Raw genomic sequence first — 57,671 nt, 5'->3', positions numbered from 1 at the left:
AGGCTGCGGCGGAAGCCGCGAATCGGCATCACAGTGCCATGATGGAGTCTCGAACCTTCATCAACACCAACAAGAGGGGAAGTCCATGCCAATTGTCACCGTCGGAATCGATCTTGCCAAGAACGTGTTTGCGATTCACGGAGTGGACGAGTCCGGCAAGGCTGTGCTGGTCAAGCCGCGCGTAATGCGCGACCAACTCACAGCGCTCATCGCTCAGTTGCCGCCTTGCCTCATCGGCATGGAAGCCTGTTCCGGCGCCCATCACTGGGCCCGCGTGTTCCAGCAATATGGCCACACCGTGAAGCTGATGGCGCCTAAGCTCGTGGCACCCTACCGGATGTCGGGCAAGCGCGGCAAGAACGATGCGGCGGACGCGGCGGCTATCTGTGAGGCAGTGACGCGCCCGAGCATGCGTTTCGTACCGCTGAAGGACGAACACCAGCAGGCCACGCTCTGCCTGCATCGGACGCGGCAGGGTTTCGTCGAGGAACGCACTGCGATCTACAACCGCATACGTGGCCTGCTCTCCGAATTCGGCGTGGTGCTGCCGCAGAGCCCGGAGCGTCTGCGAAGGGAGATCACGGTTCCTCTCGAGGCACTGCCGGGCTGGGCCAGACGCTGCATCAGCGATCTGCTCGAGCACGCAGGCAACATCGAGGACCGGCTGGCCGAATACGACCGCGCGATCAGCGAAATAGCACGTTACGACGCGCGCAGTCGGCGGCTCATGCAATTGCGGGGCATCGGCCCGACCACAGCGAGCGCGCTGCTTGCGAGCCTGGGTGTCGGACATGATTTCAGCAACGGTCGTCAGGTGGCTGCCTGGCTTGGCCTGACGCCGGGACAGCATAGCAGCGGCGGCAAGCAGCGGCTGGGCAGCATCACAAAGGCGGGCGACGCCTATCTGCGCAGTCTGCTGGTGAACGGTGCACGCGCCGTCCTCGCGAATCTCGGCGAGAAGCAGGACCGCTTCAGCCGCTGGGTGCGAAGCCTCGTGGAGCGCCGCGGCTACTGGCGTGCGGCTGTGGCGATCGCGGCCAAGAATGCTCGAATGGCATGGGCGGTCCTGAAGTACGGCGACGACTTCAAGCACGACCCGGTCGTCGCGTGACTTCCAGACGGATTCATCAACCGCACACCAACGAGAAGCAACGTACGATGAGCCAATAAACGATCACTTTGCACTGCCAGCGGTGATGTGAAGCGGGTTGGACCCGCGCGGGGTATGCCTGATAAGGCTACAGGGATTTCAGTCCCGGTCAGCGAACGAGGCCCTCGCGCGCGTCTTTCATCAGGGTCCGGGCCATTGGCCCAACATGACCGGTTGTAGTACAGCAGTCCTTCAAGGCAGCATGGCAACAACAGAAAACCACATTTGTGCTTGCGCTCAATGGGGAAGCCCTTGTAGTAGCCTTAGACCTGTCTGCAAGACCCTGTCGGTGCATGGGTCTTCGCGACCAGCGGCTACGGAACGCCCATCGCCCACGATTACCCGCCTGCCAATTACTCGACACCGATAAACTTGTCGGGTTGTCCGGCAGCGTGCTGAACGATCAGCCTTATCCGGACCGCGAAAACCGGGTACTAATCGGCGCCTGGTCGAATTGGCTCATGAGCGGCGCCGGTCCGGCTATCGGCGCTTGCATGCGCCGCTCAGACTCCTTTCAATTATGGCTGCGGAGGCATCACGGTGTGCGAGGCGCCGCTGGCTGCCTCCGGAAACTCAAACCCGAGGGGTGCGCATGGCTCGTTTCGAAGATGGAATCGTCGTGGCCTCATCCGTGGTTATCCCTACAGCGACCAGAACGGGTGTTTGTATGAGCCATCCTGGTATGGAAGCTGCGGGACAAGGCGGCAGCCAAGCGCTTCTTCCGCCGTCTGCTGGCCGGTCGCCCGCTCGTGCCGGACAAGAATGGTTCCGACCTATAGTTATCAGTGTTGGACGTCACTCCGGTGGGTCTTGACTGCGAGAGCGCTGCCAGCACAACACCGGCGGAGGTGGGTATGCGCTTCGAAGCATTTTCCTTTGGTTCCATCCGCATTGATGGGGTCACCTATCAGCATGACGTGGTGATCGACCACGGGCAGTTTCGCAAACGCAAGAAGAAACCCTCCAGGAAGTTCCGCGAGGCCTTTGGGCACACACCGCTGTCCGGCGAAGAGGACATTCCCTGGAAATGCCACCGGCTTGTGATTGGCACCGGCACCGGGGCGTTACCGGTGATGGAAGAGGTGAAGCACGAGGCGCAGCGTCGGCAGGTCAAACTGGTCATCCTGCCGACAGCGGAAGCCATCGCCAAGCTCAAGGAACACCCCGACCAGACCAATGCGATCCTGACACCGTCGCGCAGCCCAACGCTGAGGAAGTTGTACAGGTAATCGCTGCTGAGACCGATACGCCTGCGGAGACAGTTTCGAAAATGTAGGTCGACACGATGGCTTCCAGACGACGCGCTTCATCACCTGGTCAGCGTTGCCGAACATGCTGAGCGTTGGACATACGTCTTCAGGGGACGAACATGACTGATTTTCAGGGACAAGGTCAGTATTGGCAATGTCCCAATCGGGCGAGATCGACGTGATTCTCGTGACCGAATTGACTCGTTGGGGCCGTTCAACGCTCGACCTGTTCCACACGTTGAACGACTTGCAGGCGTGGGGTGTGTCACTGATCGCCCAGACCGGATTGCAGTTCGATCTCAGCACGCCGCAAGGCAAAAAAATTGCCACGATGATGGCCGCGCTGGCCGAGTTTGAGCGCGATCTGCTGCGTGAGCGTGTCCGGTCTGGCATCGCAGCGGCACAGGCGCGAGGAGTGACATTCGGTCGGCAGCCGGGGCAACGTGTGAAGGCCGACCGGCTCGCACCGAGAGTTCTCGCGCTCGTCAAGGCAGGGCAATCGTACCGTCAGATCGGTCAGCGACTCGCCATCAGTAAGAATACGGTACTCGATATTGTTAAACGCGCCCGTATCAGTGAGCGCGAGCGGGAGAGCAAATGAAAGGGGATGAGTTTCTGGAACGACCTCTGACTGAAGCGGAAATCGAACTGCTCGATGATTTCCTGATCAGCGACGCCGCTCCGGAAGAGGCGATGGATGTCTCGATGAATACTCGATCCAGCGAATTCGACATCGCGACGAGCGCACTCGCCGACAATGGCTGGTGTGTCGTGTCGAACTTTTTGTCACAGACCCAGACGCAGGCCTTGTCGACCGAATGCATGGCCATGCACGACGCGCAGCTGCTGACGCCCGCCCGTGTAGGGGCCGATCACGCTGCCACGCTTTTGCGCGGCGATAGCACGCGCTGGTTCCTACCTGAGGCGCTGAGCACGCCGCAGCAGGCGTTCGCCAATCGCATCGAAGCGCTACGGATCGCGCTCAACCGCGACCTGTTTCTCGGCCTGGTCGATAGCGAATCGCACTACGCGGTATATCGGCCAGGCGCCGGATATGCACGCCACCTCGACTGCCTGCGTAACAACGACACCCGCGTGATTTCCGCCGTGTTCTACCTCAACGAAGCGTGGCAGGACGCCGAGGGCGGCGCACTGCGGCTCTACTTTGCCGATCAGTCATACCACGACGTCTTTCCGCGCGCCGGAACGCTGCTGTTGTTTCTCTCCGCACAGTTTGAACACGAGGTGCTGCCCGCCACGCGCGATCGCATGAGCATCGCATGCTGGATGAGGCAGCGGGTGTACGCCGAGGCGCGTGCGCAGCTGGCACCCGGAAGATTGCGCGTCAGCACATAATGTAGCGGTGCCAAGAAGGCCGCCAACGATGGCCCAGTATTCATCACCGATCGCGGCCGGCCGGCTCACGTACACCTGCTTTTATTTCCAACAGCGGCAGCTATTGACGTCGGGCAAGCAACCACGAACGCACCTCCTCCGTCGAACGCCAGGCGCCCTACGTGCACGCGGGCGCCGGCATCGGTGCTGGCTCAAGGGGCAAACCGGCGACGCGCTACATGGGGTGCCGTCAGGATTCGGATGAGAACGTACGTTAGCCGCTCTGCACAATGAAGAGAATCAATGACTTGGCGCTGGGTGCCAATTCTCGACTGAATCTCGGAAGCAGAGTTGGTGCCAGGAGTTATGGGACGGGGGCTTCCTGACCTCTGCCGTACACAAACGTCCGAATCCTGACGGCACTCCGAGTGGAGCGCGGGGAAATGGCTGAAGCCGACTTCCGGCAAATGATGGATGAGGCTCTCACGCGGCCCGGCGGACCGGGCGCTGTTCAGCCTGGACTGAGCGCGCCGTATGTACGAAAACGACCCCAGCTGGTGACCGACGTGCCGGCTACCGTGCCGCGCGCGCTGCTGCCCGAGTTCATCGCCGCCCTGATCCGCCAGCGTTCGCCGCGGATCCGGATCCGCAACCTGCGGGCGTCCGCGCGATGTGCGGGTCGAATGTCGCTGATCGACCCGTTCTAGCCCTTCGGCCAGTTTCTGCGAACGTCGCCACCGCCTTCAAAAGCGGCCGTTCCGGCTCGGTCAAGCCGAGCCACCCGGACTAAAAGATGTTCAGTGAGAGGCGCGTGCGTTGTCGGATCACGCCGTGACGACGTTCAAGGCGACTTCGATGTTTCCATGCACAGCCTTCGAGTACGGGCAGATTTGATGGGCCGAGTGCGCGATCGCCTCGGCGACGTCCTGTGCCACGCCCGGCACGCGAACAGTGAACTGGGCGCCGAGGAACCAGCCGGGACCGGTCTGGCCCACGTCGACCTGGATATCCACGGAAGCGTCAGGCGGCAACGTGACTTTCTTCAGCGAGGCTGCGATCCCGAGCGCAGTGATGTAACAAGCCGACCAGGCGCCCGCAAACAGTTGTTCGGCGGTCGGGTGCGGCTCGGCGGCGATGAACTCGCGGTTTTCACAATCGGGCGCCGACGTTCTGATGTCGACGACGCCGTGATCGCCGCGCTGGGCATTGGGGTCGCGGTTGACCGTGGTGTGGGTCTTGCCCGTGAATAGGACTTTTTCGATCTTTGTCATGATGGATTCCTTGATGGAGAAGGGGGGTGGGCCGTACTTCCTCGTATGTGCGTCAATCGCAGACGAGCTTTGATAGGGGCGAGCGGAGCCCCCGGTAATGACCATCCTTCATCCACTATAGGGCATGTACGTTTCTTCGGCGGCGGCTGTGCGGCGGACTTCGGTCATTCGCTAGCGCAAGTTGAATGGCCCTTGATGGCCGGATCGCTGCCCCACGAGACGATTGCAATCAGCGCCCGACCACGCCTTCTTTCCGCATCCAGGCAACTGTATCTGCAAGCAGGCTGTCCAACGGCGTTTCAACGTAGTTCAGCTCACGCATGGCTTTCGTCGAATCGACGCGGAGTGTTTCGCAGACCAGCGTCGCACTTTCGGGCGTCACGTCAGGCTCCTTTCGAATGAGCCACGACGATGCTTCGGCGAGGTGAGCGAATGCCATCAATGCCCACGCCGGCGTGGCATCGGTAGGTGTGCGCTTGCACAATGCAGCGCCCACGCGGTGCACGAGGTCGACGTAGCTTGCATGCTCGCCACCGACCAAATAACTTTCGCCAAACCGCCGCCGTTGCCAAGCACGCACCTGAGCCCTGGCGATTTCTCGTACATCGGCAAAAGAACCACTGCCCGGTGGTATGCCCGGTAGCTTCTCGCGGTCCACCATCAAGATGAGACGGGCCCAGTTGTGACGGTCGCCCGGACCCAGGATGTGGGAGGGGTTAAAGACAATCCACGGCACGCTGGAGCGCCGCACGGCCTGTTCGCCGAGGAACTTGGTGCGCTCGTAATTGATCCAGTTCTCGGCCCCTCGCTGCGGCACTGACTCATTGAGCGTTTCACGCGCGAGGTGCGAGTACGCCGAGACTGAAGACGTGTGCACAAAGGCCTCCACACCGGCCGACTCGGCCGCTCTCAGCAGGTTTTCGGTCCCCTGCACATTGGTAGCCGTCTGCGTCGCTGCCCTCGTCTTCCACATGCTGGTATCCGCCGCTGCATGAAACACCGCCTCGCAACCGGCCAGCACGACATTCAGAGATGCGGGATCCGCTAACTCGGCGCGAATTGGCACACCGCCTTGCTCGGCGATGATCGCGTCGGAATCAATTCGACGGGAAAGCGCCCGCACCTCGTGGCCCGCAGCAAGCAGTTCACGCAACAAATGCCCACCTAGAAAACCGCTTGCGCCAGTCAGAAAGACAGCGGCCATGTTCGCACCTGTTTAGTAGACCAACCAGAGGCACGCGGTCGATCTGGCACACCGGGAAAGGCATTACGACCGCACCGCACCCAACGTCAGTTCCGCTTTCCGACCGCTTCGCGCCTACACAATCGGCGTCATTGTGTGCTCCGACGCGCACCGCGCTCAACGCCGCAAGAACCACAACAGCGCGGATACCACGACCGAAATCACGATGCACGTGATGATCGGGAAGTGGAAGTTGAATCCGTCGCGGACGATATGAATGTCGCCAGGCAGCCGGCCGAACGGGATGCGCACGAGCCAGTGCCATCCGAGGCCGGCAAGAATGCACAGTGTGCCAATAACGATCAGGAAACGGTTCATGGGGTGCCGTCACCCACGGTAGCCGACGAGGTCATCATAGCCCCACGCAGGCGGAGTATCCGCGCCGATTGAATTTTGAGCCACCGCGTTGACGAAGGACTCTCGACAACGCTTTCTGCCGCCAATTGCCCTAGGCGGGGGACCGTAGCCGACCCCTAGTGGTGTGCGTCAAACGGATTGCATCTTATTAAGCTTGGCTCTGGCACGCGTGACTTTCGCGAGGATGTCAGAGGCCTTTGCTGTCCAGATGAACGGTTTCGGATGACGGTTATGTTTCTGCACGTACTGCTCGATCGTGCCGATCAGCTCGGGTACCGAGCGGAACGCCGAACGTCGCAACTGGTTCACTGATAAGTCACGAAAGAAGCGTTCAACCATGTTGAGCCATGAGGCACTGGTGGGCGTGAAATGCATGTGAAATCGCGGGTGCTTGGCAAGCCATGCTTGTACCTCCGGGTGCTTATGGGTTGCATAGTTATCAGCGATCAAATGCAATTCCTTGTTCTTAGCCGTGTCGCGATCGATCTTGCGCAAGAAGCTTAGCCACTCCTGGTGACGATGTTTGGTCTTGCACTCGCTAATGACACTCCCATCGAGCGTGTTCATCGCGGCAAACAGCGTCGTCACACCATTGCGCTTGTAATCGTGCGTCATCGTTTGACCACGACCTCGCTTAAGCGGCAATCCCGGCTGGGTCCGGTCAAGCGCCTGGATCTGGCACTTCTCATCGCAGCACAGGACCAGAGCGTGCTCCGGGGGATCAAGATACAGTCCGACGATGTCCTCGAGTTTCTCAGCGAAATGCTTGTCGTTGGATACCTTGAAGCTGTCTAATCGATGCGGCTTGAGGCCGTGCGCCTGCCAGATGCGCCGCACGCTTGCCGCACTTACACCGACCACCGCTGCCATGCTGCGCGTGCTCCAATGCGTCGCGTTATCCGGACGCCCTTGCGTCGTCAATGCCACAATCGTCTTGACCTTAGGCGCGGAGATCTTTGGTTTGCGCCCCGGTCGCGTCTCATCCCTCTCGATTCCCCTCACGCCGTCAGTGATAAAACGACCGCGCCAGCGCGCGACCGTGCCGCGCCAGATAGCCAGTTCCGCACCGATCTGTTTATCTGTTTTGCCCTGTGCGGCGAGCAAAATCATCTTGGAGCGCTCCGCCAGTCGAACCGGAATCGTTCGGCCAGTAGCCCACGTCTCTAACTGTTTGCGTTGTGCTTCGCTTAACTCAACTTTCGCCGCGATTCTCATGAGTTCTCCCCTCCATGCAAACGGAGACTCATAAATCGCAATTAAGTTGCATTATTTATGACGCACTACACTAGTTGCCGTCGGACCTGGCACCACGTCAACGGCAGATTTTAGGATCCAACGGCCATCCATGAGCCTGGTGCGGCCGGCAGGTTCTCAGCTTTTTGCTGGTTGGCGAGCGCGGTTTTCGGTGACTCGACTATGATGATCTGGAAATGGCCTCGATTCCGCAGCAATACAGGAAGATCTCGAAACGGCGATTATGGGAGGCGCAATGAGCGAGCAACAAAATGTTCAATTGGTGCAGCAAGCATACGATGCTTTCAGCAAGGCCGACATCGGGGGCGTCCTGAAAACGCTCGCCGAAAATGTCGACTGGTTCATACCTGGGCCTACAGAGATCATCCCATTCGCTGGTAGAAGGCACGGCCCTCAGGAGGTCGCTGAATTCTTCAGTGCGCTTGCTGCGACTCAGACTGCCGAACGGTTCGAACCTCTCGATTTTATTGCCAGCGAAGACAAGGTCGTCGTGCTTGGGGTGCAGCGCTGGCGCGTAAATTCAACTGGCATTACGTATGAAGATGAGTGGGCTCACGTCTTCATGATCGAAAACGGAAGAATCACGAAATTCAAGGAATACCATGACACGGCGGCTGAAGCGGCGGCCCATCGGCGATAGAAACATTGGTCTACCTTGATTAAAGCCCTAGGCAACGTTCAGCGACTGCGAGTTTGGCCCTCATGTCGATTTTCTTCGGTAATTTTCCTTCGGTACCACCAGCGGCGGCGTGCATCGATCCGCAACATCGCCCCCTCCCGCACGCGCCTGGATGCCTCGTGTGGGTCACCACAACGCTTCGCTTGACGAATAACGCGCTCGGGGCATTCTCTTTCGTCAAAGGCCCGCCCCGTTGCACCACTCACTAGCCCGCTTTTCGCGTGGGACGGATCTGGATGCCGGATTCGGCCCTGTCCCGGCGTTTCAGCGCACCGGAGAAGGCTATCCGCCTGCGCCTCCAGCATCGCACGACACGCCTGGTAAGCATGTCTTTATGCTGAAGTCCAGTTATCGAATATCGCCAAGAGAGCTGGTAGTTGATATAGGGCGAGTTTTCTTTGAATGAACGCCAAGGTCGATGATCGCCCCAAGACAACAACGACCGCTCTCGGGCCCAACCGGTTATTCCAACGACCGAGCGCCAGCGGTAGCGTAGGACCGCTCCTGGCCGACTCCAGTCCACGATGCTCACTGCCCACGCTGCGCAGCAGGAAGAGGGGTGGTGTTCTTCCAAGTAGACGAGCGCAACCTCTTGTGGCACCGGGACTGACTCCATGGCCCCGGGCTCGCCGCACGTCACATCATTCCGCTGTTGCTGCCAGTACTGCCAGTGCCGGAAGAAGGTGCGGACGTCGCTGTAAGCGGATGGGCGAGACCCGCCGCGGACAGCAGCGAGACGGCGGCCTGATCGGGCATGCCATTGGCGTCGAGAGCCCCTGCTGCCGCTAGCGCGCCCAGGTCGCTGTCGACACCTATTTGGCCAACTGTAAAGGATGTCGTTAGAAACGCCGGTGCCGTCAGCGTGACCGCATAGCGCTGCTGTAGATTCGTGACGACTGCCGATTGCGCAGCCTGCACGTCGGCCTGGTTTGCCAGCACCTGCTGGAACTGTGAGTTGGTCGGGAAGCCCGCTATCAGACCGCTCTCGCTCGTGCCGAGTTGCGAAGCGATGTAGACAAACATCAGTTCGGTCTCTGGCGTCGTATTGAAGGTGCCGCCGGCAAATGCCAGCGAATGCAGGCCAATGCCACCAGAGGTCACGGTGAGGATGCAGGGAGGCGTGGCATTGAACGTAATCGCGTAGTGTCCACCGCCGTCGGACAGGGTGGAGCCCGAGCCCTGCACACAACTGAAGCTGACCGTCGCGCTGGCGAGCGCACTACCGGTGGCGGCCGTGCCGGATATAGCGACGGTTGGCGTCACGTTTCCGCCACCGCAACCGTCGAGGCCGATACAGGCGTTTCCGCCGCAAGCGGCGAGCGTTGCGAGGGAAGCCACACAAATTGCAGCCAGCGCCGGACGAACGAAACACGCGTAGTGAGTGTTCATGGTTGCCTGCCGTTGATAGATCGGGATGGGGCAATCGGTTCCACGGAACGGACCAATGCTACGTACAATTTTAGCGCCCCATGCCTGGAGACCGTTCTACACGTCAATCACATTCGCCGGTGTTATCAACTGCTGAACGGTGGCTCGTCGGCTCGCCGACAGGCGAAGGTCGACCCGTTGCAGTCATCCGGCTCGCCGCGTTGGCAACGGCCGCTCTCAAAGACTAACGGTCATTCGCTCACGGGTGGCGCCTGCCGCCTGTCGGCCAAAAGAGACACCGACAGAGAACTTCTTCTCTAGCAGGGCCCGTCAATGTTCCGCGACACCATCGCGCAGCCCGGGCACGATGAGAACAGTAGGTGTCGTGTTGAGAGTCATTAAACTCACCCCGAGTTAGCTTAGAACAGACGTAAAGCACGGGGAGCCCGGTCGGCGCAGCTGTGATGTCCGATGGCTCGCCAGGTCCATCACCTGGGTCGATCTCAAGGGGGTAGGAACCTGATCGCCTTTGCTCATCATATAGCCTCCCGCTCTGCGGAAGCAGCGGCAGGCCGGCAAGATGGTCAACAAGACCATTCTGCGCGTGCGTTACGTATGTGCGTAATCCTCAAATGTGGAGAAGTAAAAAAACGGCGCTCACCCAGATTGACCTGCGCGAGCGCCAAATGGAGATCCCTGGTTAAAACTTGTGCCGCACGCCCACTATCACAAGCGCCTGTGAACTGGCACCCGCGTCAACACCGTACGAGCCGATTACCGCCTGCGCGGCACCGTTACCGTTTTCCCCGCTCGCGTGCGTGTACGCTGCCGTTGCATAGAGGTCGGTGCGTTTGCTCAGAAGATAATCCACGCCAACGTTGAACTGGTTGTATTTCGCCGAGGAGTCGCCGTTCGATTTCGTATAGTTATAGCCCGCGACCGCCTGGAACGTCGGCGACACCTGCCAGAGCGCAAAGATGGATCCGTTCTGGTACTTCTCCGATTCTTTGAACGTCGACGAAGCATCAGGCGAATATTCCGAAAAGCTGTATGCAGCGCCGACCGTCACCGGTCCAAATACATACTGGCCACCCGCACGCGCGATGTTGATCGAGCGCGACGAAGCGTACGCAGCATTGACCGAGCTGTTAAAGAACGTATCGGCCGACGATGTGCCGCGCGCTGACAGGTTGACGTTGCCGTTGTCGACGTGCAGGTAGCCACCCGCCAGACTGAGCGGCCCCGCCGTGTATGCAAGCGCAGCGGAATACGACTGTCCGGAGCCGACCGAGCCCGCTATGCCACCCAACGCGTACAGCGCTTCGACCGTCAAACCGCCCCATACGGGGCTCACCCATTTCACGGCGTTGTTGATGCGTACGCTGCTGTCGTAGTTGTCAACATCTCCCGGCGTCGCGAACAGTCCGCTGAATTGATCTCCAGTTAGCGGCTGCAAAAGGTCGGTAACTGGATCATATTGCCGGCCAAGCGTCAATGTACCCAACCGACCACTGCTGATCCCGACAAATGCCTGATGACCGAATTCGCGGCCACCGTTCTGTAACTGCCCCGAACTGATGTCGAAACTGTTCTCAAGCGTGAAAACCGCAGAGAGATCGCCGCCAAGATCCTCGTTACCCTTTAATCCCCACTCGTTGCCACTGAGGTTGCCGGCGGACATTTTCCACTGGGAGCTATGACCGCCACTGTTGTGGATATACGCGATCCCAGTATCGACGATTCCGTACAGTGTGACCGAGTTTTCTGCATGCGCGTTTATGGCAATAGCGCAAACACCGAGGGAAATCGCGGACAGGAACAGTCGTTTCACGTTCTTACTCAGGTTAGTAATTTAATGTTTGAAGAGAGGCTGACGCCTGTTCTGGACAATTCGCGCCTCCAACGTCACTACAAAAAACATGGATAGCAGGACTCCTCAAAAACATAGAACCATCTCGATCAACCGGTTCCTTAGCTGCAAATGACCAATCTACCTACACGTTGAGTTCAGCGACCGGTCCAATGTCGCCAGAAAACCATCCCCGTGCGAACACATCCCTACCCTTCCATCATTTGCAGTAACTCGTTAACTTTAGTAATCCGAATTTATAAATATGGTTCCATTCCAGTTCCGCACTCTCTTCGATCTCTTACCGTTGCGGGCACACGCGCCGAAAGTCTCCTTTGGATTGCGCTCTACCCGGCAATACCGGTCAGCTGATAACCATGTCTGCAGGACGAGGTTTGTCGAATGCTGATCCGTCAGCCAGGGTTACGCTGGCCAGTGCGGCCACCAAAGCCTCGCAGACACAAAGCGTACTGGTGATCGCGAATGGAAAGGCCTTTGTCTCCCTGACAACAAGTGATGCAGCGGCAAGTGAAGCCAGTGGCGAAAGACGGCTGTCGACCAGGGCCACTACGCACGCGCCCCTTCTGTGGGCTTCAAGAACGCAGATTTCAGTGTCCGACCCATAGGGCGCGCGACTGATTGCCACGATAGTGTCCTGCGAGCTTGCTGAGCGCATAAGGTTCCGGTGCACCCCCCCCAGTTCTGTAACGAGGACAACCTGTCTAGCTGTCCGTTGAAGCGCGGATGCCAGGTAACTTGCGACAGGCAGGCTGCCATCAAGGCCCAGAAGGTAGACGCGCTCAGCACGGCTCAGAAGGCCAACTGCATTCTGAAACCCGTCCTCGTCGAAACGCATGTCCAGGTCCAGTAGCGAAGCGCGGCTGGCCGCTACCACCCTGGAGGCCGGTCGAAGGCTGGCTGGCGTGATGCCTGACGAATTGGCGTCACTTTGCCCCTGAATGCGGAACTGCTCCTTGAACATCGCCTTGAGCGCGGCAAAACCTGATAACCCGAACCGCTTGGCAAATCGAACCACGGCAGAAGGGTGTACATCACAGGCCGCGGCTACGTCATTAATCCGGGCCAGCATCATCTGGCCGCGATTTTGCTCCAGGTAGCGCGCAATGGCCTGCAATTGCCGGCTTAAAGACGAATAGTCGGCGGCGATCCACTGAAACAGCCGATCCTGTGTCAAGTCCCCCGACGCCGGGCCCGCCTCCGCTGCACCTCGCGGCGGGACTCGGTAGTGGCGTCCTTCAGAAGCGGCCCGCTCCTGGTTAACCGAAGTAAAATGGCGCATATTTCGAGTCACTCGACGTAACGCGGCGAAGTTGCCCGCGTATCAGGCTGTTCCGGCCCTCCGCTGATCAGCCATTCGTGCGCCGGGTCGTTCTTGAAGCACCATTGTCGGGTTGGGCCTGCCATCACGTTGAGGTAGTAGCTCTCGTATCCATACGGCACCACCACCGGGTGGTAGCCGCGCGGGACCAATACCGCATCGCCGTCTTCCACAGCCATGCTCACGTCCAGGCTGCGGTCGTCGGTGTAGACCCGCTGGAACACGAAGCCCTGCGGCGGGTTGATGCGGTGGTAGTAGGTCTCTTCCAGTACGCTTTCCTGCGGGACCGCGTCGGTGTCATGCTTGTGTGGTGGGTAGCTGGAACTGTGACTCTGCGGAGTGCGCACTTCCACCACCAGCAATGACTCAGCCGCTTCGGTCGCCGGCAGGATGTCAGCGATATAGCGGGCGTTGGCCGCCACCCCGCGCACCGAACGCTTGATGGAGGACGGTTCGATCAGGCGCGCCGGCAGCTTGCCTTCAGCCGGAGCAGTACAGATCGCCAGTTCCACTGCGCCGTGCGCGATTACCTCGCCCTGCAGCCGCGGCGGAATATAGACCGCGTAGGGCGCATGCTCGTCGAACACACTGGTGCGCATGCCGATCTCATTCCATTGCTGCTCACCAGCAGTGACTGACACAACGCCGGAAAGCACCACCAGGCAGATCTCCCGATCGGGCTCACACAGCGAAATCGTCTCGCCTGGGGTCAACCTCTTCACCTCGAATCCCACGTGCCGCCAACCGGCCGACGCCGGAGTGACGGTGATCAGGTCGCGCCGATTCCTCGCGCCTTTAACCAGTAAGTTCATTGATCGGTCCTCGTTCTACTCGTACTTCGTTACGTGGTCGCTGGATGGGCCCGGCATAGCGAAACCCCTCAGGCAACGCCGCCAAATGGTGATGTTCCAGCGGGCGGCCTCACCCTAAACCTATTGGCCATACTTAGCTACGCGGCACCCGCAGCGCCGCTTCGTACGCTTCGCGTGCGGCCTTCACCTGTGGCCGCTCAGACACTTCCGGCACTGCGACTTCCCACCAGCAACCTCCTTCGGCGGTCGTGCGTGTGTCGTCGGTGTTGATCACCACCACGTAGCTGCGGTCGGCCGCCCGGGCACGCACCAGCGCTTCTTCCAGCCCCGCGATGTTCGGTACGCGTTCAGCAATCGCGCCTAGCGATTGCGCGTGCCTCGCAAAGTCGATGTCCGGCAGTCCCTGCGAGCCGGTCAGGCAGTCTTTCAGCATGTTGTTGAACGGCGCACCTCCGCAGTTCTGCTGCAAGCGGTTGATGCATCCATAGCCCCGGTTGTCCAGGATCACAACGATCAGTTTCTGCCCAAGCATTACGCTGGTCGCCAGCTCGGAGTTCATCATCAGGTAGGAGCCATCACCCACCATCACGATCACCTCCTTGTCCGGACGAGCCATTTTCACGCCCAGCCCCCCAGCCACTTCGTAGCCCATGCAGGAGTAGCCATACTCCATGTGATAGCCGCCAGGGAACCCGGTACGCCACAGCTTGTGCAGCTCCGCAGGCAACGTACCGGCCGCGCATACCACGATGTCTTCCCCCGTCGAATCGGCCGAGCGCTGCACCGCGCCGATGACTTCCGCGTCGTAGGGCAGCTTGCCTCGCGGCAGCTCACGTGGTGAAGTCACCGCATGGACCGTCTCACGCCAGGCGTGCGCGAGTTGCCGCGCACGCTGCGTCCACCGGGTGTCCGCGCGCCAGCCTCCGGCAATGTCCCGTGCGCCCTTCCGCCCTGAGATGAGCGCGTCGTCGGGTCCATCGTCAACGGGTTCCCCGGAGAGCGTGCCAGTGAGCGCGACGAGGCTCCAACGCGCGTCAGCAACGAGTGCCTGGCCGCGCTGCTTGATCGCATCCAGCCCGTTCACATTGATACTCAACAGCTTCGCCTGCGGGAACAGGCTGTGCGAGCCGGTGGTGAAGTCCTGCAAGCGGGTACCCACTGCCACCACCAGGTCGGCCTCCCTGGCGAGTTCGTTGGCGGCCGCCGAACCTGTTACACCAACCGGACCGACTTGCAGGGGATGGTCCCATGGCAAGGCGCTCTTGCCGGCCTGCGTCTCGCACACGGGCACGCCAAAAGTTTCGGCGAAGGTGCGTAGCGCCTCGGTGGCGCGAGCGTACAGCACACCGCCGCCGGAGATGACGATCGGGCGCTTCGCCTGGCGGATTGCCTGCGCGGCATCAATCAGCTCATCGCGCGCGGCGGGCTGCACACGGATGCGGATGAGCGATTCTTCGAAAAACCCGGTCGGGTAGTCGTAGGCTTCGGTCTGCACATCCTGCGGTAAAGCCAGCGTCACAGGGCCGCATTGCGCCGGGTCGGTGAGAATAGCGATCGCCTTCGGCAATGCGGCAAGCAGTTGTTCGGGGCGCACGATGCGGTCGAAATAGCGCGATACCGGCTTGAAGCAGTCGTTGGCGGAGAGGCTGCCGTCGGCATCGCTCTCCACCTGTTGTAGCACCGGGTCAGGGGCGCGCGAAACAAACACGTCGCCCGGCAACAGCAGCACCGGCAGGCGGTTCACATGCGCGAGGGCGGCTGCAGTCACCAGATTGGTGGCACCCGGGCCGATGCTGGTGGTGACCGCCATCAGCCGGCGGCGGAAGTGCGCCTTGGCGTAGGCAATGGCTGCGTGTGCCATACCCTGCTCGTTATGCGCCCGGTAGGTGGGAAAGCTGTCACGGCACTCGTAAAGCGCTTCGCCGATGCCGGCGACGTTGCCATGGCCGAAGATGGCAAAGCAGCCGTTGACGAGCGGTACGCGTTCGCCATCAATCTCGATACGCTGGGCCGCGAGGTATTTCACCAGCGCTTGCGCCATGGTGAGACGAATAGTGGGCATCACGCTCTCCTCCCGGTTTCTTCACGCCATGCATCGACCAGGGTAACGAAGATCGCGGCGGTCTCGCGCTTCAGGCCTGCGTCGTCCAACTCGCCGGCAAACCACTTGCGGCTCGCCTCGTAGAAAATGGTGCGGCCGACGGCGAAGCCGCGGCAGGTCGTTGACGCACGAGCCGCCCTGAATCCTTCGCGTAGCCTGTCGACGGGAACGTTAAGCCCGAGCAGCACCACGCCACGGCAATATGGGTCACGCCCGGAAATTAGCGCGTCGATGGCCGGCCAGGCTTGCGCCGCAGGTTGCTCAAGCTTCCACCAATCCGGGCAGATGCCGAGGTCATACAGCCGCGTGAGCGCGCGCAGCACCGTGTCGGACATCTGCGGCAGGTTCCCCGGCGGAATCACCTCCAGCAGCAGCTCATGACCGCTGACCTGTACCGCCTGATACAGCGCCAGCAACTGCGCCTCCTGCTCCAGGCGGTTGTCGATCGTGTCGTCCGGATGGTATTGCACCAGGCACTTGACTACGTGTTCCTTGGGCCAACTGGCGAGGTGCGAGCCAATCGAGCGTCCCCATTCGAATTCAAGCGGATTCGACATTGGCAGTTCGACCGGGCGGCCGATCCACCAGCCGCGGCCAGTCGCGGCGTTGAGGGCGTCCTGACCGTAGCGGTCGTCGGCGAGGATGCCGACTTTACCGGTGAGGCCATGCTCCTGTTCAACCTCGGCAACCGTCTCCACCAGCAGTTGCTTGAGCTGGCCGATCCGCGATTCGGATTGTCCAGTCTGTTGCGCGACATCAGCCAGCTGACTGCGGTGATCGAAGGCAAACACGAGCAATTCGTCGCGCTGCTTGCGGGCCACCGTGACCCGGTGCAAGTGATTCAGCCGTGCATCTTCCGCGGGACGCGATGGCTGGACATCCAGGAAGTACGCCAGCTCCGCGGGCGTCGGCATCGCGGGAGCGCAGCCGTGACGGCTCACCACCAGGGCACCGCAGGCGTTGGCGTAGCGGCAGCAGGCAGCGTAGTCCTCACCGCGCAGCCAGCCGGAGAGGAACCCGGAAAGGAAGGCATCGCCGGCGCCAAGCACATTGAGTACTTCCACTTGCACGCCACAGTGCAGGCCGGCGTCCTCGATCTTCGCCAGAATGGCGCCATCGATCACCACGCAGCCGAGAGGACCGAGCTTTACCACCAGGGTAGCGTCCGAAATCTCGCGCACACTCCGGAGGCAGTCCATCAGGTCGTCGCTGCCACCTGCGATGCGGAATTCCTCCTCGGTACCTACGATCAGGTCGAACTCGGGCAATATTGCCCGCAGGTGTTGGGTGACGCTGCTGTGAGCGACGAAGCGGGTCTCGCCATCCCCCTTGCTGGCGAGTCCCCACAGAACCGGCCGGTAGTCAATGTCGAGCACGGTACGCACATTGTTGCGGCGAGCGTATTCGAGTGCACGTCTGGCAGCGGCATGTACACCGGGGCGCGACAGATGAGTGCCTGTAATGGCCAGCGCCTTGCTGGAGGCGATGAACGACTCGTCAATGTCATCTACCGACAAGGCCATGTCGGCACAGTGGTCGCGGTAGAACAGCAGCGGGAAGCTCTGGCGGTCCTTGATGCCGAGCAGCACCAGGGCGGTCAGGTGATCCGGGTCAAGCTTCACCTGGCTGACGTCGCAGCCCTCCCGTTCGAGCGTCTCCAGCAGGAAACGTCCCATCTGCTCATCGCCGACACGCGACAGCATCGCCGACTTCATACCGAGCCGGGCCGTGCCGAACGCTACATTGCCGGATGAACCGCCCAGGTACTTGGAAAAGTGTGTCACATCCTCGAGCCGGGCACCAATATCGTTGGCGTAAAGATCCACCAGCAGCCGCCCAAGACAAATCAGGTCCAACCGGCGATGATTTGCAAAACTAGTCGAATTTTTCATGTCAGCCCACAAAACGATCACGTTCAGACTTCAACGCCAGGCGGCTTTTCCCTCAGCGTGTGCATCTCTTCACCACCTGCCATCACGCGCAGAATTTCATCGCGCGTAATGTCGGACTTTCTGAACGTCCCGTGACTGGTGCCGCGGTTGAGCAGGGTGAACCGATCTCCGATCGGGTACGCATGGTTGATGTTGTGGGTGATGAACACCACACCAATTCCGTCATCGCGGGCCTTGTCGATATATTTCAGGACCATGCTGGCCTGGTGTACCCCAAGGGCCGAAGTCGGCTCGTCCAGAATCAGGACCCTGGCGCCAAAATAGGTCGCGCGCGCAATCGCGAGGCCTTGACGTTCGCCGCCCGACAGCGTGCCGACCGCCTGCCCTGGATCGCGGATATCGATGCCAATCTGGACCATTTCCTGACGGGTCACTTCGTCGGCGAACCTGGCGTCGAAGCGACGCAGCAGGCCTTTACCCTTTGTTGGCTCACGACCGAGGAAGAAATTCCGCGCAATGCTCATCAACGGCAGCATTGCGAGGTCCTGAAACACGGTCGCGACACCGGCTTGATAAGCATCGCGAGGACTCTGGAACAGGATGTCTTGACCGTTAATGCGGATCGCCCCCTGGGTTGGCTGGTGCACACCGGACAGCACCTTGATCAGTGTGGACTTCCCTGCGCCGTTATCCCCAAGAAGACAGTGGACCTCACCCGGAAGGACATCAAAAGATACGCCGTCAAGCGCAATTACGGAGCCGAACATCTTCTTGACTTTGGCAAGCTCAATCACTGGATTCATTTCTCAGTCTCCTATCTCGACTTAACGGCTGCTCGTCGCCATTCTGCGAACATAATCGTTGAACAACACGGCCAGCAGAACCATCAGTCCGAGGAAAACCTTGAACCAGTCCGTATCGATCCCGGTGTAGAACATGCCGATTTGAACAGTGCCGAAAATCAGGGCACCGAACATCGATCCAATTGCAGAACCATAACCGCCGGTCAGCAGACAGCCGCCAATCACTGCGGCAATGATTGCTTCGAACTCTTTCTGAACACCACGCAGCGTATCCGCAGACCCCGACTCCAGAACCTGAACGGTGGCGAACAGCATGGCGCTCAGGGCTGAGAACATGAAGAGCAGGATCTTTACCTTGTTGACCGGCACCCCCATGTTGCGCGCCGCATTGGAATCACCGCCGGTGGCAAAGATCCAGTTCCCCAGACGGGTACGAAGCAACACCCAGGTAGCCAGCGCGGAAATGACCAGCCACCACACGACGGAGACAGGGATCCCCGGCACGAGCGGCAAGCCGTCTGGGCGCGTTGCAATCACCCCATGCGCCGCCAGGAACTGGAACAGTCCGGTGAAGAGGTGACCGGAGAAGAGTGAGACCGCCCACGAATCCTGATTTAGCTCGTTGACGACATATGAGATTTGAGTCTTGCCGGTCAGCAGGCGCGTTGCCGCGACCGCCACGCCCCGTAGAATGAACATCGTCGCCAGTGAAACGATAAAGGACGGCAACCTGGTGCGAACCACAAGATAGCCGTTGAACGCCCCGATCATCAGACTGAAGACAAATGCAATCAGTACTGCAACAGGCAATGAAAGACCCAGTTTGGTCACCCCAACCCCGATGATCAGCCCCGAGAGTGCCACCATCGAGCCAATCGACAGGTCGAATTCACCGGCAATCATCAACAATGAAACAGAAACGGCCAGAATTCCCAGTTCTGCGGCAACCTTGAAAATGTTCATCATGCCGTCGGCACTGAACATGCCACTACCGCTGGCAAAGAGAATAAAGAACGCGTAAACAAAAACCAGTCCAGATACAGCCCCGGATTCAGGCCGATGCATGACACGTGCAAACCAGGACTGTTTGGCCATTCGCCTCGAATCGCTACCCGCACCCTTCTTCGCAATCTGTATGCCTTTTGCGCGCTGAGTACTTGTCTCGCTCATTTGTCGCTCTCCATATGGTCTGGCGCTCACACGGCGCTGTCCGATAGTGCGCCGGTAGGCGTTTGGCACAATCCGTCTCATGTACCATCAATCAATCAGGTGTTTTCCACCGATGCATGAACCAGGAACCCCACCGCGTGCAGCCGGCCGGCCCGCGCTTTCTCGTGAGCCGGTTGTTGACCGGCCCGTGCCGCGAGCGATGGGGAATGCCACCCGAAGAACATTCAAGGTCGCCCCAGATGTCCTTCAACTACTCGAATGTGACAATTTTTTTCTGCTCCAACGCCTCGCGCATGGCCACGCCAATCCGGGTGGCGTCGCGCGCCTCCAGCAAGCGGTCACGCATGGTGTCGCCATTTCTGACGGCATCGATAAAGGCTTGTGCTTCCACCACAAAGGCCTGTTCGAAACGGGCGAAAAAGTCCACCACCATGGCGCAATGGTTTGCGTTGCCCTTTTGCACATTGACCTCCGAGGTCGGGGTGCCACCCACGCCGAGACTCACGGAACTTTGGGTACCCACAAGTTGCAGGGACGTCTCGTCGCCATGGTGCGAAGTGCGCGATGCGTGGAAGGTCGCAAGAATGTCGTTTTCGAACAGAACCGTGGCTGTCGCGGTATCCACGTCATGGCACGCCGCCAGGTCCGGGTACATGGCGCGGATGCCCGTCGCCGAAACAGAGACCGGCTTTGCACCGTTGGTCATCCACAAGGCGACATCGATGTCGTGAATGCTGCAATCCAGGAACAATCCACCTGAGGTCGGTGCAAACTGCACGAAGAATCCATTCGTGTCGATCGCGTCCAGCGAGGCGCAATGCAAGCGGAACAGCTTGCCAAGATCTCCATTGTCCAGCCGGCGCTTTGCCTCGACGTAGGCCGGATCGTAGCGGCGCATGAAGCCGACCATCACCGTCACGTTGGGCTGCTTTTCCGCAGCGTTCAGCACGCGCTTACACTCTTCCAGCGTCAGCGCCAGCGGCTTTTCGCAGAAAACGTGCTTGCCTGCCTCCAGTGCGGCGACGATCTGGTCGGCATGGAACGACGTCGGCGTAGCCAGCCACACCGCATCCACCTCCTTGTCAGCCAGAAGGTCGCCCATCGTTTCGTAGAGCTTCGTGATGCCAAGCTCGGTCCTGGCCCACTCACGCTCCGCGGCAACCGGGCTTGCTCCTGCGATGAGCTCGCCACCCCGCACCCGGCGTGCCAGATTACGCGCATGGTTCTTTCCGATGCGTCCCAGACCTACGATGCCAACCTTTACTGTGTTGCTCATTTCATGCCTCATACTTTGTTGGCGACATGGCGGGCGTGACCAACCCTGCGAAGCTCGCATGTCGCCCGTGTTATGGCAGGATGGGAATCGCTAATCGATCACCCGTCCTGCGGCCGGATTTATAGCGTGGGAATCAGCGATAGCCCTGCTTGCTGAGCTTCAGGATCTGCTCGGCATCTGCCTTGTTACTGACGAAGAGCGGGCCGGTATAGATGTTGTTCATCGGCAGCAGGCCGTAGTGCGCATGCTTGTTCAGCATCACCACTGGCAGATAGCCCATCATGTATTGCTGGGCATCCAGCGCGAAGAACACATCGCCCTTGGCAACGCCATCCAGCAGTTCCGGCGACACATCGAAGCTGGCGAACTTGTACTTCTTCAGTGTGCCCTTCTGGCGAAGATCGTTGATCAGCACGTTCGCCACACTGGAGCTGGTCGCGAGGATTCCGTCGACGTTCGGGTGGCTGGCCAGATAGGCACCCGTACGTGAGGTCACGTCGGTCGGGTCCAAGGTCATGGCCACCACCGGCGCGTTGCCTCCCATGCCGTCCTTGAAACCGCGGCAGCGGTCGTCAATCGCAACGTTACCCACTTCGTGGTTCAGGCAGATCGGGTTCTTCACGCCGGCAGCCTTGAAGCGCTCGCCTGCCAGCTTGCCGGCGTCGTATTCGGCGGCGCTGCCTACGTAGAATTTGGCACCGACCTTCTTCACGTCGCCTTCCCCTGAATCGACCACGATCACCGGAATGCCGGCGGCATCAGCCGCCTTGATCGACTTTTGCAGCGCGTTTGCGTCCGGCACCGATACCACAAGACCATCGACCTTAGATGCAACAGCGGCATCGATCATTCGTGACATGGCGATCGGATCGAACGTTTCCGGTGCCTGGTATGACACGTTGGCGCCCGTCTCCTTCGCCGCATCCTCCAGACCTTTCTTGAGCGCGTTCCAGTATGAATCGCCCGCCTGGCCGTGAGTCACGAATGCGATGCGCACCGGCTTGTCTGCAGCAACTGCATTGACCGAGATCGTCATCGCGGACGTAATGACGGCAGCAAGGGCACTATGCAACAGGAAATTCTTGATAGCTGACTTCATCGTGAAGCTCCTCTTCGAATTAGCGGACTTTTAGTTGACTTCCCGGACATACACAGGACGCTGCTCGCGGTAAGAGATATCGGCTGCCAATGCAAGACGCTCTGCCCGCAAGGAATCCTCAGCACCTACCAGAACAGGCTTGCCGTTCAGAACGCTATCGGCAAACACCGCCAGTTCATTTGCATATGAGACTGGGTAGCGATCAAGGCATGAGAAATGTGGTTTGTCTTTTGTGACTCCCTGTTCGTTGGAAATTTCCAAAGTCGTCGGGGCGGTGTTATTGATTTTGGCGAGTCCCTTCGAACCGAGTACTTCTGCCAGCTGATCGTGGCCATAGACAGCAAGGAGCGAGCAATCGATCGTACCCACGCCGCCGTTCGAAAACTTCAGGGTAATCACAGTGGTATCGACGAAACCTTCTTCATCTGCACGAGAAGGATCGGCAATGGCGCCGCCCTCAACATACACACGTTCGATGGTGTCGCCCATCAGATACTGGGCCATGTCGAAGTCGTGAACATGGATGTCGATGAACACATTGCCGGCACTTTTCAGCGCTCCGCGGGGCGGCAACTCGGCTTCGCGCGAGGTAATCTTCACCACCTGAGGGCGACCAATCTCGCCTTGACTGACCACGCGATGCAACTGGTTGAATTGCGCGTCGAAACGGCGGTTGAAGCCGACCTGGAACGGCACTCCGGCATCCTTGACGATCGCGGCAATTTCCTTGCTGCGTCGAAAATGGATATCAAGTGGCTTTTCACAGAACATCGCCTTCTTGAGCGATGCAACGTGCCTGACAATGTCCAGGTGAGTGTTCGTGGCAGAGCAAATGCACACCGCATCGACATCTACCCTGGCCAGCATGTCCTTGTAGTCGACGAATTGATTCGTCACGCCCAGACCGGACAGCCATTCAGTGTGTCTCGCCATCGACGGGGAGGCAACGGCAACCAGTTCGGCACCCTCGACACCCTTTACCAGATTGCGGATGTGCATTTTTCCAATGACACCCGCTCCAATCACTGCAATTCTTAGCTTACGCATAGGAGTCCATATTTTTTATCAAGAGATTTTGCTGTGATATTGCACCTGTTAAATCGTGCTGGCTTTATTGGCGAGTGCAGCCCGCCCCATCGCGACCAACAGCCGCGTATCGCATTCGGCATCTTCCAGTGTATTGAGCGCCGGGCTACTGTTGACGATCGTTTCCCAGAAATACTTGATTTCCTCGACGAAGGCTTCCTTGTAATTGGCCCGGTGCTCGGTCTTCTGCGAGTGATGTCCGTCGGACGTCCACACAGTCAACCGCGTCGGAAAGTGATTCAGCCAGGGCGACGGGAATTCCAGGTTGTAGACCGCGTCATCAAAATAGAGCGTAATGCGCTCGTGGTATTCGGCAACCTTGGGTACGGTTAAATGCATCATTTGCCACAGACTGGTCTGGGCGTCCAGCCGAACTGTGGCCTGACCGCCATCACCATTTGCAAAGAAGGTCGCCCCTTCAATGCCGACGGTCGAGACATTCATCTTCTGCAGCAATCCGTGCACCACGTTGATGTCATGAACAAGGCTGGAGCAATATGCGCCGGCAAAACCGCGGAAACCGTTTTCGTCGGGCTGGCCACCCAGCGCCGCGACAATCTGCGAGGTCTGGCGCGCCTTGAATTCACTTCGCATCGCTTGCGAGATGTCATTGGCGAACACCAGGTCGCCCTGATGCTCGCGGAACGGCCAGGAGTCGGGATCGCACACTTCCACGCTGACCATGCGCAGCCTCGATCCGTCGGACGGGAGCATGTCGCGCAGCAGTTGGTAGGACGGGTCAAAGCGCTTCATGTACCCAACCTGCAGGTGCTTGCCGCTGGCGTCACGGGCAGCCTTGATGCGGGCCACGTCTTCCACCGTGTAGCAGACTGGCTTCTCGGTGAATACGTGACAGCCAGCGTTCAGCGCGTCGATCACCATGTCGGCGTGATAGCAATCCGGCGAGCAGACAAACACGGCTTGCGGCTCCGCCCTGCTCAACAGCTGCTGATGCGATTCATAAACCGGCAGGTTCTTTGTGTTCTTGAAGAACTCACGCACCGTAGCAGACGCATCGGCAATACCGACCAGTTCAAACCGATCGCTCAGTTTCAGAATGTTGGGGATGTGCTCAAGCTGAGCAATCAGTCCCGCACCGAAGACACCAACTCGCAATTTTCTGTTCATGGATGAATTTCTCTACTTGTGACTATTTCGGGTGGCCCGTTTCACTCGATGACGGTAAATCCAGCGGCCTCTGCCAGCTTCCTGGTGTTCTGGTAGCCCAATGTGGCGTACTTGAGCGGGTTGGCCTTGGCCGGATCCTGCTCAGCTTCCACCACCAGCCAGCCGCTATAGCCGTTATCTGCCAGGACTTTCAGGATATCGGCATAGTCGACCGAGCCGTCGCCGGTGACCGTAAAGATCCCGTTCATTACGGCAGCCATGAAGCTCAGGTCTTCTTTCAGCGCCCGCTCGAGCTCGGCGGGACGCACGTCCTTAAGGTGGACATGGTTGATCCGCTTGACATGGCGACGCACCAGGGCATACGGATTGCCGCCCGCGTACATGCAATGCCCCGAATCAAACAGCAGACCGACAGCCTCGCCGGTGTGCTGCATCAGCTGGTCGACCTCCTGATCGGTCTGCACGACTGTGCCCATGTGATGGTGGTACCCCATGCGCACGCCGAAATCGGCCATCTTTTCGGCCAGCCGGGTGACCTTCTTGCCGTAACTGGCCCAGTCGCCGTTGGGCAATTCCGGGCGGATCGAAGCAGGATCGTGGATGGCACCGTGTCGTCCGTAGCTGGTGTCGGCGTAGACCACAACCTTGCTCCCCATTTCCTTTAGCAGCGTCAGGTGTGGCAGGATGGCGTCAAATTCCGCTTCGACTTCATTCTCCGCTATGCGACCGTCATACCAGCCGGAGACGATCTCCAGCCCGTGAGCCTGAACAATCGGGCGCAGCACGCTCGACTGGCGCGGGAACTTGCCGCCCAGTTCGGTACCCGCATACCCAGCCTGCCCGGTTTCGCTCAGGCAGACCTCGAGGGGCGTATCTCCGCCCAGTTCGGGCACGTCATCGTTGGTCCAGGTGATAGGATTAATACCAATGCGTATCGTTGTCATAATGTCCCTCCAGGTTGTTGGAAATAGGGTCGGCCTTTTTCCCAAGCCGACTGAAAATATTGCGGACCTGTTCGACCCGGTTCTTTCAGGAAGCAGATGCCCTGTTCACGTACACCTCGGCCTCCTGCACGCCCTTCGGCAACTGGGGCGAGAAATGTCGACCGTTTACCTCATCGAGCGCGACTGCGAGCGCCCCAAGCAGTCCCGCCCTTTTGCCCAACAGACATGCCTCAATTGGCACCGGGCAATCCATCAGTTGTGCCAACCAATATCTGACCCGCTCCAGCAGCTCAGGCCGTCCGCCGATACCACCACCCAGTATGCAGAGCTCCGGATCGATCACCGTCGCCGTTGCTGCGATCGCCGTGGCGCAGCCCTGCGCGACCTTATCGATGACCTTTTGGGCGCCTGCATCGCCTGACGCGGCGCGTTCAAATATTTCCGGCACTCCCTCAACCGGGCTTCCGCCAGTCTCGCTGTACAGGCGCAGGATCGCCTGACCGCTCGCTACCGTCTCGAGCGCACCGTGCTGCTTGATCTCTGGACCGAGATCCTCGCTAACGACTGGCATGTAACCAATTTCACCAGCCGCACCACGGGCACCCCGCCACAACCTGCCGTCCAGAATGACGCCCATCCCGATACCAGTTCCCACCGCAACGAAAATGAAACTCTCGTGGTTCTGCCCACAGCCCTGCGAGAGTTCCCCGACCGCAGCCAGATTGACTTCATTCTCGAGCAGCACAGGCACGCCCAGGACGCCGCGCAACGTCGCTTCGAGGTCGCCCGGCAAGGCAGGCAGGTTCGGCGAATGATGCACGGTGCCTGTCTTGCGATCCACCACACCTGGCACACCAACCACTACCTGCAATAGCTTGCCGCGTTCGATGCCACGCTTTTCAAGCAGCTCGCCAAGGCCTAGCGACAACTGTTCTGCCGCGCGAGCACCACCTTCCTTCAGTGGTACACGCGTTTCCTCGATCAATACCCCCGATACGTCAGCGATGCCGAGCTTGAGCCGCGTTCCTCCCATGTCGGCGACCCCGACATAACCGGCCTCGGGATTCAATTCATAGGTCACGGCCGTACGTCCAAGCTTGCCCTGTACGCTGCCGACCTCGCGTACCCAGCCCCGGTCCTCCAGCATCGACACCAGTTCGGAGACCGTCTGCTTGGACAGGCCGCTCAGTTTCGCGACCTGAGCCCGTGATATCGGCCCGTGTCGCACGATGTAGTCCATCACGACCTGACCATGCAGTTGGCGCCCCACCGCCGACGTCGACAACACCCCACCCATGTCCAGCTCCCTATCCCGGGCACCACAGAAAGCAGTGCCACCACATTAGTTCCGCTTCAGAACGAACTAGACCATGTCCATATATTGCAGTCAATAGGTTTAGATCCGACTCAGAACTAAATGTTTTACATCATGCAGCTACTTACAACGTTGGCGTACAAAAGAGGGCACGCTGCTGCTGCCACGCGTAGCCCAAGGCGGTCCCTCCGCGCGCTTGGAATCATGCCAATGCGTGCAGTTCGAGGACTCCAGCTCGAGAAGTTCAAAATCGGCAGCCTTGACCGTCTGACCGGATTGAAATCACCCGCTGACCAGATTGCAAAACGCGAAATCGCCCTTACGCGTTTGATGCCGGGAAGTCGCCGCTAGCAGAGCGAACCCGGGCAGGAGAAGACCACGGGCAGACGGATCGCCCCCGCTTCGTCATCACCGGAACGAACTCGAGCAGTCGTATGGGGACAGGGAAGCCCACTGCGCGTCAGCCTGAGTGCGCCTCGATGCCGGATATGGGCCTTTACCAATCAAAAGGTCATTTGATTGTCAACTGGCTGCTCGCCGAGATGCGCCGGGATAGCCCTTCGCTATCGTGGTTGTCTTTTCTATCTGTAATGCATTTCGCACGGGGCCAACGAGCGTCACCGCGCAGTTTCGCCGTCACACTGATGCTACGGGCGCTAATCTCCTTGTGCATTTCCGAAGGTGGCGCGGACCTTCTGGCGGACCTCGCGATTCCGCAACCGCAGCGCCGAGAGCCAGGTCGCGCTCCCATTCGTCATTTCAATTACTTCCTGTTCAATGGATCAAGGCAACTGGGCGCGCATCGCACGCCTGCGCCCAGCCTTGCAGGGAAAGAACTGATTCTAAGGATCAGCAGCGGGCGTTGCTTGACTTGGCGGGTCATATACTTAACATCTGGGGACAGCACGGGAAGACCCTGATGCCCAATCTGGTTCGTAGCGCAAGCCTGACTCACTTCGCGGAAATTGCTCGTGCGTCGGGCCTGGACCCTTATCGACTGCTTGCCGAAGTGGGGCTGCCCGCTGACAGCCTGCGCGAAGTCGATCTGAAAATTCCCGCCGAAAAGGTGGCGCTGCTGCTTGAGCTGTCTGCCGAACGCAGTCGCGTTGAGGCGTTTGGACTGCGTATGGCAGAGACTCGACGGGCGTCGAATCTGGGACTGCTTGCCTTTCTGATTCGCGACCAGCCGACGTTACGCCATGCACTCAACGCGATTGAGCATTACGCACATCTGCACAATGAAGCACTCTTCCTGGGTGTCGAAGAGGAGGGGAATGTGGCCATCATCCGCGAGGAATTCCTGGCGGGCCATAGGGTGCCCGTGCGGCAGGCGCGCGAACTCGCACTCGGCGTCCTGTTCCGCGTGTTACATTTTTTTCTTGGTGAAGACTGGCGCCCGAAAGCGGTCTGCTTTGCACACGATGCACCGCGGGACCGCGCCGTCCATGTACGTGTCTTTGGGCCGACCCTTGAATTCGGTCATGCGTTTAGTGGCATCGTTTGCGATATCCAGGACCTTGATCTGCCACTGCCCTCGGCTGATCCGGTCATGGGCCAATATATCCGCCGCTATCTTGGCAGCATAAATGGGAAGACCAGCATACAAAGGTCGGACGAAGTAAGGCAACTGGTGTCCCTGCTGCTACCTTCAGGACGAAGCACAATCGACAATATTGCGCGGCAGATGGGGATGAGCCGTCGTACCGTGCATCGACATCTCGCTGCAGAAGGCACAACCTTTTCCTCAATCCTGGATGAAGTGCGAAGCGAACTGGCCCTTCGCTATCTGGAGCGCGCTCAGCGACCGATTTCCGAAGTCTCCGGCCTGTTAGGCTTTACAGAGCCAAGCGCCTTTTCACGCTGGTTCCGAACCACGTTTGGGTGCAATCCAAGCCGGTTCCGCGCATCGAGAGAGAGCCATACGCGATACATCTGAGTTCGAGGACGGCAGGGTCATCAGTGGAGAGCGACGATGTCGCGCGCTAAGTGCTTTTCCCTAAGCCGGACGAGCCGGAACCAAACAGGTAGTACGATGCGTAGCCATATAGCCAGCCGATGCCGAAGTGAACCATGAAGGCCGATCTGATTGAGCGTTACGCGGCGAATTTGCACGGCGTGCTGTCGTGCTTTGACCGAATCCTGATCACGGGCACGCTGCCCGGCGCGTGCTACGCAGCGGGCATGACGAGTTTTCTGAACGCCAACGGCATTCGCCTATTCGACTACGCCAGGTTCGCCGAACCGCTGCGCGAACGCATCCGTGTGCGCGCGCAAGAGGTCTGCGCTGCCGCCGGCATCGAGATTGAGCACGTCAACAAGAGCCACATCCGCAAGGAAGATCTGGTGGCACGCGTGCTGCAGGGGCGTGGCGATGCACCCGGGCTGGTGCACGTCATCTCGGCGATGGAGGCCTGCCCGAGCTACAAGCCGTGGCACGACAAGAGCAGCGGCAAGACCTACCTGCGCCCCGAGACGGGCAAGTGTCTGCACTACTACTTCTACTTCATCGATGACGAACTCGGGCTGTGCTACCTCAGGGTCCCGACCTGGGCACCGTTCGGCTTGCAGTTCTACTGCAATGGCCACGGCGCCGTGGCCCGTGCGCTCAAGCGCGAGGGCATCGGGTTCGTGCAGGCCGACAACGCCTTTTTGCGCATTGCCGATATGGACCGTGCACAGGCCATCGCCGACGCGCTGAGCCCCGATATGCTGCATGAGCGACTGGACCGCTACGCGCAGTGGCTGTGCCCGGTGCTCGACGTGTTCGGCCAGACCTACCACTGGAGCCTGCGGCAGGCCGAGTATTCCACTGACCTGATGTTCCGCAGCCAACAGACGCTGGTGCCGCTGTACGACGTGCTGTCGCGTCAGGCGGTGCTGGCCGCGCACGCCGGGAAAGTAGCCGGCTTCCTGGGCAAGAAGGTCACGCCGCAATTGGCGCAGGAGATCGGCTCGCGGCTGTCCACCCGCATCGAGGGACGCTGCATCAAGCACCATATGGGCGTTGCCAGCGTCAAGGTTTACGACAAGTTCTCCCATGTGTTGCGGATAGAAACCACCATCAACGACGTGAGCTTCTTCAAACACCACCGCAAGGTGGAACACAGGAATGGCCAAAGCACCTACGAACTCGCAGCGTTGAGGAAAACCATCTACAGCCTGTTCGACCTGCGCGAGATCATGCTGGGCTGCAACCAGCGCTACCTCGCGTTTTTTGTCGAGTCTGGATGACCCCAGCGCAGGTGAGCGCGACCTTCAACGTTTGAGCTGTCACGGATCGCCGTATAGGAGCCATTTGATCATCGGCGCATAGGCGCCAGCACAGGATCGGCGTAATGGCGCCACCCGATGATCGGCGTATAGACGCCACCTGCGCCATGTAGCAGAACGCGGTTCGAACTTTCCCAACTGGGTACGCTTCGCTCTTTTCTGAGCGGAGCGCCCATGGCCAACCGGAGGTTCGAATTGTTTGAGTACCGCCAAGTCCTTGTCCGCATGCGGCAAGGCGATTCCGACCGCGACATCGCGCGCGTCGGGCTAATGGGCCGCAAGAAGCTCACCGCCGTGAGGCGCGTCGCCCTGGAGCTCGGCTGGCTCGATCCGGCACAGCCGCTGCCGGAAGACACCGTGATCGCCGGACGCTTCGGCCGCACGCCACACCTGCCCAGCACCTGCGTATCGACGCTCGAACCCTTTCGCGAGCAGATTACCCGCTGGTTCGAATCCGACGTCCAGGGCACGACGATTCACAGCGCCCTCAAACGCAACCACGCCTACACCGGCAGCTACTCCGCGGTGCGCCGCTTCCTGACGCATCTGAGCGCCGGACGCAGCGTCGACGCCACAACGATCCTGGACTTCCCGCCGGGCGAATAATCGCAAGCTTGCGATTACTCGCCTAATGGGAAGCGCCTCGTAATAAGAAGGAAATGGCCGGCGTCCCGGAATTTTCTGGTTGATAGGACGCACGACCTTCTCATTATGGGCGCATGCTTTTCACAGCGATTCGAGCCAGGTCAGCAGCTCCGGATTCCGCTTCCATCGCGGCGGTCGACCGGGCTTCGTTGATGGATCGACCTGCTCGAGCGCTTTTCGCTTGGTATCCAAATTAGCGCGAGCATAGTGATTGGTCGTATCCAGTCGCGCGTGCCCGAGGTAGCTACGGATCACCGTCACGTCGACACCGGCAGCGACGAGCTGAACTCCGACACTGTGACGCCACGTGTGCGGCGTGATTCGCTTTGTCGCGAGCGATGGCACGTGCCGCGAAGCTGACTGAACGTACTGCCTGAGCTTGAAGCGAACCCCGGCTGCACTGAGCGGCTGGCCATATCGGTTGACGAAGATAGGCTCGTCATCCGTACGCGGTTGTCGCCTCAGCAACGCCTTGATTACGGCAACCGTTTCCGGCCACAAGGGGCAGACACGACTCCTGCGTCCCTTGCCGAGCAGCTCTACTTGCGCGGGAGATTCAAAACGGATGGCTCGTGGGCATACATCCAGCGCCTCCTGGATTCGTGCTCCCGTGTTGTACAGGAATGCGAGCAACGCGTGATCCCTCTGTCCTTCCGGGCTCGATCGGTCGGGTTCTCGAAGGACCGCCGCGATTTCGTCGGCATCCATGTAGCACATGGCAGGCCGCGATCTCTTCTTGACCGGGATATATGCGATCTCTGCGCATTGCGCGATCACCAGCGGCTCGCGATGGGCGACGAAGGTAAAGAAGCTATGGATGGCGGCAAGTCGACAGTTGCGCGTGCCGAGGGACACCTTCCTGTCCTTCTCCAGATAGTCGAGGAACTCGATCACGTCGCTGGCCTGCAGGTCCGCGAGCGACAGTTGCGCGATCTCCCGTCGCCTCCGGCCGGCTGCAAATTGGAGGAACATCTTCCACGTGTCGCGATATGACCATACCGTATGATGGGAGAGATTCCTCTGCTTGCCCATCCATTCATGAAAGAATGCGTGCAACAAACAGGCGAGTGAATTCGGTTTCATACCACACCATCCTTCGTCTGGAGAGCTGCTGCGCCATTCCTGCGGAAGCGCTCGCCGGCTTCCTGCAGCAATTCTGGTGTGATGTTCAGATAGACCAGCGTCGAGCGGATGTCTTTGTGTCCGAGGTACGTTGCGAGATAGGGAAGCCTGGATTGCGGGTCGATTCCCGACTTGTACCAGTCGCGCATCCGATGCCCTACCATCGTATGTCGCAGATCGTGAACTCGCGGCCCGACTGCTCCGTGCGCGGGTTTGATGTTCGCAAGTCGCAGGACATCCGTCAGAACAAGCCGTATGCCACCCACTGTGTAGCCGCGGTTTCGCTGTGGACTCCAGAACAGTGGGCTCTCAGGATTCGTTGGAGTACCGGCTTGCTCACGCATGTCAAGATAGTTCTGGAGCACTGTCATGACTCCAGGGGCCAGAGGCAAGCGACGTCGCTTGAAAAACTTCGTCTCACGGATCTCGAGAGTCTGCTCACGCAGATCGACATCGCCAAGCACCAGACGCGCGACCTCGCCTCCCCGAAGACCGGCGCAGTAGGCAAGCATGAGCATTGTGAAGAGGGTGACAGGACGCCACGGTGCCTTCGGCGAGGGATACAACAGCGCCGCCTGCAGAATGCGCTGTATCTCATCGTCCGTGTAGAGATAGGGGGATCGCTGCTGTTGTCGAGCCGCACGAGCTACTCCATCGCCGATGGACAGGACCGGCACCCGCGGGTCGATCCGGTGCATCGCTTTCGACACGACGCGGCCTGTTCTCCGAGCTTCGAACAAGTGGTACGGTGACGGTTCTTCCTGACTCCAATGTTCGACGAGTTCGGCCAACGTAAGCCCGGCCAGCTCAGGATGGTATTGCAGGAAGCGATCGAAGCGCAGCAGTCCCTGCTCTTCGGTGCGATAGCGATAACCGAGGACGCGCATGTGCTCATCCATCACTATTCCAAGGAAACTTCCGAAGCGAGGGAGCCGGCGCTGTTTCTGGAGTGCTGCGTCGCCATCCTCACTGACGAGGGCTCGAACGATCGGCGTGGTGCGCGGGCCGTACTGCCGATGTAATTCGGAAAATGGGTTTGACGCGATGAGTCCATGGTCGTGCAACCACTGGACATATCGCTCGATCAGGAAAGTTCGGTGATAGAGGATGTGTGCCTGCCACTTGAGACTGTGTTCCTTCAACCATTGCTGCACAATTGAGACGTCCGGTGAAGTAATCGCACCGCGGCTCGCGAGAAAGCTGTTGAAGTTGCACAGGAGGCCCGCATAGTTCTTGTGCGTGGCCGGATGACGAAATCGTTGCTCCCGCAAAAATTGCTCGACGGATGCTGCATCGATGAACGGTAAGTCAGTCATGGCAAAATTCCTCCTGGCAGATCGAGTCCGATGGTTCTCAGATCCTCGGTCGCGAGCTTCAGATACTCTGCGGTCGCCGCAGCAGACGTGTGACCCAACATGTCGCCGATGATCTTGAGCGGCACACCAGATCGGAGCAAGCTCACAGCGCGTGCGTGGCGAAACGCATGGGGGCCTTTCCTTCCTTGCGGAGTGACTCCGGCTGCTCGCAGACGAGCGCTCGTGACACAGTTGAGGATCGATCCATTCTTGAACGGGCGGTGCGGCGCCTGGATACGCAGGAACACCTCCCGATGTACGCTTGACGGGCGCGCCTTCTCCACGTATCGGAGCACGGCTTCGCCCGGGTCGCGTAGCAATGGAAGCTCGGAGGAGGTTCCGGTCTTTGAGTGGCGCACGCGAAGAACATCCCGCCTCCAGTCGAGGTCGTCCAGGCGCAAATTGACGACTTCCGCGGCCCGCAAGCCGTAGGTCGACAACAGGATCAGGATGGCGTAATCGCGCAGACCGACTGGTGAGAGATCCTTCCGAGTCACCTCGAGAACGCGCTGCACTTCTTCTGGTCGAAGGGCGGCTGGAATGTCTTCGTGCTCGTAGATGTGCGGCCCAATCACTGTGCCACTAAGATCGATGGCCGTGAGGCCTGTGCGCCACAAGTGGCGAACGAAATCACGGAGGCAGACGGTTCGATCTCCGATGGATCCGCGCCGTAGTCCGTCACAACATTGCTTCAAGTACGCGTCAAGGTCGCAAACACTCAGATCAGCAAGCCCCTGCTGGTCTGCTCTCTGCCCGAGTGAAGTTAGGAATTGCAACGCATGCTTGGTGCGCTTGGCTCGTGTCAGTGGGTGCAGACCACGCAGGTCGCGCAACCACGTGTCGTAGTCCTTGACGATATCGCGATGAAAAACTTCGAGCACGGTGCGTGGTGGGTCCGGAACCGGCCATGCTCCATGCACAAGACGAAGCATCATATTGATGGCACCGGTGTATCGATGTCGCCATTTCTGAAACGGTGGCAACCTGCTGTACCGTTTCCGCGAGAGCCGATATTGCCCGCGCAAGAACCGCGTCACGTGCCCCGAACGAACGGTTTCGATCGACAGTCCATTACGGTTGCAGTAATCCAGCAGCTGACGTACGCGAGCCGGATACCACTGCTGGACTCGTTGGGAATACCCCTCGGCCCTCAGATGAGCCAGCAGTTTCTCGATCAACATCTCATCAGTTGATAGCGGAGCGTACATGGGAACCTCCTCGGACATGACCAACCCTGAGGATGCCACGTGCCCCTAATGGAAAGCAGAATCGCGGAAGAATGCGGACTGGCCGGGAACTCGCCAGTGTCCTTCCGATTACGGCCTCCTTCAGATTAGCCGACGCTGCACAGGTCGACTTCGGCGCCGGCCCGGCGCTTGCGCACGAGTCCGGACAGGCGCTCAAGACATGGTTCTTCGTCATGACACTGTGCTGGTCGCGTCATCAGTACGTCGAGCTGGTGTTCGACCAGACGGTCGAGACGTGGCTGGCGTGCCACCGCCGCGCCTTCGAGTGGTTCGGCGGCTGCCCGGGCCGGATCATTATCGACAACGCGAAGTGCGCGATCGTCAGGGCCTGCACGTATGACCCCGAGGTTCAGCGCTCCTACGCGGGCCTGGCTGAGGGGTACGGTTTCAGGATCGATGCCTGTCCGCCGCATGACCCGCAGAAGAAAGGCGTCGTTGAGTCGGGCGTCAAATACGTCAAGAAATCCTTCGTGCCGCTGCGCACGTTTCGCGATCTGGCGGACGCCAACCGGCAGTTGCGCGAGTGGATCATGCAGGAAGCCAGCGTCCGTGAACACGGCACGACACGCGAACAGCCGCTCGTGCGTTTCGCCATCGAGAAGCCGTTGTTGACGGCGCTGCCCGATGTGCCGCCGGTGCTTGCCGCGTGGTCCACGGTCGCCGTTCATCGTGACGCGCACATCCAGCATCACAAGGCCCTGTACTCGGTGCCGTTCGCCCTGGTTGGCAAGACGCTGTGGCTGAAGGCGACCGACACGGTCGTGCAGCTGTTCCATCAGCATGATCTCGTCGCCACCCATCCCCGGCTGCGCAAGCCCGGCGCGCGCTCCACCGTACGCGATCACCAGCCGCCGGCGGCGCAGGCGTGGCTCCAGCACGATCCGCAATGGTGTCTGACTCAGGCCAAGGAGATCGGCCCGTCCTGCCATGCGCTGATTCTGGCGCTGTTCAACGATCAGGTGCTCGTCAACCTGCGTGGTGCGCAAGGCATCGTGCGGCTGCGCAGCAAGGTCGGCGACGCCCGGCTCGAGGCCGCCTGTGAACGCGCGATGGCGCATGCCAGTCCCAGGTGGCGAACCGTCAAGACCATCCTGGATAAAGGTCTGGAGAGCCAGCCCATCCCCGCGTCCTCCCAAACGCTCACCGACACCTACGTCAACGGCGGCCGCTTCGGTCGCGACCTTCAATCTCTGCTGATCCATTAAACCGCCCATGAATCCCAGTCCTGAACTGAACACGACCCTCAAGCAACTGCGCCTGTCCGGCGTGCTCGACTCGCTCGAGCAGCGCAACCGGCAGGCCATCGACGGACAGCTCGCATACACCGAGTTCCTCGCGATGCTGCTGCATGACGAAGTCGCCCGCCGCGACCAGAAGAAGCTCGGCACCCGGCTCGCCCGTGCCGGCTTCGCAATGGGCAAGACACTGGAGACGTTTGACTTCGACCGCCTGCCTAACCTGAACCGCACACACATCCACGATCTGGCCACCGGCCGCTATATCGACGAGAAGGTCGCGATCCTGATTGCCGGGCCAACCGGCACTGGCAAGTCGCACCTGGCTCAGGCACTCGGCAATTGCGCCGCGCGGCAGGGGCGTGATGTCGTGTTTGCCACGCAGACCAAATTGCTGAACAGTCTGCAGGCAGCGCGTGCGACCGGCACCTACGAGCGCAAGCTGAAGCAGCTTGCAACGGTACCGGTGCTGATCGTCGATGACTTTGCCCTCAAGCCGCTGCGCTCGCCGCAGGATGAAGACTTCCACGATCTGATCGCGGAAAGGTACGAGGCCGCCGCGACGATCCTCACCAGTAACCTGGACTTCAGTGAATGGGGCGAGGCATTCGCCGGCAACCGCATCCTCGGCGCCGCGACGCTCGACCGTCTACGTCACGGCGCCTACCGCATCGTGCTCGACGGCGACAGCTTCCGCACACCCAGGCCGATGCCCGAAGCCGACCACACGCGTCTTGCGAAATCGGCTAAAAAAACGCATCCTTGAGTCCGTTCGAATCCGCGTTTTACTCCACTTCCAGCTGGCGCCATTACGGCGATCATCCCCGGCGTCATTACGCCGATCCGTGACACTGATCCATTGCGTGACGACGTAGAACCCGTTGGTCGGGTCGCCACCGATACCGGATGTCATCTCGAATCCGTTGTACTCGTAAGTGCGTTTATCGTCTATCAACTCGTCTCCCGTCATGTGGAGGGGATCGCAGCATGACGCAACGCCTAATATTTTTTCAGCGGCACGATCGTGCTCGTTCTTCTATGCAAAGACGTGCATCTTAACGTCGTCCTCAAAGTCGACCGTCCGATGGGTACCGTTGCCGCCATCGTATTCGCGGCTTACGACACCGAACTGAACAGTGATGGCCCGCTCGATGAATTTGATTTCCCCATCGCCGACCAGCTCTTCCCTGAAAGTCACCTTGAACATTTCAGGGGCAAGGTCCGCATCCAGGCAATTTCGGAAGTCTTCCTGTTCACTCGCAGGCAATTGATCGAAAGTTTTGTCTGCCATGACTGCCTCCTTCATCGATTTCGGCGCTTCGGTGGTTGCCGGGGCTCAGAGGGCCACTCTGTGAAGCTACTGCAAGTTGTACCGTTTGCGCAGCTCGTTAATGATCTCAGCAGCCGCAGACATAGCGATGTCTCGCACATCTGCATCTCTCCTGTCGCGATGCAGGTGACTGATGTTCCAGTTGCAACCTTCAGAGTCTTCTGCGTGTTCGTGGAGTCCCGTCGGAATCCATCCCGCTGTGCTTGGGTTGGCGTCGAGCGCCTGTACCACGATCCCAAGGAGCTCCTGCTCAGTTTTAAGTTCACGCGGCATGTCGGTCTCCACCTTCATTCTCCGGGAATCGATGCGAGATCCTCAATCCCAGTTCTCATCGATCCACAAGATCGCCCAGGCGCGCGCGCAAGAGATCGCGCCGGGTTCATCGACGAACGGATCAAGATCGCTCGAATCGTGCGTGGCTCCGTAATCTCCGCCGCCCAACGACCCTCGTGTGATTTTCGCTCGCGCTACGCATCTGCGATCCGCCGTGTGACGCGTGCGGCACTCGATATGACACTACTTGTGGTCGAACTGCATGGCGGTCACTTTGCAGGCCAGTCTGCCGGCCGCCCCCCGATAGTCCATTCGTTCGGTGGATCGCCATCTGCCGTGTTCTGGTACAGCCAGTTGCCGCAGACGGTGCAATTCCAGTTGCTGCTGACCTTCGTCATATGGCTCGGCGGCCCGAATGCACTGGCGCCGGCAGCCGCAAGGTCACCGTGTGGCGGCACGCTGGATGGCTTGCCAACCAGTTCGCGACAGGCATCGCACGGTTGCACATCTGTCTCCCACGAATTATTTCGAATCGTAGCACGCGGCCTAAGCGGAGTTCGCATCACTGAATATCCGAATGATCCCCGTGAATCCATCGAAAGCGATACGTGGGCACACGACTTTATACAGGGCACCGCTCTTTGCCGGCAGGATTGGCATTCGGTGTTCGATGATGCTGAGGGCTAGGGATGGCTGCGGCCATTGTGACTGCTCGGTGCGGATGAAACTGAACATCACCTTACCCAGGAGCTGGCCCAGCAGATCGATACCCCGGCGAAAGAACGGCGTATGTCGGGATCTGCGTTCCTCGCGCTCGCTGCCGCGCACGAAATGGCAAACGCGTAGCTGATGATAGTCCGCCCCAACGGACAAGTCATTGGCTGTTTCGGCCCGCTGTTCAACTCTTTTTTGAACTTAATTAATCGCGTTTCCCGGGCCAAATTGATATGACCATAGTTGGCCGCTCGGCGGATCGGTGGTCTTTGCAGTACAACGGAGTTCGTAACGAACCGACAGCAAACCGAGAACAACCGCGACGAGGCCAGGCATCGACTCAGCGGCGCGCACAGCAGGTTGAGCACGGCAAGCGCAAGCAGGCCGAAGCTCAAAACAACGGCGCCGAACATAAATCTCAACCGCCCAATGCGCCTCAAACCACGGGACAGCGCGTCTGATAAGAGTCAGTCGCGGGACTGCCGACGAGCAGTCAGCAGAAGCCGGCCACGCGCCGGCTTTTTTTGCCTGGCGTACGAAAAACATCGCCGGAACCGCAACGGAGCCGGCTGACTGGTTGTGTCGCAGGAAGGATAGGTGAGCGAGCCGAGACGAAAGCCCTAGAAATGCTTACATCGCAAGGTCGCAGAACTGCTGGGCGCTCCGGCCCACCGCCAGTCTCCATCTGTCCTCTCGCTATCATGCGCATGAGTTCGATGCCACTCAAGATGATGTGGGCGCAGCGAGAGTTCTTGAAACCCGGCATTGGTCGGACAATGCGTTTGATCGCTCGATGGCCCTGTTCGACGCCGTTGTTCAGAAACTTCGCTTGTCGAATTTTGATTGGCGTCGCAAAAAACCAGAAAAACAGCGCACCTTAATCCCACCGTTCGTCACGCACCTGAACGACACCGGCCTCGATCCGCACCGGAAACACCACCACATCCTCATATGCCGGCGGCGCCAACACCTTCCCCGTCCTGATGCAAAACCGCGCACCGTGGCGCGGACAGACGACCACGTCGCCTTCCACCGTGCCGCCCGTCAGGCTGCCACCGTCGTGCGGGCAGATATCCTCGATTGCATAACACGTGCCGTCGACGTTGAACACCGCAACCTGCGCGCCATCGACCTCGACGCTGCGAACAGCCCCGGCCGGAAAATCCTCGATCGCGGCGACATCGACCCAGTCGGACATGTCAAAGCATCCCTAATTGGAGGCGTGCAGCGTCCGACATCCGGTCTCTCGACCACGGCGGTTCCCACACCAGTTCGACGTGCACGTCGTTCACACCGTTCACTGAAAACACCGCGTCCTCGACCGTCGCCGGAAAAGTCTGCGCGACCGGGCAACCAGGCGCCGTCAGCGTCATGCGGATCTCGACGCGGCCTTCAGTTTCGTCCACGTCAAGACCGTAGACAAGCCCCAGGTCGTAGATGTTGACCGGAATCTCCGGGTCGAACACGGTGCGCAGCGTGTCGATCACGCGTTCTTCAAGACGCTCTGTTGTTGCGCCGCTGGCAGGTTGTGCGGCCTCAGCGCGCTTCAGCCAGTCGAATGTGCTCATCGTCTGCCTCACTCTGTCGAAACGGGGCGATCCTCGTCGTGCAGCGCGGCATGCAGCGTATGCCAGGCCAGCGTCGCGCATTTCACACGCTCGGGAAATTCACGCACGCCGGACAGCACCGCCAGCTTGCCCATCTCCGGCGCGGCTGCCGCCTGCCCTGCTGTGGGTGTTGTCACCATGTCGTGAAAGCGCCCGAACAGCGCTTCGGCCTCTGCTTCCGTTTTGCCTTTCAGCGCCTCGGTCATCAGCGACGCCGACGCTGTCGCAATCGCACAGCCTGCGCCTTCGAAACTCGCCTCTTTGACAACGCCATCTTCGATTCGCAGATAGAGCGTGATCTGGTCGCCGCACAACGGGTTATAGCCCTCGGCCCTGTGATTGGCACCGGACAGTCCATGACAATTACGCGGCCGCCGGTAGTGGTCGAAGATGACTTCCTGATACAGATCGCGCAGATCGCTCATGTTCCGAATATCTCCCTGACCTTGCCGAGGCCGTCGATCAGCGTGTCGATATCCTGGTGCGTGTTGTAGAGGGCGAGCGACGCGCGCACGGTCGCTGGTATGCCGAACCGCTGCATCACCGGCATCGCGCAGTGGTGGCCCGCACGCACAGCGACACCATGTCGATCAAGAATCGTGCCGACATCGTGTGCATGCACGCCGTCGAGCACGAATGACAGGATGCTCGCCTTGTCGCGTGCCGTACCGATCAGACGCAAGCCCGGTATCGCCAGCAATGCATCTGTTGCATAAGCGAGCAGGTCGTTCTCGTGCGCGGCGATAATTTCCATGCCGATGCTGTCGACATAGTCGAGTGCCGCGCCCAGCGCAATCGCACCGGCAATGTTCGGGGTGCCCGCCTCGAACTTCCACGGAATCGCGTTGTATTCCGTTTTCTCGAACGTCACCGAGCGGATCATGTCGCCGCCGCCCTGCCACGGTGGCATCGCCTCAAGGATCGCAGCCTTGGCGTACAGCACGCCGATACCGGTTGGCCCGTAAACCTTATGCCCAGAGAACGCGTAGAAATCGCAATCGAGCGCGCGGACGTCGACCGGCAGATGCGCGATCGCTTGTGCGCCATCCAGCAGCACCGGCACGCTGCGCGCGTGCGCCGCCGCAATGATGCGCGCCACCGGATTGATACTGCCGAGGGCGTTAGCCAGGTGCGTCATCGCGACCAGCCGCGTACGTTCACTGAACAAGCGCTCGTACGCGTCGGCATCGAGCGCGCCCGTATCGTCGATCGGCACGACTCTCAGCGCCGCGCCCGTCTGCTTGCAGACCAGCTGCCACGGCACAATGTTCGAATGATGCTCCATCGCGCTGATCAGGATTTCGTCGCCGGGCTTGAGGTGTGGGCGCGCATAGCTCTGCGCGACGAGATTGATCGCTTCGGTCGTGCCACGCACGAACACGACCTCCTCTGGACGCCGTGCATTGATGAAGCGTGCGATTTTCGCACGTGCTGCTTCGAATGCATCGGTCGCGCGCTGCGACAGCAGATGTACGCCGCGGTGCACGTTGGCGTTGCTATGCTGATAGTAAGCGCTTTCCGCGGAGATGACCGAAGCAGGTTTTTGCGTAGTGGCGCCATTGTCGAGATAGACCAACGGCCGACCATGCACGCGCTCGCCCAGAATCGGAAAATCGGTTCGCCAGTGCTCGACATTGCGCGGATCAGGCGTCTGCATCTGTTCGATCGGCTTCATAGCAACTCCCTGATCCGATCGCCTTCCGGGGTGCGCGCGAGCAGCAGATTTTCGAGCCGGCTGCGCAGCGAATCGATGCGCACACGTTCGACAATGTCGCGCGCAAATGCGTATGTCAGTAGCGCCCGCGCCATGCGCTCTTCGACGCCACGCGCACGCAGATAGAACAACTGGCTCTCGTCCAGCTGGCCGACCGTCGCGCCGTGTGTGCATTTCACATCGTCGGCGTAGATCTCAAGTTGCGGCTTCGTGTCGATTTCCGCGTCGCGCGACAGCAGTAGGTTGTGATTCGCCTGATGCGTGTCCGTTTGCTGCGCATCGCGATGCACGATGACGCGCCCGTTGAACACGCCGCGCGAGGCGCCGTCGAGCACGCCGCGGTAGTATTCGCGACTCGTGCCATGCGGCTCTGCGTGATCGATGCGCGTGTGGTGATCGACGTGCTGCCGGCCACCAACGAAATAGAGACCGTTCAACGTGGCTTGCGCGTTCGCGGCGTTTAGGCTCGTACAGATGCCCGCGCGCGACAATGCGCCACCGAACGCGAACGCATGCGATGCAAAACAGCTGGCGCGTTGCTGCGCAACACCGATCGACGCGATATGAAAAGCCTTCGAGCCTTCCTGCTGCAACCGGTAGTGCCGCACGTCCGCCTGTTCGTCTACGACGATGCGGGTAACTGCATTAGTCCAGTACGCGTCGTCGCCGAGCCCGACAAAGTGCTCGACGATCGTGCAGCCCGAGCGTGCTCCTGCAAGCACAACATTGAACGGCTGCACCGCAAGACCCGCTTCGTCGGTCAGAAACAGTATCTGCAGCGGTTGATCGATGACCTCGCCAGGCGGCAGCACGACGGCAAACCCATCCGTCATAAACGCCGCGTTTAGCGCGGCAAAGCCGTCAGCATATGCCTGGGAGGCGATCGCTGCTTCCAGCCGTTGCGGCATTTCTCTCAACGCCCGGGTGAGCGAGCCCACAAATACCCCGTGTGGCAAACTATTCAGTTTCGACAGCCGCGGCACATGCCGACCGTTGAAAAAGACCAGTCGATGCCCGGCGGGGTCCAGCACGAGTTCATCGATGACGTGCCGCACGTCGCTATCGTCGGTGCGTTGTGCCCTGAACTGCCAGGGGCGTTTCCCGATAGTCGATACATTCGTGTACTTCCAGTCCTCGTGCCGCGTGGTCGGCAAACCAAGCGCGTCGAACTGGTCGAATGCGCTTCGACGCGCGGCGCGCAGCCACGGCAACTCGGCGCCAGGCAAGGTCTTCGCGAGTTGCCCAAAAGCCTGGTGGAAGTAGTCAAGAGATTCGTTTTTCATGGATGCCCCGCACTCGCTGCACGGGCCGATTGCACAGACTCACCCTCGATCCAGCCATAGCCCTTGCGTTCCAGCTCCAGGGCCAGTTCACGTGACCCCGACCTCACGATCCGGCCGTTCGCCAGCACATGCACGCGATCTGGCACGATGTAATCCAGCAGTCGTTGATAGTGCGTAACCAGCACGATCGCCCGTTCGGGACTGCGCATGCTGTTGACGCTCTGCGCGACGATCTGCAATGCATCGATATCGAGTCCGGAATCCGTTTCGTCGAGAATGGCGAGCCGGGGCTGAAGCACCGCCATCTGCAGGATCTCGTTGCGCTTCTTTTCTCCGCCGGAAAAGCCTTCGTTCACTGCGCGATACAGCAGACTCTCGTCCATCTGCATCAGCGTCATTCTGTCCTTGACCAGTTGCAGAAATTCCATCGCGTCGAGTTCCGGCTCGCCACGATGCCGGCGCTGCGCGTTCAACGCCGCCTTCAGCAGATAAACGTTGCTCACACCGGGTATCTCAACGGGATACTGGAACGCCAGAAAAAGTCCTTCGTGCGCGCGTTCTTCGGGCGAGAGCGTCAGCAGATCGCGACCGAGGTATGAGACCTCGCCGTCCGTGACGACAAAGTCTTCGCGCCCAGCCAGCACATGGGCGAGCGTGCTCTTGCCCGAGCCGTTCGGGCCCATGATCGCGTGCACCTCACCGACCTTCACGCTCAGATCGATACCGCACAGAATTTTCTTGCCGTCGACTTCGACTTGCAGATTGCTGATTTCAAGCATGGTCCGAATCCCTCGCGAATCGCCGCGGCTATCCCACACCGCCTTCCAGGCTGACGCCGAGCAGCTTCTGCGCCTCGACGGCAAACTCCATCGGCAGCTCCTTGAAGACTTCCTTGCAGAAGCCGTTCACGATCATCGACACCGCATCTTCCGGCGACAACCCACGCTGCCGGCAATAGAACAACTGGTCTTCGCCGATGCGTGACGTCGATGCTTCGTGTTCGACCTTCGCGGTCGGGTTCTTGACCTCGATATAGGGGAAGGTGTGCGCGCTGCAACGGTCGCCGAGCAAAAGCGAATCGCACTGCGTGTAATTGCGCGCACCTTCGGCCGCTCGGGCGACCTTCACGAGACCGCGATACGCGTTCTTTCCGCGGCCCGCTGAAATCCCCTTCGACAGAATCGTGCTGCGCGTATTGCGGCCGAGGTGAACCATCTTCGTCCCGGTATCGGCCTGTTGATAGTGGTTGGTCAGCGCGACCGAATAGAATTCACCGACCGAGTTGTCGCCCTGCATAATCACGCTCGGGTACTTCCACGTGATCGCCGAACCGGTTTCCACCTGAGTCCACGAAATCCTCGAATTCGCCTCGCGGCAGTCGCCACGTTTGGTCACGAAGTTGTAGATGCCGCCCTTGCCCGATGCGTCGCCCGGATACCAGTTCTGTACCGTCGAGTAGCGGATCCGCGCCCCTTCCAGCGCAATCAGCTCAACGACCGCGGCATGCAGCTGATTTTCGTCGCGCATCGGTGCGGTGCAGCCTTCCAGGTAGCTCACATACGCACCCTTGTCCGCGATGATCAGCGTGCGCTCAAACTGCCCGGTGTTCTGCGCGTTGATGCGGAAGTAGGTAGACAGCTCCATCGGGCAGCGCACGCCCGGCGGGATGTAGCAGAACGAGCCGTCGCTGAACACGGCGGAATTCAGCGCAGCGAAGAAATTGTCGGTGTGCGGCACCACCGAGCCGAGATACTTCTGCACCAGTTCGGGGTGATGCTGCACGGCATCCGAGAACGAACAGAACACAATCCCGAGTTCCGCCAGCTTTTCGCGGAATGTCGTTGCTACCGAGACGCTGTCAAATACCGCATCCACCGCGACGCCGGCCAGGAGTTCGCGTTCCTTCAGCGGCACGCCCAGCTTTTCATAGGTACGCAGCAATTCCGGATCGACTTCATCGAGACTCTTCGGACGATTCTTCTGCGCGAGCGGCGCGGAATAATAGACGATGCTCTGGTAGTCGATCGGCGGATGTACGACCGTCGCCCAATGCGGCTCGATCATCGTGAGCCAGTGGCGATAGGCCGCGAGACGCCATTCGAGCATGAACGCCGGCTCGTCTTTCTTCGCCGAAATGAGCCGGACCACGTCCTCGCTCAGCCCGTGCGGCAGCGCGTCGGCTTCCAGATCGGTCACGAAGCCATGCTGGTATTCGCGGCTGATCAGTTCATCGAAACCGGTTTTGGATGCGCTCATGCGTGGCCTCCGTCAATCGACTTGCGCGCCAGCGTCGCGCCCGCGCGGTGGCCGGGGATACTACGCGCGCGGATCGAGCTGATATCGACCGCGCGCAAAGTGGGGCCCGCCATGTCCGCCAGCGTAACCTGCTGCAACGCTTCGTAGATCAGGCGATTGACCTTCTGCCAGTTGGCGCGCACCGTGCACGCCGCCTCGTGGATACACAGGCCCGGCGTGGTGCTGCATTCGGTCATCCCGATCGGGCCGTCGACCGCGGTGATCACTTCCGCCAGCGTGATCCGCCAGGGCGGCCGCGGCAGCAGGTAACCGCCGTTCGTGCCGCGCAGTGACTCCACGACACCACCCCGCGTCAGCACTTTCAGCACCTTTGACACCGTAGGCATCGCGACGCCAGTAACCGCCGCAATGCTGCTTGCGCTGTGGACGGCATCCGGATCCCGCGCCATCACGGTCATGATCACCGTGCCGTAGTCGGCAAGTTTGCTCATACGCAGCATCGGAATACCTCCGCTTGAATCAGAACCTAAATAGTCCTGGTTAGATTGAAAGGGAATCCGCACGTTTGCAATCAAAAACGCCATGCTGCGTGGGGATTCCTTGCCGCGTCGCCGACCCCTTCCCGTTTGTCGAGAAGCATTCTGACGTACGACGCGTACGTTGATTTCATTCTAGACCTTATGCAAGACCTTGTCGGAGCATGGGTCTTCGTAACGTTCGGCTCCGGTCAGACATGCCCCATCGCCCACGAATACCCGCTGCGTCGCGGAGCGACGTGCATGCCGTTAAAGCCGTGACGATTCAGGACAGCGCGCCCACCCCGGACACTGCCGCGACCACGAATCCACCATGTCTCCCGGCAGTCAAGGAGTTCGTCTACCCGATAGGGATAGCCCGGTCCGTGAAGGCGGGCAGGGCCTTTCTTGCTCATCCACGAAACATTGGCAACCCGACCAAGACTTTAGGGGAGAATTCATGAAGGAACGCCCCATCCTTTTCAGTGGCACGCGGTCGCAGCCGTCTGCCAATGGCGCGATGCGCCAACGCGCAACGTCGCTCAGCCTAAAGCCCCACATCTCCGGCTCCGGCACGCTCGACGGGGTACACGAGGGCGGTATTAATGGCGTCATCGCGGCTGCTGAATTTCTTGGGAATTTTGTGCCTCATCGCCTGTATGAACGTATGAGCGCGATCAACGCTCGAACAAAACGGAAGGTTCCCATAACCCGGGGCCAACTCAAATGCCGTGCAATGGGCGATGTATTCACCTTCCTCGATTACCGTGCAATTCGTCATAACACCTCCACGGTCGCTTCCAAGGAAATTGGAGCACGCGACCAAGGCGACATTTTCATCGCACCACTGGGATCGCCCGTCGCTGCGCCGCTTCCGTCTATGTCCTTCGGCTTACTCATTGCGGTCTCACGCTGGTCAAAATCCGAGCGTAACCCTGCGCCTGCACCATGCCGCCCGCCACCCGCATCGGAAACGTCGCTACCGATTCGTAGGCCGGCGGCGAGAGCGCCTCGCCGGTGGCGAGGGAGAGTGCGCGCCGTGGCGCGGACAGATGATTGCCTCGCCTTCTATCGCGGGCTGTGGTGCAAATCGGACGAGCCGGTTGGACTTGGATTCGAAACTCACATCAGATCAAGGGGGCGGACGCCGGCCTCCGTTTGGCTTCCGACGTGCTCCAGTCCCTGCCTCGCAACTCGTTGATTTTGTCCCTAGCGAACCCCGCTAACCTGATGCAATGGACTCCACCCACCCCTTCACCTGTGTTGTCTCCACGAAAACCGAGAGGCGCTTTCCAGCGCTCTAGTCGCACTTTAAGTGTCTTCGAAGGCATTCGGGGCTGCCGACTTCAAAAACTCATGGCCATCCCAGGTTAGCCGCCAGTCGCTACCCATCGCGCGCACAAGATTTGCGTCAGCCAGCAGGTTCAACTGATACCAGACGCCTCGGTTTGAAACATCGAAGGTATCCTTGACCGCGCCTTCAATGTCAAATTCGCTGAGGTGCGGGGACTTGTTTTCCTCGAGAGTCTTCAATATTGCGAGTGCCAGATTCATATTGCGTTTCACGATCTCCTCCTGTCGTAGATAGGATCACACATCGAGATGGCGACAGGGGTACGACGTTCGCGCAAGCATCCAGGGTGCGGTGTTCGGCACACCTTTTTGTGCTTCCGCGCAGTTCCGCGGAAGGCGCGACACAACGCGACCCGTGCAGGTCCACGATCGACGTTCGTTGGACGAAAGCCACCTGGCTTTCCATCTGACAGAGGGTTTTAGCCGACCAGAAAATCCCCGTGCGGGTCGTCCGCCATCGTGTGTTTGATTGCATTTTCGTGCTCGTCGCGAGTGGCTTCGCGCAGCGACTGCGACAGATCCCCGGCTAGCAACTGCCTCGACCTTGAAATCGGCTTTGTGCCCGGCGCGGATAAGGGTACATCGATAGACCGTGTTTTGTTGTCTTCCGAAAGGCGTCTCTGGGGGGCGCGCATCAAATCAAGGTATACGGCGGGCCGCCGTCTTCTCGCCGGTGGGGGCGCTGATTGCAGAGCCGACCGGCGGAGCCGCAATCGATGTGCTTCCAGCTTCCCCACAGGCTCATGCCACGATCCGGGTGCGCCGGGTGACTTTCCACACCGGTCGCGGGCGCCGCCCGGGATTCAACGCCTGGGTCCCCTCATACCCTCGGTTTCCATCGCAGCATTCCGCTCTTCGCAGGCCTCAATGGGTTCCATGGTCTCATCGATGGAAGCTGTCGCGCGTTCTGTGGCTGCCTTCGCTTCGTCGACAGTGGCGCCGAGTCCTCCGTCGTCGTCGCCCGGGGGCTCCAGCATGTCTCGAAGCATGGCCGCCAACTCCGGTGTGTCCCACGGCGCGCCATGTTGCTTTTTCTTCTTTATGTAGTGCCTGACTTCTGCGTCTTGCTCCGGAGTCAGGGGAAGACCGCGAAAGGTGCTTTGGGGGGTAGCGTCGGCCATGATATTGCTCCCGGATTTGTCTCAATTTGAGTGTAGTCCTGTTGTGGTCAACGAGCCTCAACTATCGGCCTGCGCATCGACTGAACCGTCCATTCGCATCAATTCGTCCTGCGAGCGGACGTTGCCATCGGCACAGATATGTGCCTAGGCGCTATGCGCAATCGCTGCTGATAGCGGCCTGGCTCGCGGCGTCATGCAAACGGAACCCGGTGGCAACACTCGCGGCAGGCGGGACAGGTCGCCTGCGACGAAGGACCCGTACCTTGACGCGATCTCACGGTGCTTATGCAGCATTTGCCAGGAGTCAGCCACTCGGGATCGAAGTCGAATTTCATTCCTCGCAACGATGAAACAGGTTCGTCAGGCGATATCGGCAGACGCCTCCGAATCAAGGTCGGTCCGAGCAAGTCGCAGGTATCTATAGCGGTGCGGAGTTGACGCTTGAAAGAGCAGTCACCTCGCACACGTCGAGAACGATCGACATCATGGCGCAACTGGAAATGATCTAGCCCTCTTTCCAGACAGATTCTCCCAACGCATGTCTGTCTGGAGGTCATAATGCGATCGGCGCATACCGGGAAGCTGCAGGCGGTGGTTCAAACTGCCGAGCAGGCGGGCGGCTATGTCCGGGTGATTACGCGCCTGGACTTTACCTCCCGTGCATTCAGGAGATCGATTTTTTCTGAAGAGGCTTTCGCGACAGCAGCTGCCGAAGAAGACGCGGGCGTCGCGTCTGAAGGCGACGCCCGTGAAAAATATTGAATAGGCGCCGTCTATAGCTTTTCGCGCCTTGCGGCGGTTCGGGAACCGGAGGTCTTCATGCAGCGAACGGTCGAATATCGCGGATTCAAAATTCATGTTGATTTGCTGGCCACATCGAAGGACATGTTCGACGTCTTTTTTCGTATCGAAGGACCCATCAAACCTCCCATGACAGCGCTCGGCGAGCGCATCAAGATCCGGGGCGGCCCGTTTTCCCGTCGCTGGGCCTACTTTGTTGCGGAGATCGCCGGCCAGGCCGCTATCGACGTAATCCTTGGCCCTGCTGAGTAGACGCAAACTCCGGGAGCGCGGTACCTCGCGGTGAGAACCTTGCACGCTCCGCGTGTGCTGCGTTTCGTCGGGTGCCAGGACGCCTCGAAACCCCCGATGGAGGCAATCATGGCTGACATCCTGGAAGGCGGAAAGCTGCGCAATTACGGTCAGACTGTTCCGTTCGGCTTGACGGCCAACCGACCGTCTGCGCGATGCCCTGTAGCGCGCTGCTTGTTGTACCCGGGTGCGCGACGCATCCGCCGGCGCCAATCCCGCCAGTTGTCCACGCCGAGGCCGTCGAAGTGAAGACACAGATTCTTCTGCCGTGTATCGACAGGATATCGACCGTACCGGTGTTCCTGGACGGTGCAGATCTGCTGACCGCACCGAACGGCGTGGCCGTTGACCGGCTATGGCGGGATCACATTCAGCGTCAGAACCGGGAGAACGAGTTGAGGGCGCTGCTGGCGGCCTGTGTCGCGCGACCCGTACAACGGTAGGTAGCGGCCCTTCCGAACGGATGGGCCGGAGCGCCCGGAGATCTAATCGGAACACAGGGCGCCATCTGAACAGATCACCCTGTGCATATGCGGTTTCGATCTTTCCTTGATGAAGCGTCGACATGACACGAGAAAGTCGTTGCGTATTCCTACATGAAGCGTCTAATAGAGCATGCATGCAGACTTCGTCGGCTATCACTCGTACAAAATACACCGCCAGCATTGCGTTGCACAGTGAGCGTCAGTCGGCGCTCCGCTCGAAGGAGCAGGTCATGCAATATCCGCTGTATGTCCACCGGGATGGCGATACTGGCTTTCGCGCCAATTTCCCCGATTTTCCCAGTGCCGATGCGAGTGGCGATTCGTTTGACGAACTGACGCACAACGCCCAGGAGGCTGTGGAGGTGATGTACGACCGCAGCGAGCAGCTCATACCGGCCCCTACATGCAATACATCGGAATTGCGTGCGCTCGAAATGGACGACGGCGACGGAATCTGGGTGTTTGTCGACATTAATCTGACGCGGGTGACGTCGAAAGCCGTGGGCCTTCAACTCAGCCTGCTGGAGAGCCTTCTGCAGCAGGTCGATGCAGCGGCAAAAGAGCGTCACATGACGCGCTCCGCGTTCATCACACTGGCGGTCGTCCATGAACTGGAGAAGCAATAAGGGTAGCAATCGCCTTGCTGTTCAGTTTATGGACAGGACTCGTAGGCGCACGGTGTCCGTCGCGCTACAACGGACGTTACAAATTGAATCCGAACGTAGGATGTGCCGCTTCGTCTCAACTATAGAGACGGCGGGAATGGAAGTGGCGAAACGGTCTGCCTCACCGAGGGAGTACAGCATGATTGAAGACCATGTGAATGCGGAAGAAGTAGCGGAGAACACGAAACAGAGGGAAGCGGCGGAGAATGCGACAGATGATGGCATGCCCGTCGCGCCAGAAAGCAAGCCGGGAGACGTTGACGGTGCTCAGGACATAACACCGAAACAATGGGTGAAAAGCGCAAGGAAGTGGCCAGGGATGGCAGGTGCCTTTATGCAATCGGGAAGGCCGGTGCTCGTTAATCGGGACGCTGCCCAGCCTTGAGGTGGCAGAATTGGAGAGACCGGCGAAGCGCCGGTCTTTTGTTTCCGGGACGCGGATACTTTGGATTGGATATCTGTGATTGGGGCGTCGCGCCTAGACTACAGCATGCAGCTGCGAGAAGATGATCGCACGAAACAAGGATCGGAGAATGGGCACGGCTGCTGCCAGTTCTCTCACCCGTTTCAACATCGTTCCAATTCTGGCCGCAGCACACTGAAGTCTTCTCACAAATCGCGAAGACTTAACTTTTTAGTTACTAAAATATAAACATGGTTCTGACCTCAGAGGAGGCTGCCATGAGCCAGTCAATGATCAGTCTTGTAGTGGGGATCGCGGTGCTGCTATGCATTGCGATATTTGCAGCGGCGCGGTACAGGCGAGAACACAAAGACGAGCCGGTTACCCGTTGGCTAGACACGCATCCAATCCGGGACTGGATGTGCCATAAGCACTGAATTGCCACAACATATGATTTTCGGAAGCGCTGGGGTGCGCGAGTGCAATTTCTCTACTGCGTAGTCTGTCGCCTCGAGTAAATCGGGAATAGATAGAAAAGGTTGATATGACGTACGCAATGTGGGGCATTTTGATCGGGCTGGCGCTGATGTTCGGTGCGTCGCTGCGGCCGTATAGGCACAACCTCCTGCGGAAGCGGGAGATCCATTGGCTGGATGAACACCATGTACCGGACAGGCTACGCAAGCAATTCAGATCGTAGCCCCCGAAATGACACGCGCTGGGCAGACTGCCCAGTTGCAAAGACTGTTTCATGAAGGAGTTGGCGAAATTACGCAGGCAGGTCGCACGATGAAGCTGTGGCAGCGCGGAACAAGCAGAAACAAAAGGCGCAGGAACAGGCAGGCGGCGAGATGGCGATAGAAGGGACGGAGGCCGACGCGGAACATAGTTGCGGCGAACTGTCCGAGCGGGGCAAGCAGGTTTGGCGAAGTGGTGGCGGGATCAACGGCGGGGGGAAGGAATGATGTGGCCTTGTCAATCTAGAGCGACGCGGCCGGCGTAATGCATTCGCCCCACATCGTTCATGAATCGGGAAACCGGCATCGAGTGGCTCCGGTGAACATGCACAGGGTGGCAAAAGGCACTGCGCAGGACGCTCGCGGCAGCGAGCGGTCCCCGATCTGATAACCCGCCCGCATGGTGCCCACTGAGACTACGCGGCGGTCCTGAAGGGCGTCAGCGTGGCCCCTGCCACAACGCGCCCTGCAATCGCCGGTGTTAGCGGCGGATTCAAGCCGTCAACCGTTGAGCTTGGAATCAGGATCGTCGCCCCGCGTTTCCTGGTCGTTTCATAGATGATGTTCATTGCTCGCAACTGAAGCGTACCCGGATGGTTATCGTAGACCTGCGCCGCCTCGACAAACTTCGCAACGATCTCAGTGTTGATTTCCACCGAATTCTGACCCACCGGGTGGGTCAATTCTGAGTGAAAATCAACAACGGAAAACTTTATCCACGGGTGGCCGTCCGCTTACTGGCGTCGATGTCGAACGTCCGAAACTGGCCGACGGCTGCTGTGGGCGCTGGTGCCGCGAAGCAGCCCTTCGCCGGAATTCGCCGTTCATCCATCGCCTGCTTTGGGCGAACAGGCGAACATGGGGAACTGCGGCTCCCGGCCGAGGGTGTGTCAAAACGTCTGCCTTCGTCGTCAAGTGTGGAAGTCGACCCACCAGAACGCTCCGTGTTGGCTTCGCGGCACTCGGGGAGGGGTAAAGTGACACCCCAAAACCTAAGAATTTTGAGTTTTCACACACCCTCGGCCACATTCAGCCATTCGTCCAATGCATTCAACGGACACTCGAACGTCGCCTCGTCCACGGCAGCGGACATTTGGGATCGATCGGTCGTCGCAAGTCAGTACACGGCAAGTTTCCGTTGTAGACGGTTCCCTGCCCCGTAGTTATCAGCGGTTGTGCAATGTCGTGACTCGGCGTTGGCTTCGCGCGTATGCCATCGGCACCATGCCGATATGGACACTAACGAAATCCGACGACTGATTGTCAACCTGATCCGCAAGGGCGCGATCATGGATCGTTAATCACAGCTGCGCACGCGCTTCGGCTTACACCCGCTGCCTCATCCAGCATGCGATGCTCATGCGATCGCGCGTGGCGGGCAGCACCTCGTGTTCAAACTGTGCCGAGAGAAACAACAGCAGCGTTCCGGCGCGCGGAAAGACGTCGTGATATGACTGATCGGCAAGGTAGAGCCGCAGTGCGCCGCCCTCGGCGTCCTGCCACGCTTCGGTGAGGTAGAACACGGCGGAGATCACGCGGCTGTCGTTGTTGCGCAGGCAGTCGAGGCGGCGTGCGTACCCGGCGCCTGGCCGATATACCGCGTAGTGCGATTCGCTATCGACCAGGCCGAGAAACAGGTCGCGGTTGAGCGCGATCCGTAGCGCTTCGATACGATTGGCGAACACCTGCTGCCGCGTGCTCAGCGCCTCAGGTACGAACCAGTGCGTGCTATCGCCGCGCAAAAGCGTGGCAGCGCGATCGGCCCCTACACGGGCTGGTGTCAGCAGCTGCGCGTCGTGCATGGCCGTGTTTACGCCGACCGAAAATTCAGCCACATGTAGGGATCGCGCCGACTGAAAATTGAGCCGGGCAATCAACCTATCCTGCTAGTTTTTCTGGCAGGGTGTTTGGGGATGATCCCGATGACGATGATTGGCAAGGTGCGGCGGATGTTCCACCGCCAGAACAAGTCGGTACGCGAGATAGCGCGTCTCACAAGCCTGTCGCGCAACACGATTAGTAAATATCTGAACATGGATGTTCAGGAGGAGCCGAAGTATCAGCGGCGCGCCCAGCCGACCCGGTTGACGCCGTTTCATGAGGTGCTGGTGCAGGCGCTCAATGTCGACGCGCGGCGGTGGCACGCCAGCCACGTCTCGACCGTCTGGTCGAACACCAGCTCGACGTACTGATGACGCGACCAGCACAGTGTCATGACGAAGAACCATGTCTTGAGCGCCTGTCCGGACTCGTGCGCAAGCGCCGGGCCGGCGCCGAAGTCGACCTGTGCAGCGTCGGCTAATCTGAAGGAGGCCGTAATCGGAAGGACACTGGCGAGTTCCCGGCCAGTCCGCATTCTTCCGCGATTCTGCTTTCCATTAGGGGCACGTGGCATCCTCAGGGTTGGTCATGTCCGAGGAGGTTCCCATGTACGCTCCGCTATCAACTGATGAGATGTTGATCGAGAAACTGCTGGCTCATCTGAGGGCCGAGGGGTATTCCCAACGAGTCCAGCAGTGGTATCCGGCTCGCGTACGTCAGCTGCTGGATTACTGCAACCGTAATGGACTGTCGATCGAAACCGTTCGTTCGGGGCACGTGACGCGGTTCTTGCGCGGGCAATATCGGCTCTCGCGGAAACGGTACAGCAGGTTGCCACCGTTTCAGAAATGGCGACATCGATACACCGGTGCCATCAATATGATGCTTCGTCTTGTGCATGGAGCATGGCCGGTTCCGGACCCACCACGCACCGTGCTCGAAGTTTTTCATCGCGATATCGTCAAGGACTACGACACGTGGTTGCGCGACCTGCGTGGTCTGCACCCACTGACACGAGCCAAGCGCACCAAGCATGCGTTGCAATTCCTAACTTCACTCGGGCAGAGAGCAGACCAGCAGGGGCTTGCTGATCTGAGTGTTTGCGACCTTGACGCGTACTTGAAGCAATGTTGTGACGGACTACGGCGCGGATCCATCGGAGATCGAACCGTCTGCCTCCGTGATTTCGTTCGCCACTTGTGGCGCACAGGCCTCACGGCCATCGATCTTAGTGGCACAGTGATTGGGCCGCACATCTACGAGCACGAAGACATTCCAGCCGCCCTTCGACCAGAAGAAGTGCAGCGCGTTCTCGAGGTGACTCGGAAGGATCTCTCACCAGTCGGTCTGCGCGATTACGCCATCCTGATCCTGTTGTCGACCTACGGCTTGCGGGCCGCGGAAGTCGTCAATTTGCGCCTGGACGACCTCGACTGGAGGCGGGATGTTCTTCGCGTGCGCCACTCAAAGACCGGAACCTCCTCCGAGCTTCCATTGCTACGCGACCCGGGCGAAGCCGTGCTCCGATACGTGGAGAAGGCGCGCCCGTCAAGCGTACATCGGGAGGTGTTCCTGCGTATCCAGGCGCCGCACCGCCCGTTCAAGAATGGATCGATCCTCAACTGTGTCACGAGCGCTCGTCTGCGAGCAGCCGGAGTCACTCCGCAAGGAAGGAAAGGCCCCCATGCGTTTCGCCACGCACGCGCTGTGAGCTTGCTCCGATCTGGTGTGCCGCTCAAGATCATCGGCGACATGTTGGGTCACACGTCTGCTGCGGCGACCGCAGAGTATCTGAAGCTCGCGACCGAGGATCTGAGAACCATCGGACTCGATCTGCCAGGAGGAATTTTGCCATGACTGACTTACCGTTCATCGATGCAGCATCCGTCGAGCAATTTTTGCGGGAGCAACGATTTCGTCATCCGGCCACGCACAAGAACTATGCGGGCCTCCTGTGCAACTTCAACAGCTTTCTCGCGAGCCGCGGTGCGATTACTTCACCGGACGTCTCAATTGTGCAGCAATGGTTGAAGGAACACAGTCTCAAGTGGCAGGCACACATCCTCTATCACCGAACTTTCCTGATCGAGCGATATGTCCAGTGGTTGCACGACCATGGACTCATCGCGTCAAACCCATTTTCCGAATTACATCGGCAGTACGGCCCGCGCACCACGCCGATCGTTCGAGCCCTCGTCAGTGAGGATGGCGACGCAGCACTCCAGAAACAGCGCCGGCTCCCTCGCTTCGGAAGTTTCCTTGGAATAGTGATGGATGAGCACATGCGCGTCCTCGGTTATCGCTATCGCACCGAAGAGCAGGGACTGCTGCGCTTCGATCGCTTCCTGCAATACCATCCTGAGCTGGCCGGGCTTACGTTGGCCGAACTCGTCGAACATTGGAGTCAGGAAGAACCGTCACCGTACCACTTGTTCGAAGCTCGGAGAACAGGCCGCGTCGTGTCGAAAGCGATGCACCGGATCGACCCGCGGGTGCCGGTCCTGTCCATCGGCGATGGAGTAGCTCGTGCGGCTCGACAACAGCAGCGATCCCCCTATCTCTACACGGACGATGAGATACAGCGCATTCTGCAGGCGGCGCTGTTGTATCCCTCGCCGAAGGCACCGTGGCGTCCTGTCACCCTCTTCACAATGCTCATGCTTGCCTACTGCGCCGGTCTTCGGGGAGGCGAGGTCGCGCGTCTGGTGCTTGGCGATGTCGATCTGCGTGAGCAGACTCTCGAGATCCGTGAGACGAAGTTTTTCAAGCGACGTCGCTTGCCTCTGGCCCCTGGAGTCATGACAGTGCTCCAGAACTATCTTGACATGCGTGAGCAAGCCGGTACTCCAACGAATCCTGAGAGCCCACTGTTCTGGAGTCCACAGCGAAACCGCGGCTACACAGTGGGTGGCATACGGCTTGTTCTGACGGATGTCCTGCGACTTGCGAACATCAAACCCGCGCACGGAGCAGTCGGGCCGCGAGTTCACGATCTGCGACATACGATGGTAGGGCATCGGATGCGCGACTGGTACAAGTCGGGAATCGACCCGCAATCCAGGCTTCCCTATCTCGCAACGTACCTCGGACACAAAGACATCCGCTCGACGCTGGTCTATCTGAACATCACACCAGAATTGCTGCAGGAAGCCGGCGAGCGCTTCCGCAGGAATGGCGCAGCAGCTCTCCAGACGAAGGATGGTGTGGTATGAAACCGAATTCACTCGCCTGTTTGTTGCACGCATTCTTTCATGAATGGATGGGCAAGCAGAGGAATCTCTCCCATCATACGGTATGGTCATATCGCGACACGTGGAAGATGTTCCTCCAATTTGCAGCCAGCCGGAGGCGACGGGAGATCGCGCAACTGTCGCTCGCGGACCTGCAGGCCAGCGACGTGATCGAGTTCCTCGACTATCTGGAGAAGGACAGGAAGGTGTCCATCGGCACGCGCAACTGTCGACTTGCCGCCATCCATAGCTTCTTTACCTTCGTCGCCCATCGCGAGCCGCTGGCGATCGCGCAATGCGCAGAGATCGCATATATCCCGGTCAAGAAGAGATCGCGGCCTGCCATGTGCTACATGGATGCCGACGAAATCGCGGCGGTCCTTCGAGAACCCGACCGATCGAGCCCGGAAGGACAGAGGGATCACGCGTTGCTCGCATTCCTGTACAACACGGGAGCACGAATCCAGGAGGCGCTGGATGTATGCCCACGAGCCATCCGTTTTGAATCTCCCGCGCAAGTAGAGCTGCTCGGCAAGGGACGCAGGAGTCGTGTCTGCCCCTTGTGGCCGGAAACGGTTGCCGTAATCAAGGCGTTGCTGAGGCGACAACCGCGTACGGATGACGAGCCTATCTTCGTCAACCGATATGGCCAGCCGCTCAGTGCAGCCGGGGTTCGCTTCAAGCTCAGGCAGTACGTTCAGTCAGCTTCGCGGCACGTGCCATCGCTCGCGACAAAGCGAATCACGCCGCACACGTGGCGTCACAGTGTCGGAGTTCAGCTCGTCGCTGCCGGTGTCGACGTGACGGTGATCCGTAGCTACCTCGGGCACGCGCGACTGGATACGACCAATCACTATGCTCGCGCTAATTTGGATACCAAGCGAAAAGCGCTCGAGCAGGTCGATCCATCAACGAAGCCCGGTCGACCGCCGCGATGGAAGCGGAATCCGGAGCTGCTGACCTGGCTCGAATCGCTGTGAAAAGCATGCGCCCATAATGAGAAGGTCGTGCGTCCTATCAACCAGAAAATTCCGGGACGCCGGCCATTTCCTTCTTATTACGAGGCGCTTCCCATTAGGCGAGGCATTCCAGTTTGACTGGTCCGAGGAAGGACTGGTTGTCGGCGGCATTTACCGCAAGCTGCAGGTGTCGCACATGAAGCTATGTGCGTCGCGGGCGTTCTGGCTGGTTGCCTATCCGAGCCAGGGGCACGAGATGCTGTTCGATGCCCATACGCGCTCGTTCGCGGCCTTCGGCGGGGTGGCCCGCCGGGGCATCTACGACAATATGAAAACAGCCGTAGACAAGGTTCACAAAGGCAAGGGCCGCACGGTCAATCCGCGTTTCGCAGTGATGTGCTCGCACTACCTGTTCGATCCGGACTTCTGCAACGTCGCCAGTGGCTGGGAGAAAGGCGTCGTCGAGAAGAACGTGCAGGACAGCCGTCTGCGCATCTGGATTGAGGCGCGTGCGCAAC

Annotated in this window: 51 protein-coding genes and 9 pseudogenes (1 of these 60 only partly in view); 24 read left to right on the top strand and 36 right to left on the bottom strand. The window is 59.6% G+C overall.

Features of this window, described 5'->3' with window-relative positions; genetic code table 11:
* Positions 1–85: 85 nt before the first annotated feature.
* From B0G77_RS33025 to B0G77_RS33000, 7 genes and pseudogenes are all read left to right on the top strand, one after another.
* The gene (locus tag B0G77_RS33025; protein ID WP_133666032.1) at positions 86–1,111 is read left to right on the top strand and encodes an IS110 family transposase; all 1,026 of its coding nucleotides are present in this window, start codon (positions 86–88) and stop codon (positions 1,109–1,111) included.
* Between the two features lie 407 nt (positions 1,112–1,518).
* Positions 1,519–1,649 (top strand): annotated as a pseudogene (locus B0G77_RS33020) (IS3 family transposase); the annotation flags it as partial.
* Positions 1,650–2,004: 355 nt separating this feature from the next.
* Positions 2,005–2,379: an Mth938-like domain-containing protein gene (locus B0G77_RS33015; protein ID WP_133666031.1), complete on the top strand. Its 375-nt coding sequence runs from the start codon at positions 2,005–2,007 to the stop codon at positions 2,377–2,379.
* Positions 2,349–2,423 (top strand): annotated as a pseudogene (locus B0G77_RS44800) (DUF3562 domain-containing protein); the annotation flags it as partial. The gene B0G77_RS33015 and the pseudogene B0G77_RS44800, both read left to right, overlap by 31 nt.
* 125 nt (positions 2,424–2,548) lie before the next feature.
* Positions 2,549–3,001, top strand: coding sequence for a recombinase family protein (locus B0G77_RS33010; protein ID WP_279571361.1), 453 nt, complete (start codon positions 2,549–2,551; stop codon positions 2,999–3,001).
* Positions 2,998–3,756, top strand: coding sequence for a 2OG-Fe(II) oxygenase (locus B0G77_RS33005; protein ID WP_208116532.1), 759 nt, complete (start codon positions 2,998–3,000; stop codon positions 3,754–3,756). Before B0G77_RS33010 ends, B0G77_RS33005 begins: the two co-directional genes overlap by 4 nt.
* A 422-nt stretch (positions 3,757–4,178) precedes the next feature.
* Positions 4,179–4,442, top strand: coding sequence for a hypothetical protein (locus B0G77_RS33000; RefSeq protein WP_133666029.1), 264 nt, complete (start codon positions 4,179–4,181; stop codon positions 4,440–4,442).
* Between the two features lie 117 nt (positions 4,443–4,559).
* Here B0G77_RS33000 and B0G77_RS32995 read toward each other — a convergent pair whose 3' ends face one another.
* The 4 genes from B0G77_RS32995 to B0G77_RS32980 all read right to left on the bottom strand — a co-directional run bounded on the left by B0G77_RS32995 (position 4,560) and on the right by B0G77_RS32980 (position 7,821).
* Positions 4,560–5,006, bottom strand: a complete 447-nt coding sequence (locus B0G77_RS32995; protein WP_133666028.1) for an Ohr family peroxiredoxin — start codon at positions 5,004–5,006, stop codon at positions 4,560–4,562.
* Between the two features lie 229 nt (positions 5,007–5,235).
* Positions 5,236–6,210 (bottom strand): NAD-dependent epimerase/dehydratase family protein, encoded by a 975-nt coding sequence (locus B0G77_RS32990; RefSeq protein WP_133666027.1) that lies wholly within the window; start codon positions 6,208–6,210, stop codon positions 5,236–5,238.
* A gap of 156 nt (positions 6,211–6,366) precedes the next feature.
* Complete coding sequence (locus B0G77_RS32985) at positions 6,367–6,567, bottom strand: DUF2905 domain-containing protein (protein WP_133666026.1); 201 nt, start codon at positions 6,565–6,567, stop codon at positions 6,367–6,369.
* A gap of 168 nt (positions 6,568–6,735) precedes the next feature.
* A complete protein-coding gene (locus B0G77_RS32980) occupies positions 6,736–7,821 on the bottom strand; it encodes an IS630 family transposase (protein ID WP_133666025.1) in 1,086 nt (361 codons plus the stop codon).
* 274 nt (positions 7,822–8,095) lie between these two features.
* Between B0G77_RS32980 and B0G77_RS32975 the strand changes: the two genes are divergently transcribed.
* Positions 8,096–8,500, top strand: a complete 405-nt coding sequence (locus tag B0G77_RS32975) for a nuclear transport factor 2 family protein (RefSeq protein ID WP_133666024.1) — start codon at positions 8,096–8,098, stop codon at positions 8,498–8,500.
* Positions 8,501–9,175: 675 nt separating this feature from the next.
* On the opposite strand, the gene B0G77_RS32970 is transcribed toward B0G77_RS32975, so the two are convergent.
* The 14 genes from B0G77_RS32970 to B0G77_RS32900 all read right to left on the bottom strand — a co-directional run bounded on the left by B0G77_RS32970 (position 9,176) and on the right by B0G77_RS32900 (position 26,703).
* The gene (locus tag B0G77_RS32970) at positions 9,176–9,928 is read right to left on the bottom strand and encodes a hypothetical protein (protein WP_133664431.1); all 753 of its coding nucleotides are present in this window, start codon (positions 9,926–9,928) and stop codon (positions 9,176–9,178) included.
* 679 nt (positions 9,929–10,607) lie between these two features.
* Positions 10,608–11,738, bottom strand: a complete 1,131-nt coding sequence (locus B0G77_RS32960) for a porin (RefSeq protein ID WP_133666023.1) — start codon at positions 11,736–11,738, stop codon at positions 10,608–10,610.
* A gap of 382 nt (positions 11,739–12,120) precedes the next feature.
* On the bottom strand, positions 12,121–12,951 hold the full coding sequence (locus B0G77_RS32955; protein WP_166656321.1) for a MurR/RpiR family transcriptional regulator: 831 nt from the start codon (positions 12,949–12,951) through the stop codon (positions 12,121–12,123).
* A 113-nt stretch (positions 12,952–13,064) separates the two neighbouring features.
* The gene (gene iolB, locus B0G77_RS32950) at positions 13,065–13,907 is read right to left on the bottom strand and encodes a 5-deoxy-glucuronate isomerase (RefSeq protein WP_133666021.1); all 843 of its coding nucleotides are present in this window, start codon (positions 13,905–13,907) and stop codon (positions 13,065–13,067) included.
* A gap of 133 nt (positions 13,908–14,040) precedes the next feature.
* Positions 14,041–15,969, bottom strand: coding sequence for a 3D-(3,5/4)-trihydroxycyclohexane-1,2-dione acylhydrolase (decyclizing) (iolD, locus tag B0G77_RS32945; protein ID WP_133666020.1), 1,929 nt, complete (start codon positions 15,967–15,969; stop codon positions 14,041–14,043).
* Positions 15,969–17,900, bottom strand: coding sequence for a 5-dehydro-2-deoxygluconokinase (iolC, locus tag B0G77_RS32940; RefSeq protein ID WP_133666019.1), 1,932 nt, complete (start codon positions 17,898–17,900; stop codon positions 15,969–15,971). The genes iolD and iolC overlap by 1 nt, the downstream gene beginning before the upstream one ends.
* Positions 17,901–17,923: 23 nt before the next feature.
* On the bottom strand, positions 17,924–18,703 hold the full coding sequence (locus B0G77_RS32935; protein ID WP_133666018.1) for an ATP-binding cassette domain-containing protein: 780 nt from the start codon (positions 18,701–18,703) through the stop codon (positions 17,924–17,926).
* 21 nt (positions 18,704–18,724) lie between these two features.
* Positions 18,725–19,873 carry an ABC transporter permease gene (locus B0G77_RS32930; RefSeq protein ID WP_133666017.1) on the bottom strand — a complete coding sequence of 383 codons (1,149 nt, stop codon included), beginning with the start codon at positions 19,871–19,873 and terminating at the stop codon, positions 18,725–18,727.
* 250 nt (positions 19,874–20,123) lie between these two features.
* Positions 20,124–21,161 carry a Gfo/Idh/MocA family oxidoreductase gene (locus tag B0G77_RS32925; protein WP_208116531.1) on the bottom strand — a complete coding sequence of 346 codons (1,038 nt, stop codon included), beginning with the start codon at positions 21,159–21,161 and terminating at the stop codon, positions 20,124–20,126.
* A gap of 121 nt (positions 21,162–21,282) precedes the next feature.
* Positions 21,283–22,248 (bottom strand): sugar ABC transporter substrate-binding protein, encoded by a 966-nt coding sequence (locus tag B0G77_RS32920; RefSeq protein WP_133666016.1) that lies wholly within the window; start codon positions 22,246–22,248, stop codon positions 21,283–21,285.
* A gap of 30 nt (positions 22,249–22,278) precedes the next feature.
* The gene (locus B0G77_RS32915; RefSeq protein WP_133666015.1) at positions 22,279–23,295 is read right to left on the bottom strand and encodes a Gfo/Idh/MocA family oxidoreductase; all 1,017 of its coding nucleotides are present in this window, start codon (positions 23,293–23,295) and stop codon (positions 22,279–22,281) included.
* A 48-nt stretch (positions 23,296–23,343) separates the two neighbouring features.
* Entirely contained in the window at positions 23,344–24,462 is a 1,119-nt protein-coding gene (locus B0G77_RS32910) for a Gfo/Idh/MocA family oxidoreductase (protein WP_133666014.1), read from the bottom strand.
* A gap of 41 nt (positions 24,463–24,503) precedes the next feature.
* Positions 24,504–25,406 carry a myo-inosose-2 dehydratase gene (gene iolE / locus B0G77_RS32905; protein ID WP_133666013.1) on the bottom strand — a complete coding sequence of 301 codons (903 nt, stop codon included), beginning with the start codon at positions 25,404–25,406 and terminating at the stop codon, positions 24,504–24,506.
* A gap of 85 nt (positions 25,407–25,491) precedes the next feature.
* Positions 25,492–26,703, bottom strand: coding sequence for an ROK family transcriptional regulator (locus B0G77_RS32900; protein WP_133666012.1), 1,212 nt, complete (start codon positions 26,701–26,703; stop codon positions 25,492–25,494).
* A gap of 937 nt (positions 26,704–27,640) precedes the next feature.
* On the opposite strand from B0G77_RS32900, the gene B0G77_RS32895 reads away from it, so the two are divergent.
* The 3 genes and pseudogenes from B0G77_RS32895 to B0G77_RS32885 form a co-directional block, all read left to right on the top strand.
* On the top strand, positions 27,641–28,657 hold the full coding sequence (locus B0G77_RS32895; RefSeq protein ID WP_133666011.1) for an AraC family transcriptional regulator: 1,017 nt from the start codon (positions 27,641–27,643) through the stop codon (positions 28,655–28,657).
* 134 nt (positions 28,658–28,791) lie between these two features.
* Complete coding sequence (locus tag B0G77_RS32890) at positions 28,792–29,952, top strand: hypothetical protein (RefSeq protein ID WP_133666010.1); 1,161 nt, start codon at positions 28,792–28,794, stop codon at positions 29,950–29,952.
* A 234-nt stretch (positions 29,953–30,186) separates the two neighbouring features.
* Positions 30,187–30,531: pseudogene (locus B0G77_RS32885) on the top strand (IS21 family transposase); the annotation flags it as partial.
* Between the two features lie 186 nt (positions 30,532–30,717).
* Here B0G77_RS32885 and B0G77_RS32880 read toward each other — a convergent pair.
* The 3 genes from B0G77_RS32880 to B0G77_RS32870 are packed head-to-tail and all read right to left on the bottom strand — an operon-like array spanning position 30,718 to position 34,321.
* A complete protein-coding gene (locus tag B0G77_RS32880; protein WP_133666009.1) occupies positions 30,718–31,719 on the bottom strand; it encodes a tyrosine-type recombinase/integrase in 1,002 nt (333 codons plus the stop codon).
* On the bottom strand, positions 31,716–33,074 hold the full coding sequence (locus B0G77_RS32875; RefSeq protein WP_133665990.1) for a tyrosine-type recombinase/integrase: 1,359 nt from the start codon (positions 33,072–33,074) through the stop codon (positions 31,716–31,718). Before B0G77_RS32875 ends, B0G77_RS32880 begins: the two co-directional genes overlap by 4 nt.
* Positions 33,071–34,321, bottom strand: a complete 1,251-nt coding sequence (locus B0G77_RS32870; protein WP_166656319.1) for a site-specific integrase — start codon at positions 34,319–34,321, stop codon at positions 33,071–33,073. The genes B0G77_RS32875 and B0G77_RS32870 overlap by 4 nt, the downstream gene beginning before the upstream one ends.
* Positions 34,322–34,422: 101 nt before the next feature.
* Between B0G77_RS32870 and istA (B0G77_RS32865) the strand changes: the two are divergent.
* Positions 34,423–35,565: pseudogene (gene istA, locus B0G77_RS32865) on the top strand (IS21 family transposase); the annotation flags it as partial.
* Positions 35,566–35,572: 7 nt separating this feature from the next.
* Complete coding sequence (gene istB / locus B0G77_RS32860) at positions 35,573–36,361, top strand: IS21-like element helper ATPase IstB (RefSeq protein ID WP_133666008.1); 789 nt, start codon at positions 35,573–35,575, stop codon at positions 36,359–36,361.
* 270 nt (positions 36,362–36,631) lie between these two features.
* Here istB and B0G77_RS32855 read toward each other — a convergent pair whose 3' ends face one another.
* Entirely contained in the window at positions 36,632–36,886 is a 255-nt protein-coding gene (locus B0G77_RS32855) for a hypothetical protein (protein WP_133666007.1), read from the bottom strand.
* A gap of 60 nt (positions 36,887–36,946) precedes the next feature.
* On the opposite strand from B0G77_RS32855, the gene B0G77_RS43560 reads away from it, so the two are divergent.
* On the top strand, positions 36,947–37,885 hold the full coding sequence (locus B0G77_RS43560; RefSeq protein ID WP_166656320.1) for a hypothetical protein: 939 nt from the start codon (positions 36,947–36,949) through the stop codon (positions 37,883–37,885).
* Positions 37,886–38,591: 706 nt separating this feature from the next.
* Here B0G77_RS43560 and B0G77_RS32835 read toward each other — a convergent pair.
* The 11 genes and pseudogenes from B0G77_RS32835 to B0G77_RS32785 form a co-directional block, all read right to left on the bottom strand.
* A pseudogene (locus tag B0G77_RS32835) lies at positions 38,592–38,762 on the bottom strand (DDE-type integrase/transposase/recombinase); the annotation flags it as partial.
* Positions 38,763–38,789: 27 nt separating this feature from the next.
* Positions 38,790–39,110, bottom strand: coding sequence for a non-heme iron oxygenase ferredoxin subunit (locus B0G77_RS32830; protein ID WP_133666005.1), 321 nt, complete (start codon positions 39,108–39,110; stop codon positions 38,790–38,792).
* A gap of 1 nt (position 39,111) precedes the next feature.
* Positions 39,112–39,480 carry an SUF system Fe-S cluster assembly protein gene (locus tag B0G77_RS32825; RefSeq protein WP_133666004.1) on the bottom strand — a complete coding sequence of 123 codons (369 nt, stop codon included), beginning with the start codon at positions 39,478–39,480 and terminating at the stop codon, positions 39,112–39,114.
* Positions 39,481–39,488: 8 nt separating this feature from the next.
* On the bottom strand, positions 39,489–39,944 hold the full coding sequence (gene sufU / locus B0G77_RS32820; RefSeq protein ID WP_133666003.1) for a Fe-S cluster assembly sulfur transfer protein SufU: 456 nt from the start codon (positions 39,942–39,944) through the stop codon (positions 39,489–39,491).
* On the bottom strand, positions 39,941–41,194 hold the full coding sequence (locus B0G77_RS32815; protein ID WP_133666002.1) for a cysteine desulfurase: 1,254 nt from the start codon (positions 41,192–41,194) through the stop codon (positions 39,941–39,943). The genes sufU and B0G77_RS32815 overlap by 4 nt, the downstream gene beginning before the upstream one ends.
* Positions 41,191–42,516: a Fe-S cluster assembly protein SufD gene (gene sufD / locus B0G77_RS32810; protein ID WP_133666001.1), complete on the bottom strand. Its 1,326-nt coding sequence runs from the start codon at positions 42,514–42,516 to the stop codon at positions 41,191–41,193. The genes B0G77_RS32815 and sufD overlap by 4 nt, the downstream gene beginning before the upstream one ends.
* Positions 42,513–43,295 carry a Fe-S cluster assembly ATPase SufC gene (gene sufC, locus B0G77_RS32805; RefSeq protein WP_133666000.1) on the bottom strand — a complete coding sequence of 261 codons (783 nt, stop codon included), beginning with the start codon at positions 43,293–43,295 and terminating at the stop codon, positions 42,513–42,515. The genes sufD and sufC overlap by 4 nt, the downstream gene beginning before the upstream one ends.
* Before the next feature lie 28 nt (positions 43,296–43,323).
* Complete coding sequence (sufB, locus tag B0G77_RS32800) at positions 43,324–44,772, bottom strand: Fe-S cluster assembly protein SufB (protein ID WP_133665999.1); 1,449 nt, start codon at positions 44,770–44,772, stop codon at positions 43,324–43,326.
* Positions 44,769–45,272: an SUF system Fe-S cluster assembly regulator gene (locus B0G77_RS32795; protein ID WP_133665998.1), complete on the bottom strand. Its 504-nt coding sequence runs from the start codon at positions 45,270–45,272 to the stop codon at positions 44,769–44,771. The genes sufB and B0G77_RS32795 overlap by 4 nt, the downstream gene beginning before the upstream one ends.
* A gap of 1,326 nt (positions 45,273–46,598) precedes the next feature.
* Complete coding sequence (locus B0G77_RS32790) at positions 46,599–46,853, bottom strand: DUF2513 domain-containing protein (protein ID WP_243751312.1); 255 nt, start codon at positions 46,851–46,853, stop codon at positions 46,599–46,601.
* Positions 46,854–47,443: 590 nt separating this feature from the next.
* The gene (locus tag B0G77_RS32785) at positions 47,444–47,761 is read right to left on the bottom strand and encodes a hypothetical protein (protein WP_133665997.1); all 318 of its coding nucleotides are present in this window, start codon (positions 47,759–47,761) and stop codon (positions 47,444–47,446) included.
* Between the two features lie 558 nt (positions 47,762–48,319).
* Here B0G77_RS32785 and B0G77_RS32780 point away from each other — a divergent pair.
* The 5 genes from B0G77_RS32780 to B0G77_RS32760 all read left to right on the top strand — a co-directional run bounded on the left by B0G77_RS32780 (position 48,320) and on the right by B0G77_RS32760 (position 50,388).
* Entirely contained in the window at positions 48,320–48,523 is a 204-nt protein-coding gene (locus B0G77_RS32780) for a hypothetical protein (RefSeq protein WP_133665996.1), read from the top strand.
* A gap of 57 nt (positions 48,524–48,580) precedes the next feature.
* Positions 48,581–48,814 (top strand): hypothetical protein, encoded by a 234-nt coding sequence (locus B0G77_RS32775; RefSeq protein ID WP_133665995.1) that lies wholly within the window; start codon positions 48,581–48,583, stop codon positions 48,812–48,814.
* Positions 48,815–49,098: 284 nt separating this feature from the next.
* Complete coding sequence (locus tag B0G77_RS32770) at positions 49,099–49,296, top strand: hypothetical protein (RefSeq protein ID WP_133665994.1); 198 nt, start codon at positions 49,099–49,101, stop codon at positions 49,294–49,296.
* A gap of 272 nt (positions 49,297–49,568) precedes the next feature.
* Complete coding sequence (locus B0G77_RS32765) at positions 49,569–49,964, top strand: type II toxin-antitoxin system HicB family antitoxin (RefSeq protein WP_133665993.1); 396 nt, start codon at positions 49,569–49,571, stop codon at positions 49,962–49,964.
* Between the two features lie 178 nt (positions 49,965–50,142).
* Positions 50,143–50,388 (top strand): hypothetical protein, encoded by a 246-nt coding sequence (locus B0G77_RS32760; protein ID WP_133665992.1) that lies wholly within the window; start codon positions 50,143–50,145, stop codon positions 50,386–50,388.
* 1,171 nt (positions 50,389–51,559) lie between these two features.
* On the opposite strand, the pseudogene B0G77_RS32755 reads toward B0G77_RS32760, so the two are convergent.
* A pseudogene (locus tag B0G77_RS32755) lies at positions 51,560–51,772 on the bottom strand (slipin family protein); the annotation flags it as partial.
* A gap of 696 nt (positions 51,773–52,468) precedes the next feature.
* A complete protein-coding gene (locus tag B0G77_RS32750; protein WP_208116530.1) occupies positions 52,469–52,978 on the bottom strand; it encodes a 2OG-Fe(II) oxygenase in 510 nt (169 codons plus the stop codon).
* 87 nt (positions 52,979–53,065) lie between these two features.
* Between B0G77_RS32750 and B0G77_RS32745 the strand changes: the two are divergent.
* A pseudogene (locus tag B0G77_RS32745) lies at positions 53,066–53,281 on the top strand (IS21 family transposase); the annotation flags it as partial.
* Here the strand turns inward: B0G77_RS32745 and B0G77_RS32740 are convergent.
* Positions 53,272–53,439, bottom strand: a pseudogene (locus B0G77_RS32740) (IS21 family transposase); the annotation flags it as partial. The pseudogenes B0G77_RS32745 and B0G77_RS32740 overlap by 10 nt on opposite strands.
* 131 nt (positions 53,440–53,570) lie before the next feature.
* Here B0G77_RS32740 and B0G77_RS32735 point away from each other — a divergent pair.
* From B0G77_RS32735 to istA (B0G77_RS32720), 4 genes and pseudogenes are all read left to right on the top strand, one after another.
* Positions 53,571–54,821, top strand: coding sequence for a site-specific integrase (locus B0G77_RS32735; RefSeq protein ID WP_166656319.1), 1,251 nt, complete (start codon positions 53,571–53,573; stop codon positions 54,819–54,821).
* Positions 54,818–56,176, top strand: coding sequence for a tyrosine-type recombinase/integrase (locus tag B0G77_RS32730; protein ID WP_133665990.1), 1,359 nt, complete (start codon positions 54,818–54,820; stop codon positions 56,174–56,176). Before B0G77_RS32735 ends, B0G77_RS32730 begins: the two co-directional genes overlap by 4 nt.
* Positions 56,173–57,174, top strand: a complete 1,002-nt coding sequence (locus tag B0G77_RS32725; protein ID WP_133665989.1) for a tyrosine-type recombinase/integrase — start codon at positions 56,173–56,175, stop codon at positions 57,172–57,174. The genes B0G77_RS32730 and B0G77_RS32725 overlap by 4 nt, the downstream gene beginning before the upstream one ends.
* Before the next feature lie 94 nt (positions 57,175–57,268).
* Positions 57,269–57,671, top strand: a pseudogene (istA, locus tag B0G77_RS32720) (IS21 family transposase) (its annotated part continues 746 nt past the right edge of the window); the annotation flags it as partial.

Source organism: Paraburkholderia sp. BL10I2N1 (assembly GCF_004361815.1).
Classification (GTDB): Bacteria; Pseudomonadota; Gammaproteobacteria; order Burkholderiales; family Burkholderiaceae; genus Paraburkholderia.
The sequence above is the reverse complement of the archived record's forward strand: the minus strand, read 5'-3'. Positions and strand labels throughout refer to the sequence as shown.

Coding starts and splice junctions, on each gene's coding strand:
- B0G77_RS33025 (WP_133666032.1), top strand. CDS start 86: ATGCCAATTGTCACCGTCGGAATCGATCTTGCCAAGAACGTGTTTGCG.
- B0G77_RS33015 (WP_133666031.1), top strand. CDS start 2,005: ATGCGCTTCGAAGCATTTTCCTTTGGTTCCATCCGCATTGATGGGGTC.
- B0G77_RS33005 (WP_208116532.1), top strand. CDS start 2,998: ATGAAAGGGGATGAGTTTCTGGAACGACCTCTGACTGAAGCGGAAATC.
- B0G77_RS33000 (WP_133666029.1), top strand. CDS start 4,179: ATGGCTGAAGCCGACTTCCGGCAAATGATGGATGAGGCTCTCACGCGG.
- B0G77_RS32995 (WP_133666028.1), bottom strand. CDS start 5,006: ATGACAAAGATCGAAAAAGTCCTATTCACGGGCAAGACCCACACCACG.
- B0G77_RS32990 (WP_133666027.1), bottom strand. CDS start 6,210: ATGGCCGCTGTCTTTCTGACTGGCGCAAGCGGTTTTCTAGGTGGGCAT.
- B0G77_RS32985 (WP_133666026.1), bottom strand. CDS start 6,567: ATGAACCGTTTCCTGATCGTTATTGGCACACTGTGCATTCTTGCCGGC.
- B0G77_RS32980 (WP_133666025.1), bottom strand. CDS start 7,821: ATGAGAATCGCGGCGAAAGTTGAGTTAAGCGAAGCACAACGCAAACAG.
- B0G77_RS32975 (WP_133666024.1), top strand. CDS start 8,096: ATGAGCGAGCAACAAAATGTTCAATTGGTGCAGCAAGCATACGATGCT.
- B0G77_RS32970 (WP_133664431.1), bottom strand. CDS start 9,928: ATGAACACTCACTACGCGTGTTTCGTTCGTCCGGCGCTGGCTGCAATT.
- iolB (WP_133666021.1), bottom strand. CDS start 13,907: ATGAACTTACTGGTTAAAGGCGCGAGGAATCGGCGCGACCTGATCACC.
- iolD (WP_133666020.1), bottom strand. CDS start 15,969: ATGCCCACTATTCGTCTCACCATGGCGCAAGCGCTGGTGAAATACCTC.
- iolC (WP_133666019.1), bottom strand. CDS start 17,900: ATGAAAAATTCGACTAGTTTTGCAAATCATCGCCGGTTGGACCTGATT.
- B0G77_RS32935 (WP_133666018.1), bottom strand. CDS start 18,703: ATGAATCCAGTGATTGAGCTTGCCAAAGTCAAGAAGATGTTCGGCTCC.
- B0G77_RS32930 (WP_133666017.1), bottom strand. CDS start 19,873: ATGAGCGAGACAAGTACTCAGCGCGCAAAAGGCATACAGATTGCGAAG.
- B0G77_RS32925 (WP_208116531.1), bottom strand. CDS start 21,161: ATGAGGCATGAAATGAGCAACACAGTAAAGGTTGGCATCGTAGGTCTG.
- B0G77_RS32920 (WP_133666016.1), bottom strand. CDS start 22,248: ATGAAGTCAGCTATCAAGAATTTCCTGTTGCATAGTGCCCTTGCTGCC.
- B0G77_RS32915 (WP_133666015.1), bottom strand. CDS start 23,295: ATGCGTAAGCTAAGAATTGCAGTGATTGGAGCGGGTGTCATTGGAAAA.
- B0G77_RS32910 (WP_133666014.1), bottom strand. CDS start 24,462: ATGAACAGAAAATTGCGAGTTGGTGTCTTCGGTGCGGGACTGATTGCT.
- iolE (WP_133666013.1), bottom strand. CDS start 25,406: ATGACAACGATACGCATTGGTATTAATCCTATCACCTGGACCAACGAT.
- B0G77_RS32900 (WP_133666012.1), bottom strand. CDS start 26,703: ATGGGTGGGGTGTTGTCGACGTCGGCGGTGGGGCGCCAACTGCATGGT.
- B0G77_RS32895 (WP_133666011.1), top strand. CDS start 27,641: ATGCCCAATCTGGTTCGTAGCGCAAGCCTGACTCACTTCGCGGAAATT.
- B0G77_RS32890 (WP_133666010.1), top strand. CDS start 28,792: ATGAAGGCCGATCTGATTGAGCGTTACGCGGCGAATTTGCACGGCGTG.
- B0G77_RS32880 (WP_133666009.1), bottom strand. CDS start 31,719: ATGAAACCGAATTCACTCGCCTGTTTGTTGCACGCATTCTTTCATGAA.
- B0G77_RS32875 (WP_133665990.1), bottom strand. CDS start 33,074: ATGACTGACTTACCGTTCATCGATGCAGCATCCGTCGAGCAATTTTTG.
- B0G77_RS32870 (WP_166656319.1), bottom strand. CDS start 34,321: ATGTACGCTCCGCTATCAACTGATGAGATGTTGATCGAGAAACTGCTG.
- istB (WP_133666008.1), top strand. CDS start 35,573: ATGAATCCCAGTCCTGAACTGAACACGACCCTCAAGCAACTGCGCCTG.
- B0G77_RS32855 (WP_133666007.1), bottom strand. CDS start 36,886: ATGGCAGACAAAACTTTCGATCAATTGCCTGCGAGTGAACAGGAAGAC.
- B0G77_RS32830 (WP_133666005.1), bottom strand. CDS start 39,110: ATGTCCGACTGGGTCGATGTCGCCGCGATCGAGGATTTTCCGGCCGGG.
- B0G77_RS32825 (WP_133666004.1), bottom strand. CDS start 39,480: ATGAGCACATTCGACTGGCTGAAGCGCGCTGAGGCCGCACAACCTGCC.
- sufU (WP_133666003.1), bottom strand. CDS start 39,944: ATGAGCGATCTGCGCGATCTGTATCAGGAAGTCATCTTCGACCACTAC.
- B0G77_RS32815 (WP_133666002.1), bottom strand. CDS start 41,194: ATGAAGCCGATCGAACAGATGCAGACGCCTGATCCGCGCAATGTCGAG.
- sufD (WP_133666001.1), bottom strand. CDS start 42,516: ATGAAAAACGAATCTCTTGACTACTTCCACCAGGCTTTTGGGCAACTC.
- sufC (WP_133666000.1), bottom strand. CDS start 43,295: ATGCTTGAAATCAGCAATCTGCAAGTCGAAGTCGACGGCAAGAAAATT.
- sufB (WP_133665999.1), bottom strand. CDS start 44,772: ATGAGCGCATCCAAAACCGGTTTCGATGAACTGATCAGCCGCGAATAC.
- B0G77_RS32795 (WP_133665998.1), bottom strand. CDS start 45,272: ATGCTGCGTATGAGCAAACTTGCCGACTACGGCACGGTGATCATGACC.
- B0G77_RS32785 (WP_133665997.1), bottom strand. CDS start 47,761: ATGGCCGACGCTACCCCCCAAAGCACCTTTCGCGGTCTTCCCCTGACT.
- B0G77_RS32780 (WP_133665996.1), top strand. CDS start 48,320: ATGCGATCGGCGCATACCGGGAAGCTGCAGGCGGTGGTTCAAACTGCC.
- B0G77_RS32775 (WP_133665995.1), top strand. CDS start 48,581: ATGCAGCGAACGGTCGAATATCGCGGATTCAAAATTCATGTTGATTTG.
- B0G77_RS32765 (WP_133665993.1), top strand. CDS start 49,569: ATGCAATATCCGCTGTATGTCCACCGGGATGGCGATACTGGCTTTCGC.
- B0G77_RS32760 (WP_133665992.1), top strand. CDS start 50,143: ATGATTGAAGACCATGTGAATGCGGAAGAAGTAGCGGAGAACACGAAA.
- B0G77_RS32735 (WP_166656319.1), top strand. CDS start 53,571: ATGTACGCTCCGCTATCAACTGATGAGATGTTGATCGAGAAACTGCTG.
- B0G77_RS32730 (WP_133665990.1), top strand. CDS start 54,818: ATGACTGACTTACCGTTCATCGATGCAGCATCCGTCGAGCAATTTTTG.
- B0G77_RS32725 (WP_133665989.1), top strand. CDS start 56,173: ATGAAACCGAATTCACTCGCCTGTTTGTTGCACGCATTCTTTCATGAA.